A 57,671-nucleotide genomic window follows, 5' to 3' on the forward strand; every position below is an offset into this window, starting at 1 on the left:
TTTTCAGTTTAAAAGGTTCTGAATACCGTCTAATTACTTTGTCATTTCTATACATAATGTTTAAAATTATGTAGCCTTATTTCAGGACGGGTCATTTATCGCGCGAACGGATAATAGCATCTGAAGTTACGGTAGTAAAAACCCCCATCATTTCAAACTGGCGCACTACAGCACAACCAAAAAAAGTAACCGACGTTCCAATTCTAGGAATAATAGCATCCACATAGTCCAAATACCGATCCTTATAAAAAATAGTAGGTTTTTGTTTTTCAATAATAATATCGCATTTCAACGGATCGATAACCTCCATTTTATGCCCTCTTTTTTCACCTTCTTCCACCAATCTATCAGTCGAATACAATTCCGCATTACGCGATAAAATTACTATGTTCATTGTTTTTTCATTTTAAAAGAAACTTGTTCCAAATCCACATCGATTAAAAATTTTTGTTTTAAAAACTGTCTTCCAATCAATACGGGAAATTTCATATCGCTTCTCGTGCTTAAAGTTAAGTTAATCTTGTACGTTTTTCCAAAAATTACCACGTCCGATTTCACTTTATATCTATTTTCCTTAAAACCATTGCTACTTTTCACATTCGTGCGCCAAAACTCGGTAAAAACAATCTCCGTATCCCCAAAATTTTGATGTACATCGCTATTAAAACCACATTTTAAAACGCCATTTTCTTCAATAATCTCAGTGCAATGTATGGCCGAAGTATACGCCCCCGTATCCATTTTTACATCAATATTAAACAAACCTAACCCCGGAAAGTCCACAATATCAGTTCTACCTAAAATTTTTTTACTCATTTTTTTACTATTATTTGGGCGTTACCCCTCGCTAAATCCTCGCTAGGTTGAAAAAACCTAGCAGGAAACGCTCACGGTCGGGCTTTCGGCAGTCGCTTTTTTGTGTTGCATAGGTGCAACCACACAAAAAGAGCTCCAACAATGCCTCAATCCCTAACGCGGTTTCATCTGCCAACGTCAATTTTCTACATTAAACAAAAGGCATTCTACTAAAATGGAAGCCTTTTTAAACGTGGCGAAAATATACAATTAGTCCATTCAAAAAACATTTTTAAAAAATATTTTCAACCTCTTATATTTCGGCTATAAGTTATAACATCTATTCCTATAAATTCCTGAGATTCCTATCTAAAAAACATCAATAAAATAATTACCTTTGAAACAATGGAGACCCCCGACTTAGAAATACAACTAAAAACCCTACCCAACCAACCCGGTGTTTATCAATATTTCGATAAAGACGATACCATAATTTATGTTGGTAAAGCCAAAAATTTAAAAAAAAGAGTAAGTTCCTATTTCACTAAAACCCACGATAATGGTAAAACCCGTGTGTTGGTAAAAAAAATAGTGAATATAAAACACATTGTAGTCGACACAGAAACCGATGCCCTTTTATTGGAAAATAACCTGATAAAAAAATACAAACCACGGTATAACGTATTATTAAAAGACGATAAATCGTACCCATGGATTTGTATAAAAAACGAACGCTTTCCACGTGTATTTTCTACGCGTCGTGTTTTTAAAGACGGTAGCGATTATTTTGGCCCCTACACCAGCGGAAAAACCGTTTACACTCTTTTAGATTTAATAAAAGGACTTTACAGTTTACGTACTTGTAATTTTAATTTATCTCAAGAAAAGGTAAACTCCGGCAAATACAAAGTCTGTTTAGAGTACCATTTAGGCAATTGCAAAGGCCCTTGCGAAAACCGAGAAACCGAGGCACATTACAACGAAAACATAAAGGCAATAAAAGAAATTCTTAAAGGAAATTTTAAAGATTCCTTACAGCAATTTAAACAGCAAATGCGCGAACTCGCCGATAATATGCAGTTTGAAGAAGCGCATAAAATGAAAGAGAAAATTCAGGTTTTAGAAAATTATCAAGCCAAATCTACCATTGTAAATCCAAAAATTAGCAATGTCGATGTGTTTTCTATTATGAGCGACGAGGGTTTTGGTTACATTAATTTTTTACAACTATCTTATGGTTCTATCATCCGTTCGCACACTTTAGAAATTAAAAAGAAGCTCGATGAAACCGACCAAGAATTACTAGAACTTGCTATTACAGAAATTAGGCAACGTTTCAATTCCAATTCAAAAGAAATTTACGTGCCTTTTAAAGTCAATTTAGGAGAAAATTTAAAAGTTACCGTGCCACAATTGGGCGATAAAAAACACATTTTAGATCTATCGCTTCGGAATGCGAAATATTTCCGCATGGAACGTTTTAAACAAATAAAAATAGTAGATCCAGATAGGCATGCCAATCGTATTATGGCACAAATGAAAGCCGATTTACGCCTTTCTGAAGAGCCACGACATATTGAGTGTTTCGATAACTCCAATATACAAGGCACCAACCCAGTAGCCGCCTGCGTGGTCTTTAAAGACGGGAAACCCAGCAAAAAAGACTACCGCCATTTTAATATAAAAACCGTGGTTGGGCCAGACGATTTTGCTTCTATGGAAGAGGTGGTGTACCGCCGATACAAACGTTTGGTTGAGGAAAACGAACCCTTGCCACAGCTTATTATTATCGATGGTGGAAAAGGGCAATTATCATCAGCATTAAAAAGTATAGATGCTTTAGGCCTACGACAAACCATTACGGTGATAGGCATTGCAAAACGTTTAGAAGAATTATTCTATCCAGAAGATCCAATTCCCTTATATTTAGATAAAAAAAGTGAAACCTTAAAAGTGATACAGTTTTTAAGAAATGAAGCCCACCGTTTTGGGATAGAACATCACAGAAATAGACGAAGCAAATCGGCATTAAATACCGAATTAGAAACCATTCCGGGTATTGGAGATAAAACTATTGTTGAATTGTTAAAGCATTTTAAATCTGCCAAACGCATAGCCAATGCCAAACTAGACGAATTGGAAGATGTAGTTGGTGTATCTCGGGCTTCTAAAATTTATAGTTATTATCATGAAAAGCAAGATTAACACGTTTTAAATACCATCTGTGGTTGACTTAACGTTATAAAATCATCATAAACCGCTAAAACAAAAGCAGTGATAAAAAAAACCATTATAGCACTACTCATTCTGTTTCTTAGTTTTTCCGCGCAAGCGCAAAACAGAACAGAAAAAAACACACCCAAAGTAGGTTTAGTATTAAGTGGTGGTGGTGCAAAAGGTTTAGCACATATTGGTGTTTTAAAAGTGATTGATAGTTTAGGCATAAAAATAGACTATGTAGCGGGAACCAGTATGGGTGCTATAATTGGCGGACTTTACGCGGCAGGTTATTCGGGAAATCAGCTTGATTCTATTTTTCATGAAGTGGATTTTGATAAACTTATAAACGATGATTTACCTAGAAGTTCTAAAGCCTTTTACGAACGTGATAATGCTGAACGCTACGCCATAAAATTACCTTTTAAAGGTTTTAAAATAAAACTCCCCTCGGCGTTGTCACGCGGGCAAAACACCTATAATTTATTTTCAAAATTAATACTCCCTATTAACCAAGTAAATGATTTTAGTAAACTATCCATTCCGTTTTTTTGTATCGCTACCAATGTAGAAACCGGGCAAGCTATAGTTTTAGATTCGGGAGATTTAACCCAAGCTATTATGGCCAGCAGCGCGCTACCATCACTATATCAACCTGTTGTTATTAACAACCAAGTGCTTATAGATGGTGGGGTGGTAAACAATTATCCTATAGACGAATTACGTGCCAAGGGCATGGATAAAATTATTGGTGTCGATGTACAAGACGGACTTTTAAATAGAGACGAACTGACTTCGGCTCCCGATGTTTTGCTTCAAATAAATAATTTCAGAACTATTAATGCAATGAAATTAAAAACGAAGCGTACCGATATTTATATAAAACCAGATATAAAAAAATACAATGTGGTGTCCTTTAATGAGGGACGAAAAATTATTGAAAGTGGAAAACAAGCTGCTATTAAAAGCTTAGAAATCCTTAAAACATTACCCATACAAAACACAAGGCTCATACTACAGGAAAAAGTTCCGGATAGCATGACTATTAAAGCCATATCAGTTAAAGGAATTAAAAATTACACACGCGCATACGTTTTAGGGAAACTAAAATTAAAAACCAATGAAAAAGTGAGCTACAACGATTTTATTAAAGGAGTAAACAATTTGGTAGCCACTAATAATTTTCGATCATTTCGGTATAAGTTAAACCAAACCGAAAATGATACTTATGATTTGGACACGCATTTAACCGAAACCAAAAACACCACATTTTTAAAGTTAGGGATCCATTTTGATGACTTATATAAAAGTGCCGCCCTTATAAACGTAACTAAAAAGAACTTTTTATTTAAAAATGATATTGCATCCTTCGATTTTATTTTAGGCGATAATGTGCGTTATAATTTTGAATACTTAATAGATAAAGGGTTTTATTGGAGTATAGGATTTCACTCTAGCTATAACACCTTTAACAAAAACATAAGCGCCCAACTGTTATTGGAAGATAGCGAAATAGACGCCACCGGATTAAACAAAATAGGTACAGAACTAAAAGACCAAACCAATCAGTTTTACTTGCAAACCTTGTTTAGAAAAGATTTTGCTTTAAGTTTAGGAGCCGAACATAAACGCCTAGAATTAAGCTCGGAAACGTTTTTATCTACAACAGATACCGAAGATTTTACCTTTGAAAAAACCGATTACATTAGTGCCTTTGCAAACTTAAAACTAGATACTTACGATAACAAATACTTCCCAAAAAAAGGTGTGCTTTTTAATGGCGACATACATACCTACCTTTTTGCTTCTCGTTTTAATGAGCGCTTTGATAATTTTTCGATAGCAAAAGCAGAAATAGGTTATGCGTTTAGTGCCTTGGATAAATTATCGATTAACCTACAAACCAGTGGAGGGTTTAAAATGGGAAGTAAATCGACCAAAACATTAGATTTTGCACTTGGCGGTTATGGTAATAACTTTATTAACAACTTTATCCCGTTTATTGGTCATGACTTTATATCCCTTACGGGGAATAGTTACGTAAAAGCTTATGCCGGGGCTAATTATGAAGTTGCTAAAAAACACCACATTCTATTAGAGGCGAATTGGGCCAACGTTGACGATGATATTTTTGAAACTGGCGAATGGTTAAGTTTACCAGAATATAATGGCTACGGATTAGGTTACGCTATTGAAACCTTGGTTGGCCCCGTGCAAGTCAAGTACAGTTATTCCCCAGATCTTAAAGAAAGTATTTGGTTTTTCAATTTAGGATTTTGGTTTTAATTTACTGACTAATTTACCTATTAAAAAATTACCTTTTCCAAAAAAAAACAATCCATTTGGATAAACGAAACCCTAGCAAATAGCTGCGTTAGGGATTGCAGCGGTAGCTTTTGGCGAGGCGCGCATCGAGCCAAAACTTTTAGCGTAAAGCCCGACCTTTATCCTGAACTCAATTCAGGATAAAGGTAACGCCCTAAATATTATCGTAAGCGTACCATTGCGCAAAAGAGCTCTCGGTTTCTTGTAATTTTAATGAATGTAGGCTGATGTGTTTTGGTAAACGATTTTTTATTTTTTTTGCAAAATCGATCACCATCATTTCACTGGTTGGTTGATAATCTACCAATAACACATTATGGTCGCGCGCTTGAAGTTCCATTGCTAGCTCAACATGTGGCGTGTTTTTATTGAACACGGTGGCATGATCGAAAACATCTACAATTTCTTCTTTTACTATTTTTTTAAGATCGCCAAAATCGATAACCATACCGTATTTTACGTTGGTACTATCTGATATTGGTCGTCCTATAACGGTTACCGATAGTTTATAACTATGCCCGTGTACGTTTTTGCATTTTCCGTCGTAACCATAAAGGGCATGACCGGTTTCGAAAGCGAATTTTTTTGTAATACGAATGTAATTGCCAGCCATTATCTTCTTTTTCTACGGTTTACTACATAAACCACAATTAATACTATAGCTAGGAGTAGAAATAATCCATTGCCACTTATAAATGAGAGAATATCCATTCTATGAAAATTTATCGTTTTTATTTTTATTATATCTGTAAATAAGGTAAGCCAAGAGCACAAGCAAAACAAAAGGCAACATAGAGCCAATAAAAACACCTATTTCATAAGCGCTATCGGGTGCATTTTGTATTTTTTCTTCAATGGTCTTTTCTTGAAAAAAACTTAAGAATAAGCTCATGATAATTTTTAACTTATTTTGTATAATTATTAAGATACAAAGTTAATCTTTTTGAGACAGCGGAATAAATATTTTCCGGAATTTTATAATTAAAGGAATGCCACGCGCCATAATCCAAAAAGTAAGCGCAATGAAAATACCGTGAAGTTGATAGCCCAAATGATCTAACCAAAATAAGATAGGTAAAAAAACGAGTCCGGTGGCACATAAAAGAACGTTTCGGAGAAATTTCATTTTACCTAAACCTTTAAATATCCCATCGAAAATAAAGGCCAACGCACAAAAGGGTTGCATAAGTAGCACTAGCCAAAAGGTGTTATTGAATAAAGCTAAAACTTCGGGATCTTTAGAAAACATTTTACCCAATGGATAATAAAAAATAGCCCCAAAAACAGCTAGAGCAATACCCACAATAATTCCGTAACGTATAAGTTTATTGCTTAACTGCAATAATACCGCGTAAGATTTTTGCCCATACAATCTGCCCGACATAATATTGCCAGCACTGGCATAGCCATCGACAAAAAAAGCCGCAAAAAACCATAAATTGATACAAATGGTATAAGCTGCAATTTGAGCTGCTCCATACCCCGTTGCAAAACGTGTTGCAAAATATAGCGTCACATTTAGGGCTAAGGTGCGTACAAATAAATTAAGAATCATGACCACCAATTTGTTAATCTCTTTATTTAATGGAAAGGTTGGTTTTAAGGGAATATCTGTTTTTTTAAGCAGATAGATTGCTGCCAAAAAAGCCATTATAATTTGAGCAATTAAACTGGCATAAGCAGCACCTTTTATATCCATAGCTGGTATGTAATTTTCTATACCGAACACAAAAACATAATCTAATGCAATATTTAAAAATGCGCCTATGGCCGCAATAACCATAGGGTAAAAGGTGTTTTGCAAGCCCCGAAATACACCAAAAACAGCCATGGTAAACAAGGTGAACGGAAATCCGAAAACACGAATTTTATAATAATCTACACTGTAATCTAAAATAATATCTGTGGCATTGTAGAGTTTAAAAATAGATGAGGCAAAGGGATATGTTCCCACGATAATAATGACGCTTAATAAGGTGATAACAAAAATAGCTTGAGCGGGCAGATTTTTAATTTCATCCAATTTATTGGCCCCCAAATACTGAGACACTATAGATGAAATAGCACTTCGAGTTTGCCCTAAAACCCAAATAAGCATAGAAATAAACGTACCCACAATACCTACGGCAGCTAAAGATTCTGTAGCATTTCTGGCTATATTGCCAATAATAGCCGTATCGGTAATAGACAGAATAGGTTCGGCAATGCCAGCTATAAGGGCAGGCACAGCCAATTTATTTATATATTTAAAACTTATATTTGTACTCACAAGGTTGAATGGATTTTGTATATTTGGGATGCAATTTTTTGTTTTCTATATACTAGAATCATTTTTAATGTTTATTTTTGATGCTTGTAAAAGAGACAAATTTAATGGATAAAATTTGTTATTGGTAAAAAACGAGGTGTAATTACACGACGGGTTTTCATCATTGAAGAACAAAATAAAGCCTTTAGATTATTAAACTTTGGGGATGTAGCTCAGTTGGCTAGAGCGCTTGACTGGCAGTCAAGAGGTCGTCGGTTCGAATCCGATCTTCTCCACTAGTGATAGCAAGGCTTCCAAGACATTGGAAGCTTTTTTATTTTTTGAATTACATACTTTTTGCATATAAACTCTTCTATAATAATTTGCAACTTATTTTAATCTAGCTTTTTTAAATAACCTTAGAACTACAGTATCCACAACAATTGTTATATCATTTTATTTATGGCTTCAATTTATTTTCAATTTCTGGGTTTACTTGTTGCAATGCTCGAGCAAATTCATTTTTATCTTTTGGCGAAATTACAATAACGTCAAATTTACCATAAGTTAGTTCAATTCTGTCTAATGACGGGGCTGGCGACGACATTAAATTGCCGGTTTTAGCTACCGATTTAATCTTTTTTATATCAAAACGTTTGTGATATAAAAATCCGCATATTACTTCTAAAATACCACTTTCGGTAATAGTGTATTTGGTTGAAAAATTCAGATACAAACATAATCCATAAACCAAAAGAAAAATTCCGCCAACCGAAAGAACAGCTTCCAAGGGTTCACTTTTATATATCATATATAAAATTATACCGCCAAAAAGTAACGTAAGAAATATGATGATTTCCGAGCCGAATTTTGATTTAAAAGTTTTCATTGGATTCCAGTAGAGTTATGAGTTTTAAAAGTGCTGCAATATGTTTACATCCACTAAAATAACTATATAAAACTAAAAAAGGCGGTGATAAAAACCACTGCCTTTAATTTATTAATTTGGTAACGCTATTTTAGGGCGTCACAGCATTTAAATTTACTTCTTTTCAAAATCTTTTTTCAACCGAATTGGACTGTCCGGCACTTTATTAATTAATGTCTTTTTTCCATCTTTTTTAATAATTTCAAAAGCGTCGTAAAGTGTTCCTATTGGCGTATAAGCACCATAGTTTATCGTATCTTTAGTTACCGTAATTATTTGAAATAGCTGTGTATATTCCCCACGTCTAACCATCCATTCTTGATCTTTAGATTCGTACATTTTCGGTCCACTTACAGAAACGGCATATATGGTACCGGCATCTTCTACTACAGTTAACCCTCTACCTTCATTCTCAGCATACCCTCGAGCATAGGTATGGTCGTGCCCTTGTAACACCAAATCCACTCCATATTTATCAATTAAAGGTTTTAAAGCTTCTCTAAGTTCTATGTTATCGCGCCCTTTTGCCGTAGAATAAATAGGGTAATGTGTTGTAATTGCAGTCCATTTTTTGGTATTAGATTGTAATACAGAATCCAGCCATTTTATTTGAGCCTCACGGGCTTCCATACTTTCATCGAAACCTTCGCTATCAATAGAAATCACTTTCATATCCTGATAATCGACAGCAAAACAGGTTTCTTTTAAAGCTTCTATAGGCCCATTTTCTGGTAATGTAAATTGAGGTCGCCATAGTGACGATAACACACCATCTCTATATTCATGGTTCCCCGGTGTCATTAAACTAGGTACCGTAGCGTGAATAAAACTTCCCGCATAAAACCATTCGCCCCACTCTAAATTGGCATCTCTATCGTTAATTAAATCTCCAGCATGTAGCATAAAATCGACTTGTGGAAATTGACGATATGAATTACGAATTACTCGGGACCATAAGGATTTCACATGGTTTTGTGCATCTCCAAAATAGATAAAACTAAAAGACGTTTCGTTTCCTACGTTAGCGGTTTTATATTGAAACCACTCACTCCAATATCCTTCGTTTTGCTCGCCGTTACCAACCCGGTAAACATAAGTGGTATTTGGGAGTAAACCATCAACCACCGCAGAATGATAGGTTGCTTTTACAAGAGGTTCGTTTCTATTTTGATTTTCAAATTTTTGAGATGTAGCATTAACTTGTTTAACATCACGCAATAAAAATTCTGGGCCATCGGTGGCTAAAGCTATTTCAACAACACCTTTGGGCACTTGCTGATCTGTTCGCCAGTTTACAGCCAAAGTATGTGCCGCATCATTGGTGAGATTTGCAATAATACGATCGGGTGTGCTAGATGGAAATATTAATTTATGCGCTATTATAGAATCAAACTCCGGATAATGTGTATGGGTGTGTTCAACACCGTTAGCATGGGTATGCTGCGCTTGTGCAGCAACACTAAACACAACCATAATCACTAAAACAATAAAATACTTTTGCCTTTTCATTTTAATTTATTTTTAGCTCAAAACTATTTTATTACTATTATAAAATCTATATCCCTACATCAACTAATTATTAAATATAACCGACCCCATAAAACTTTAAAAAAACACACATGACGCCTTATTAAAAATATTACAGTCATTTAATTAATTCGTGACATAAACTTAAACTAAACATTAAAATAATTATTTAGTATTGATTTTTTGAATTAAGTCCTCAACCAATGCAATTCGTTTAAAAAAAATAATTTCAATATTTCATAAATCACACTGTCTTTAAACAGATTTTTAAATACCATATAAATCTTGATCGCTTCATATAAAAAAACACCTAAATTCATTAAATGGGTTTAAGTATCATACAACACAAATAAGATTTAATATTATGGTTATTCTTTATTCAACTTTATTTGTGTTTCAAGAAACAGAACAATAGTTTTTAGTATCAACAATAGATAGCATCAAAAAAAAATGCCCTATTAAAACTTTTAAAAGCACACAACATGAAAAAAAACAGATCCTTTATTAGAGCCATTTTATTCTTTATTTCTTTTATAATTTTTAATACTTCAGTACTTGGTCAATCAGAAATGTTACCATCAAAAGGTATTTGCGCACATCGCGGTGCCAACGCCACCCATCCAGAAAACACTATTTCAGCCTTTAAAGAAGCTGTACGCTTAGGGGCACAAATGATTGAGTTCGATGTGCAACTTACCAAAGACAACCAGCTTATCATCATGCACGATGCTACAGTAGATAGAACCACCAATGGTACAGGCAAAGTATCCGATTTAACTTTTAATGAAATTCGACAACTCGACGCCGGCGCATGGAAATCTAAAGCGTTTACTGGCGAAAAAGTACCAACGCTGCAAGAAGTCCTTCAAATCATGCCGAAAACTATATGGCTTAATGTCCATTTAAAAGGCTCTAAAAAAGCAGGACTAATAACAGCCGAAACTATCGTTACCGAAAACAGAATACTGCAGGCCGTAGTTGCTGGTGGAAAACAAGCGACTAAAATCATAAAGCGGCTATATCCAGGTATTAAAACTTGCAATATGACCCGTTTATCTTCTCGTGCCAATTACATCAACGAAACCATAAAAAGGAAGGACTATTTTATTCAAATAAAAAGTAGCAGAGATGATGAAAACATGTTAGCTGATATTAAGAAACTCAAAGAAAATGGCATTCACATCAATTATTTTCATTCAGAAAAAGAAACTCAAGTACAAGAATTATTAGATGCAGGAGTAGATTTTATTTTAACCGATAATTTAGCGGTTATGCTGGAGGCCTTTTCTAACACAAACTAACCGCTTACTAAAAATAGTTTTTAGATATATTCCGCTTATATTTACCCATAATAGAACAAAACCCCAAAAGAATGAACTTCAGAAAAGCAACAGAACAAGATGTGTCATCCATTATAAAAATGATGGCCGATGATATCCTTGGAAAATCGAGAGAAAACTTTCAAACCCCTTTACCTATTGCCTATTATAATGCCTTTAAAAAAATAGACTCCGATGACAATCAAGAACTTATTGTTCTCGAAAACGAAAATCTTGAGATTATAGGAACACTCCAATTAACCTTTATTCAATATCTTTCTTATGTTGGCAAAAGTAGAGCACAAATAGAAAATGTATTTATTAGAAAAGACAAAAGAGGACTTGGCATAGGAAAAACCATGTTTAAATGGGCCATAAATAGAGCCAAAGAAAAAAACGCCCACTTAATACAACTCACCAGCGACAAACAACGACCAAGAGCTATTAAATTTTACGAAAACCTAGGATTTAAAGCTACGCACGAAGGCATGAAACTTCACTTTGAATAAAAAAAAGCAAACCTTTAATTATAGAATGATTACCTTTTCATTTTACATTTGTTTTTAATTATTTTTAGAATTTTTTATTTTACAATGAAAATTTTTATTCATTTATTTATATTCCTTTTCACACTGTTAACTCTAGCCCAAGAGTTACCTCCCATTGTAAAATTTACAACCGACCACTATTCTGCAGGTAATCAAAACTGGATGATTTCGCAAGATGAAAACCAAAATATCTATGTGGCCAACAACGACGGATTATTAGTATACAATGGCGCCGAATGGCAAACCTATCCATCACCAAACAAAAGTATTATAAGAGCCGTAAATGTTATTGGAAATAAAATATACACGGGCTGCTATGCCGATTTTGGGTTTTGGAAAAAAAACACATTTAACACACTAACGTACACATCGTTAACCAAAAAACTTGAATCTACAACTTTTAAAGACGATCATGTTTGGAATATTATTGAGCACAATGAATGGGTTATTTTTCAAACTAGTAAAGCGCTCTATTTTTACAACACGGTCAAAAAAACATTTAAAACCATTTCGTCCACTAATAGTATTTATAAAATATTCAAAGTAAAAAATAAAATATACTACCATGTAGCCAATGAAGGTATCTATGCAGTTGAAAATGGAAAACCCAAACGTATTGCAACAGATCGTGTTTTACAAACAGATCGTGTTATAAGCATTTTCGATAACCAACAAAGCTTAGGGATTATTACGCGAAGTTCAGGGTTTTTCAATTTAACAAATCAAGAATTAACAGCTTGGAACATGACTACAGATTCTTTGCTAAATGAAGTTGATATTTTTAGTAGTATTCAGTTAGAAGATAAAAGCTTTATTCTAGGAACTATATCTGATGGACTCATTCATTTAAACGCAAATGGCGATTTAAACTATCAAATTACTCAAAAAAAAGGACTTACCAACAACACGGTTTTATCACTTTTTGAAGATAAAAAGCACCATGTTTGGGCAGGCTTAGATAACGGAATTAATTGCATCAATGTAAAGTCGCCAGTAAAAACATTTATAGATTATCAAGGCGATTTAGGCACCGTTTACACCACACGCGTTTTTAAAAACAACTTATATATTGGTACAAACCAAGGATTATTTTACCGAAAATTACAAGATGTTAATGCCTCTTTTAAATTTATTAAAGGTACGGCAGGACAAGTTTGGGAGCTTTATATTTTTAACAACCAGTATTTATTTTGTGGCCATCATTTTGGAACTTTCTTAATTGAAGATAATACGGCTAAAAAAATAAACAATACCCTTGGCGCTTGGGCGTTTAAACCCATTCCAAACCACAGTAATTTATTACTACAAGGAAATTATAGCGGACTTTTAATTCTTGAAAATACAAATGGAAATTGGACATTTAGAAATAAAATTAAAGGTTTCGAAAACTCATCCAGATATTTTGAAATAAACCACCTAAACCAAGTTTGGCTAAACCACGAATACAAAGGTGTTTTTAAATTAAAGCTTAATGATGCTTTAACCAAAGTAATTCAACTCGACCAGGTAGAAAGCTTGCCTTTTGGCGAAAATTCTAGCCTAATAAGCTATAAAAATAAGGTGCTTTATACTTCGAAAAAAGGCGTTTATAGTTATAATCAATCTGTTAAAAAATTTCAAAAAGACACCATATTAAGTCAAATTATTACCGAAAATCATCAGCCTGCTGGACGAGTAATAACAGATCGTGCTGGCAAATTATGGGTATTTTCTCCAAACCAAATGAGCTACATAACAAACGATGATGTTACTAACCAACCCATCATTAACAACATACCCATTCCTTTGCAACTTCGAAAAGGAATTTCAGGATTTGAAAACATGTCTTTTATCCCCCCTGCCTTGTATATGCTTGGCACCTCAAATGGCTATATTACTTTAGATTTAAATAAAGTACAAAAAAAAACAGAAAACTCCGTCTATATAAATAGTATAACCTTAAAGACTATTGAAGACAAACTAGCGCCTCAAATTTTATATTCTCATGGTGAATTTAAGTACAAATATGGCATGATAACTTTTAACTATGCCTCCCCAGAATACGAAAAATATCTCGACGTAAAATACCAGTATATGCTCGAAGGGCAGGCTAATAAATGGAGTAAATGGACCACACAACCACAAGTTACTTTCGAGAATTTAACCTTTGGAAACTACACCTTTAAAGTTAGAGCTAAAATTGGGAACAACTTAACTAAAAACACAGCAACTTATAGTTTTACAGTAAATCGCCCCTGGTATTTTACTTACACTGCTTTAGCTATTTACTTTCTTTTACTTATAGTCATCGTTTTTATAACCCATAAAGCATACAAACGCCACTACAATAAAAAATTCGAAAAAGAACAGATGGAAAGCGAACAGCTTATTATGCAGATGAAAAATGAAAAACTAAACCAAGATATTGAAAGTAAAAATAGAGAACTCGCTATTTCTACCATGAGTATTATTAAAAAAAATAAAGTTTTAAACAAGATTAAAAAAGAAATTAAAAATAAAGACAACATTGCGGCCATAAAACTCATTGACAATAATATAAATAATAATAAAGATTGGTCCTTTTTTGAGAAAGCTTTTAATAATGCTGATAAAGATTTCTTTGAAAAAATTAAAACAAAGCACCCAGATTTAACCCCAAACGATTTACGTTTTTGTGCTTATTTAAGACTTAATTTATCATCTAAAGAAATGGCGCCTCTTTTAAACATTTCAACTAAAAGTGTCGAAACAAAACGTTACCGTTTACGCAAAAAATTAGGTTTAGACCGCGATGACAGTCTAGTTAACTATATGTTAAAGTTTTAGTAACATTACAACCCCCTTTTTCACCACAACATTACCACTACAACAGCTGGAACCTCCTTATTTTATTGACTTACTGTTTGTTTTTTTTTAAAACATTGTTTAACCGTTTTTACAAGTGGTTCCCGTCGAGATTAGTTGTTTTTTACATTGAATTAATACCATGTTCGTTTTTTATCGGCACTAAAAAACTACAGCCTTATTACGCCTCCATATTAAGTTTACATAGACTTAATTTTATTTCTGAGTTAAAAATTTAATCAAGTTTTAATTTTGACACCAAACTTAAAACAATATTTTTATGAAACTAAAACGATGTAATCAAAAAACAAAAACACTACTGTGTACACTGTTTTTGTTTGTGGCTACAATGTCGATGACACAAGCTCAAAATATAATAAACGGAATCGTACTAGACGAAACAGGAACACCTTTACCTGGCGCTTCAGTAATTCTAAAAGGAACTAATAATGGAACCTCCACCGATTTTGATGGTAAGTTTTCCATAAATGTAACAAAAGATGATACTATTTTAGAAGTATCCTACGTTGGCTATATCACTAAAGATGTTGCTATTTCTAACACTCCTATAACTATTAAACTACAACCAGATATTAAAGCTCTGGATGAAGTTGTAGTAACAGCCTTAGGAATAAAAAGGGAACAAAAAGCACTAGGCTATTCAGTACAAGAAATTAGTGGAGAAACTATTCAAAAAGTTTCTGGTGTAGATGTAGGAACCTCTCTTTCTGGTAAAGTGGCAGGGCTTTTAGTAAACAACTCTACAGATTTTAACACTGCCCCTGAAATCACTATTAGAGGAGAAGAACCGTTATTAGTTATAGATGGTATTGCATACCAAAATAGAACACTAAGCGATATTTCTTCAGAAGATATTGAATCTATGTCTGTATTAAAAGGTGCTACCGCATCGGCATTATATGGTTTTCGCGGTGCTAATGGCGCTATTTTAATTACATCAAAAAATGGAAGCACTGGTAAAAATGGTTTTAGTGTAGATTTAACAACCAACACTATGTTTTCTGCTGGGTTTTTGGCCATTCCGGAAAGACAAAATATTTATGGTCGTGGCACCAACAACACCTATAACATTAACCAAGACCAATCTTGGGGACAAGTTATGGATGGTTCTATTCAAACACAATGGGACCCAATCGCTAAAGAATTTAGAGACTTTGAATATATAGCAAGAGGAAAAAACAATTTTAAAAACTTTTTAGAACAAGGTTATATTACTAATAACAACATTAGTATAGCCTTTAAGGAAGATAAAATAGCCTTAAGAAGTTCGCTAAATTGGATTGAACAAAAAGGACAATATCCTAATTCTAAATTAAACAAGTTCACCTATTCTTTTGGAGGTGATGTTAATTTAGATAAATTTAAACTAAGTTCTAACCTATCATATTCTAAAAGAGAATCGCCAAATATGGGTTCTAACGGTTATACATCCTACGATCCTATGTATTCTTTATTAATTTGGAGCCCTATGGATTGGGATGTGCGTGATTATAAAGATAACTATTGGTTAATTCCTGGAGAACTACAAAATAACCATTATGGATACGATTTTGAGAACAATAAATACAGTGGAAAAAACCAAAACACGCCGTATTTTGATAGATATCAAAAAATAAATGAAGTTTCTCGAGATATCTTTAATGCCGATTTATCAATGAATTACGATATCAGTAATTGGTTAAAAGCAACCGTACGCTCTGGTTTAGATTTTTATGTAGATCGTGGGCAACTTAGAGTATCTAAAGGATCTTACACCTCTACCGGAAACACCTCGGTACCAGGAACATCTTCCACATGGAATGGCTCTAGAACTGGAGCCTACGTAACAGGAAAAAGTCAAGGTTTCAGTATTAATAATGATTTATTACTTTCTGGATCACAAAAACTTTTAGACAATAAACTTGAAGTAGAATACCTTACTGGTGGAACCATTTATTACCAAAGAAACGATAATTTAAATGCAAGTACTTCTGGAGGAATTTCTATTCCAGAGTTTTTCTCACTAAACGCCTCGGTTAACCCCGCTGTGGTAAACGAAAGTATAACTCAACAACAGGTAAACTCTGTATTTGGACGTTTAGGTATATCATGGAACAAATTAATTTATGCAGATATTACAGCACGTAACGACTGGAGTTCTACACTAACAGGTCCAGGAGTTGAGGGGTCTAAAAAATCTTATTTTTACCCATCCTTTTCTGGAAGCTTTGTCGTTTCAGAATTAATAAAAGAATCTACAAGAGACTGGCTAGATTTATTAAAGATAAGAAGTTCATGGACAAAATCTAAAAAACCAGCAGGCATCTATGATATTAATAGTGTTTTTAACACATCACCAGGTACTTGGAATGGTTTAAATGGCGCTAGCGCTCCTAATAATTTATATAATTTGTCTAGCATTAGCCCAGAAAGTGCAAATACTTTAGAAATGGGATTACAAGCTATGTTTCTAAAAAAACGCTTAACAGTTGATGTATCTTACTACAAGAAACACATGTACGATTTTTTACAAACAGGTGCTCTATCGGCAACCTCAGGATACACAGGAGTAGTACTTAATAAAGACGATGAAATAGATCGTAAAGGTTGGGAAGTCGCTGTTAGTGGAACCCCTATAAAAACAGACAATCTACAATGGAATCTTGGCCTTAACTGGTCAACATACAAAGATGTTTATGCCAAAATAGACCAAACTTATACTCAAAACGATAGCAAACCTTGGATTAAAGTAGGCGAACGTACCGATCATTATGTAGGTAAAGATTTCATGACCGCTCCAGGCACTAACGATTATGTTTACAGCAATGGTAGAATTGTAAAAAACCCATATAATACCGTTTTTGGTTACGCTAACCCAGATTGGATATGGGGAGCAAACTCGACATTAACTTATAAAAATTTAAGTTTATTTATATCTTTTGATGGTTTAGTTGGTGGTCTTTCTAGCTCTAGAACTGAAAGTTATATGTGGCAATCGGGTGTACATCCAGATTCTGCAACGCCAGAAAGAGCATTAGACGTAGCGACACCAGGATCTTCAAATTATATTGGTGAAGGCGTTATGGTTACTAGCGGAACGGTTGAGTTTGATACCGATGGCACTATACTTAGCGATACCCGTGTTTTTGAAACCAATACTGTAGCAACCACTTATTTAAGAGCCGTTAAAGATTTACACGCCAGTAGCGCATGGGGTGGCACAGGAACTACAACCGATGCTTTTTCAAGAACCTATCTTAAGTTACGAGAACTATCTTTAAGCTATCAAATCCCTTCAAAACTATTAACTGGTTGGGGCGCTAAAAAAGCATCTATTAGTTTAACAGGTCAAAATGTACTCTTATGGGCTAAGGATTATAAATATTCAGATCCAGATAACAGAGTAGAAGATTTTGCCGATCCATCAGTAAGATATCTTGGAGCCAATCTTAAACTTTCATTTTAATAAAACTAAATGAATTCAAATAGTTTTAAAGCCTACCAATAACATATAAATAAAAACAAATGAAACTTTTAAAATATATATTCTTTATAATAGCCTTGCTGGCTATAACATATTCTTGTGAGAATTTCGAAGAAATAAACACAAACCCAGATACTTCAACAGTTGTTGCCCCAGATATGCTAGCCACTCAGGTTTTAAAAAACACATTTACAATGAATGGAAGCGGCATCTTTGATTTTGTTTCAGAAAACTTGTTTAACAAGCATGTTGCTGCATTAGATCCAAGTATACCAAGTTCCAACCAGTATTACTACGTTAATTTTGGTAGCTTTAGCAATTACAGTATGTTAACCGACTTAAACTTTATGACACAATTTGCAGAAGGAAACCAAGCAGAACCTTCTTATAAAGGTTTAGCGTTATTCTTAAAAGCATATTATGGATTCAATGCCACTTTGGCTATGGGCGATGTTCCATATTCTGAAGCAGGCATGGCTAACAAAGGCATAACTAGACCTGCTTACGACACACAATCCGAGGTAATTACTCAAATTTTAAACGATTTAGAACTAGCCGAAACTTACTTCGCTGAAGGCTTTAATTTTAGTGGTGATATTATGTTTAATGGAGATGCTAGTAAATGGCAAAAGCTATGTAATGCGATGCAATTAAAAGTGATACAAACCATAAGCAAAAAAGCTACAGCCGATCAAAAAACACGTTTTGCAGCCATTGTAAATGCTAACAATTTACTGGAAGGTAACGATGATAATTTTAAATTGGTTTACACCAAAATGGCAAATACCAACCATCAATTCCATAATGGTGAAAACCTAAGAATTAATACAGCCATCTCTAAATTAACTGCCGATTTCTTAAAAACAAATAAAGATCGTAGACTATTTTATTTTGCTGAACCTGCTCCCAAATTATTAGCAGCCGGAAAGTCTGCTTCAGATTTTGATGCTTATCAAGGCGCTCTAACATCATTAGACCCAACAACATTAGCTTTTAACAAAGAGAATGGCGATTACTCTTTTATTAATTCACGTTATGTTGATTTTATGGATGGTGAACCATTATTACGCTTTACCTATGCCGAACAATGCTTTATAATTGCAGAAGCAATTGAGGAAGGCTGGGTAACCGGGAATGCACAAAACTATTACGAAAATGGTGTAAAAGCAATGCTGAAATATTATATGGAATTACCCAACACAGCCGGTTATATTCACGGTATGGCTATCGACCAAAATTATATAGACAATTATTTTACAGGAACCGCCGCTTATGCAACCGCTGGAACTAAAAACGATAGACTAAAACAAATTTTAACCCAAAGATGGCTAATCGATTTCTTACAAGCAAACGGCGGAAATTACCCTCAATTTTTACGCACAGGTTACCCCGAATATCCATTAGATCCAGAAACAAGTTTAAATCCTGATGATACTTCGGTGTATCCAAAACGTTGGAAATACCCAACATCGGAACAAACAACAAACCCTGAAAATTATCAAAAAGCCATTAACGATCAATACGACGGCTATGATGGTGTTAATAAAACACCATGGTATTTACAGTAAAAAAATATTAAAATTCAAAACATCTTAAAAATCTAAAGGCATCATATATTGCCTTTAGATTTTTTATCATTTCAAAAACAAAGAAATCATGTCGAAATTTAAGAGCCTCCTATTTTTCACACTGCTCCTTACCTGTTTATTTTCTTGCGATAAAAGCACAAATAAAAAAATAATTTTTGCCAATAATATAGTTATTGCCCATCGTGGCGCTTGGCAAACAGATGGCCTTCCCAAAAACTCTATAGCATCCCTAAGAAAAGCTATCGATTTAGGTTGCGTAGGTTCGGAATTTGATATTCGCATGACGGCCGATAGTGTTCTAATTGTAACTCACGATGCCGATTATAACGGATTAGACATTGAAACTTCAAACTTTGAAACCTTATCTAAACACAAACTTTCAAACGGAGAACCCCTACCAACCTTTAAACAATATTTGCAAGCAGGTATAACAAACAACACCTCAACAGGCCTTGTTTGCGAAATTAAACCTTCAAAATTTAAAGAAAGAAATAGTTTTATAGCAGCACAAGTTTTAGCAACTGTAAAAGAATTGAACGCAGAACCATACATACTATCCTACATAAGCTTTAGTTATGATGTGCTTAAACAAATAAAAACATTAGACAACACGGCTAAAACACAATATCTTGATGGCTCCAAAACGCCAGAAACCCTAAAGAAAGATGGTATTTCGGGATTAGATTATTCAGTTGGCAATCTAAAAAAACATTCCGATTGGATAGACAGCGCCAAAAACCATGCGTTAATTTTAAACGCGTGGACCGTAAATAAAACCGAAGATATCGATTGGCTTATAGCACATAATTTTGACTATATTACTACCGATAATCCCGAATTGGTTTTCGAGCGCGTAAAAAAAAGCCCCTTAAACCAAGGATACCAATTAGTTTGGAACGATGAATTTAATTACAACGGAAAACCAGACAACACAAAATGGGGTTACGAAACAGGGTTAATAAGAAATGTTGAAAAACAATATTATGTAGATAGCTTAAAAAATGCCCGAGTTGAAAAAGGTCTTTTAATTTTAGAAACTCACAAAGAGCAAATTAAAAATTCAGCCTTTGTTTCTAAAGAGGATAAAGATTGGAAAAAACAATGGGAATTTGCCGAGTATACCGCACCAAGCCTAACCACAAAAAACATAGCGCAATGGACGTATGGACGTATAGAAATTAGAGCACAACTACCAAAAGGCACCGGGCTTTGGCCTGCATTTTGGATGCTTGGCACCAATTACAACGAGGTAAAATGGCCAGAATGTGGCGAAATAGATATTATGGAACATGTTGGTTTTAATCCCGATTCAATTTTTGGAACCATCCACAGCAAAGCCTATAACCACATGAAAGGCACACAAAAAGGAAAAAAAATACACATTAAAAAACCGTATGATACTTTTCACATTTTCGCCATAGAATGGACGCCTGAAAAAATAGATTTTATTTTAGACGATACCATTTATAACCATATAGAAAACGAACATAAAACAACCGCCGAATGGCCTTTCGATCAAGATTTTTATCTTAAAATGAATATTGCTGTGGGTGGTATGCTTGGCGGAAAAAAAGGTATTGATGATAGCGTATTTCCACAAAAAATGCTCATCGATTATGTTCGCGTTTTTCAATTAAAAAACAATTAGAAAATGAAGTATTATTCCATAATAGTATTCGTATTAATCATGAATTTACAAAGTTGTAAAACTAAAATCATGTCTTCAAATATTAAAGTAATGACCTACAACATCCGTTTAGATGTTGCTTCCGATGGTGAAAATGCCTGGCCAAACCGAAAGGATTTTTTAAGCAGTCAGGTATTATTTAACGCTCCCGATATTATGGGTGTTCAAGAAGCAAAACCAAACCAAATGAGTGATTTAAAGGCGGCTTTAAAAAACTACAAAACCATTGGGACGGGTCGTGATGGTGAAAATAAAGGTGAATTTTCGGCTATTTTTTATAATTCAGAAACAGTAAAAGTTGAAAAAGAAAATACCTTTTGGCTATCCGAAACTCCAAATAAAATCTCACAGGGTTGGGATGCTGCCTGTCCTAGAATTTGCACATACGGCTTATTTACTCATTTGGAAACCCATCAAAAATTTTGGGTGTTTAACACCCATTTAGACCATAAAGGCCAACAAGCGCAACTTAAAGGTATGGCTCTAATTCAAGAGAAAATAAAAACTATAAATACAAATAATTTACCGGTGATTTTAACTGGCGATTTTAATGTGGAACCGGATAGTGAATTAATTACCAAACTAAAACAAACCATGAACGACTCTAAAGATATCGCAAAATTATCTTTTGGATCTAACGGTACTTTTAATGGTTTTAAGTTTAACGAATTGGTTACCCGAAGAATTGATTATATTACCGTCTCAAAAAACAATATTGAAGTAGAAAAATATGGTGTTTTATCTAGTGCCGTTAATTTAAAATATGCTTCAGATCATTTTCCTGTTTTAACCGAATTAAAAATTAAGTAACCAACTCCTTTATGAAAATATCCAACACCCTTTTAAAATTTTTATGCATTTTTAGCGTCGTCTTTTTAGTGATTAGTTTTAAAAACCAAGACCCTAAAAAAAAGACTAATCCCCCAAAAAGTGATTCCATAACTCAAAAAGTGGATTCGGTTTTAGCCTTAATGCATCTAAATGAAAAAATTGGGCAATTGGTGCAATATGCTGGAAAATGGGATGCTACTGGGCCAACATCAACACAAAACGACCAATACAAACTTAAAAAACTCAAAAACGGAGAAGTTGGTTCTATGCTCAATATTACTTCGGTAAAAAGTATTCGAGAAACTCAGAAAATAGTCATGGAACATTCCCGACTTAAAATTCCGCTTATTTTTGCTTACGATGTTATTCACGGTTATCAAACTATTTTCCCCATTCCACTGGGAGAAACAGCCAGTTGGGATTTAGAAGCTATGGAATTATCGGCCGCTATTGCAGCCAAAGAAAGTGCGGCGGCTGGGTTAAACTGGACCTTTGCTCCAATGATTGATGTGTCTCGAGATGCACGATGGGGCAGAGTTATGGAAGGTGCTGGCGAAGATCCTTACTTAAATTCGGTAGTTGGCGTGGCTCGTATTAAAGGGTTGCAAGGTGACGATTTATCTAATAATTTCAAAATTGCAGCTTGCGCAAAACATTTTGCCGGTTACGCTTTTGCTGAAGCAGGACGTGATTACAATACGGTTAATATTGGAACAAACGAACTATACAACACCATCCTACCACCGTTTAAAGCCGCTGCAGATGCAGGCGTAGCAACCTTTATGAATGCCTTTAATGATATTGATGGTATTCCTGCTACGGGACACAAAGGCTTACAACGCGATTTATTAAAAGGCACTTGGGGTTGGGATGGTTTTGTTGTTTCAGACTGGGGTTCTATTGGTGAAATGGTTACTCACGGTTACGCAGAAAACAAAAAACACGCCGCAGAAATCGCTTTAAATGCAGGGAGTGATATGGATATGGAATCTTATGCTTACGAAACGCATTTGGAAGAGTTGCTTTCCGAAAACAAAATAACTATAAATCAAATTGACGATGCCGTAAAACGTGTTTTAAAATTAAAATTTGAACTTGGTCTTTTTGATGACCCTTACAAATACTGTAACGAACAACGCGAAAAAGATGAGATTTACACTAAAGAAAACCTAGCAATAGCGCGAGATGTTGCAAAAAAATCTATCGTATTACTTAAAAATGAAAACAAACAATTACCCTTATCAAAATCCATTAAAAGCATTGCCGTTATTGGACCATTAGCCAACGACAAAGACACCCCCTTAGGAAATTGGCGCGCTAAAGGCAGTTATAATTCCGCAGTATCATTACTCGAAGGCGTAAAACAGGCGGTTGACAAAAATACCGTAATTCATTATGCCAAAGGTGTCGATTTAACGGTACCTACAGCAAAAGCTGGAACCAATCAATTTGCCCGTCAATTAAAATTCAACACCACCGACACGACTGGTATTGCCGAATCTGTTGCTGCGGCAAAAAAATCGGATGTTGTGTTATTGACCATTGGTGAAAATGCCTATCAAACGGGAGAAGGTCGTAGCCAAACTCATATTGGATTTTTGGGATTACAAAACGATTTATTAGAAGCCATTTATAAAGTGAACCAAAATATTGTTGTGGTTTTAATGAACGGTCGCCCTATGGATTTACGTCGTGTTTCCGAAATTACACCAGCCATTTTAGAGTGCTGGCATTTAGGATCGCAAGCAGGAAACGCCATTGCCGATGTGGTTTTTGGTGATTATAATCCATCGGGGAAATTACCCATGTCTTTTCCTTATGATGTTGGACAAATGCCTTTATATTATAACCAGAAAAATACGGGACGACCATCTAGCCAAAATATGGTAACATATTCAGGATATCAAGATGCTCCAAAAACAGCTTTGTATCCTTTTGGTTTTGGTTTGAGTTACACACAATTTTCATATAAAAACCTATTATTAAGTGCAAACGACATGCCTATACACGGCGAAATTAAAGTAAGTGTAGATATTACAAATACAGGTGATCAAGCTGGAGAAGAAGTTGTTCAACTTTACATCCGTGATATCACAGGGAGTTTTATTAGACCCATAAAAGAATTAAAAGGCTTCGAAAAACTGATGCTAAACGCTGGCGAAACTAAAACCGTTACGTTCAATATAAATGCCGAAATGCTTCAGTTTTATACGGCCAATAAAAAATGGGAAGTAGAACCTGGGAAATTCAATGTTTGGGTTGGTGGCGATTCGACAACCACACTAAAAGCGTCCTTTTCGGTGAAGAAAGATTAAAACAGCAATCAAACTAAAAAAGTAATCTTCTAAAAATTAACTATCAACAAAATTAAACATTACAAAAATCAAAAAACTTATCTTTGCATTAGGTTAGCTAAAATCGTATTTTTTGGCCTAATAAAAATTCAAACTTGAGTACATTAAAAAAGTTCTTCAAAGACACTATTATTTATGGCATCGCTGCTATTTTGCCGCGAGCCATTAATATCGGTTTAGTAAAACTACACACCAGTGTTTTTGGAGCAGAACGTTATGCTGTAAACACAGACTATTATGTCTATGCCGCTTATTTAAACGCCCTACTCACCTATGGATTAGAAACTGCTTTTTTTCGTTTTTTCAGTAAAGAACAAGAAAAAGGCAAAGTCATTTCAACCTCATTTATTTCGCTTTTAATAACAACAACTTTATTTTTATTTGCGGCTTTATTTTTCGCAGAAAATATAACCACCCTATTCAACTTCGAAAACATCCTCCATGTTAAAATTTTAATTTGGACGGTCTATCTCGATACCATCGTGGTTATTCCTTTCGCTTATTTACGCGTCACTAACAGGCCGATAAAATTCACCGCAATTAAAGTGTTTAATATTATAATTTTAGCGGTTTTAAACATTCTATTTCTATGGGTAATCCCTAAAGGAATCCTTTCTGAATCAACCATACCATCAACATTTCGTTTTTATATCAATGGGCAACCCCAAGTTATATATATCTTTTTGGCCAATGTAATCGCGAGTCTTTTTACCCTTATCGTATTACTTCCAATCGTAATAAAAATTAAATTTTCATTCGATAAAACAACCTTTAAAACGCTAATAACCTATAGTATTCCTATCATGATAGGCAGTTTAGCTTATGTTACTAATGAGAATATAGACAAACTATTTTTAGGCAATTTAATAGGAGATAAAGACATGGGTATCTATGCCGGATGCTATAAATTAGGCGTTTTTATGACGCTTTACATTATGGCATTTAGACTTGGAGCCGAACCGTTCTTTTTTAATCACGCCAAAGAAAAAAACGCCAAAAACAACTATGCCACCATTTTAAAATGGTTTACTATTTTAGGAGCTATTTTTATGCTTATTGTGGTTTGTTATATTGATTTATTTGCCAATATTTTACTCGGCCAACCAGAATATTTCGAGGCCTTAAAAATTGTTCCAATCATTCTACTAGCCAATTTATGCTTAGGCATTTATAACAACCTCTCTATTTGGTATAAACTTACAGACAAAACACTTTATGGCATGTACATTTCCATTTTTGGAGCCTTAGTAACCATAATATTCAACCTGATTATGATACCAATAATTGGTTTTATGGCTTCGGCTTGGGCCACATTAGCTGCCTACGGAAGCATGATGATTATTTCTTATGTAATAGGAAAAAAATATTATCCCGTTCCCTATCATGTTAAAAGTGTCATTAAGTACCTTGCTATAGTTTCATTATTTAGTTATATTTCATTTATGGAAACTTTTAGAGGAAACTATATTGTGGCAACCGCACTAGTTTTAGTATTTTTGGGAATCATTTATTTTTCAGAAAAAAAAGACATAAAACAACTATTAAATAAGAACTAAAATGGTCTTCTTTTTAGAAGACCAAACATCAACATGCAAATAAAAATAATAAACAAATCGAGTCACGACTTACCGCACTATGAAACCATAGCATCGGCTGGTATGGACTTACGCGCGAATATACCAGAAGCTATCTCTTTAAAACCATTAGAAAGAACCATTGTAAAAACAGGACTTTTTATTGAATTACCTATAGGTTTTGAAGCACAAGTTCGCCCACGAAGTGGATTGGCTGCAAAAAAAGGCGTTACCGTTTTAAACGCACCAGGAACTATTGATGCGGATTACCGTGGTGAAATAGGCGTAATTTTAGTAAATATTTCAAACGAAGATTTTATTATCGAAAACGGCGAACGTATTGCTCAATTAGTCATAGCCAAACATGAACGTGCCGAATGGATTTCAGTAAAAAATTTATCTGAAACATCTCGTGGTGAGGGTGGTTTTGGAAGTACTGGAGTAAAATAAGAAAAGCTTAAAAACAAATAGATTTCCGCCTTCGCGGAAATGAAAAAAATACTTATCCCGATGAAAATAATAGTGCCTATGGCCGGACGAGGATCTCGTTTACGCCCGCATAGTTTAACCATACCAAAACCATTAATCCCTGTGGCAGGGATACCTATTGTTAACCGTTTGGTGCAAGATATAGCAAAAGTTTTAAAACAACCTATCGAGGAAATTGCCTTTATTTTAGGAGACTCCGCTTGGTTTGGAGACGACGTTATTGACAACTTAAAAACATTAGCGGAAAGTTTAGGCGCCAAAGCCTCTATTTACCGTCAAGATAAACCACTTGGCACAGGACACGCTATTATGTGTGCCGAACCATCCCTTTCTGGCCCAGCAGTGATTGCTTATGCCGATACTTTAATTCGTGCAAAATTTGAATTGGACCCAACAGCAGACAGCGTTATTTGGACTAAAGAAGTTAATAACCCAGAGGCTTATGGTGTTGTAAAATTAAACACTAATAACAACATTGTGGAGCTTGTTGAAAAACCTAACACATTTGTAAGTAACCAAGCCGTAATAGGTATTTATTACTTTAAAGATATTGGCGTTTTAAAAGAAAAACTTCAAGAAGTTTTAGCAGAAAATATTATGAACGGTGGCGAGTACCAAATCAACGATGGCATAAAACGCATGATGGCCGACGGGAAAGTTTTTAAAACCGCTACAGTTGATGAGTGGATGGATTGTGGAAATAAAGCTATTATTGTAGAAACCAACCAACGTATGCTCCGCTTTTTAAAAGAAGATGGCCATGAGCAATTAATTGACACCTCTATCATATTGGAAAATTCCACCCTTATAGAACCTTGTTTTATTGGGGAAAACGTTGTGCTTAAAGATGCTGCTGTTGGGCCGTTTGTCTCCATAGGAAATGATACGGTAATAGAAGATTCAACGATTAAAAACAGTTTAATACAAACGCATACTCATATTAAAAACGCTAATTTAGACCAAGCAATGATTGGTAATTACGTAAAATATGACGGCGATTTTACAAGTATTAGTATTGGTGATTATTCCGTTTTAGAATAAATAAGAAAACATTTAGCAAAGCATCATGAAACAAAATATCTACTTATTAATCGTTCTCTTCGGCTTGTTAATCTTTCCGAAAACTAACCATGCGCAAGTAGATTTTAATAAAACGCCGGACGACGATTTAGGGTATAATGAAGATGAATTTCAAGAATTATTTTACGAAGCTTTAAAACAAAAAGCTATTGAAAATTATGATCGTGCTGCCGAAAGTTTTGAAAAATGTATTGCATTAAATAAAGACATCCCCGTTTTATATTTTGAATTGGGAAAAAGTTATTATAAGCTTAAAAATTACAACGCCACGGAAGATGCTTTTAAAAAAGCAGTGAATTTAGAACCCGATAACGAATGGTTTCTCGATGAACTTTATGGCTTTTATGCTGGTCAAAACGATTTAGATAATGCTATAAAGACCGTACAACAACTTGTTAGTCATCATCCCGATTATAAAGAAGATTTGGCGTCACTTTACGTGAAAACTAAAAAATATGATGAAGCGCTTCTACTTTTAGATGAACTGGATGCCGAGTTTGGATTTTCTATCGCTAGAGACCGTATGCGCAATGAAGCTTACGCCGCTACTGGCCGTAAAAAAGAGCAGATCGAAAATTTAGAATCTCGTGTTGAAAACAATCCGGACAAAGAATCTAATTATTTGGCTTTAATTTTCCGCTACAGCGAAAACAACAATAAAGAAAAGGCTTTTGAAACCGCTAAAGAACTGCTAAATGCGAACCCCGATTCTCAATTGGTACATTTGGCTTTGTACAAGTTTTATTTAGATGAAAACAATACAGAACAAGCTATTGAATCCATGAAAATCGTGATGCAAAGCACACAAATAAAACCAGAAGCTAAAACAAAAGTTTTATCGGATTTTGTGGGTTTTGTAAAGAACAATCCGCAATACGAACCCGATTTAATGGAAGCTACAGCTTTGGTGACTCAAGATGATAATGAAAAAACGTTATTAGAAATGGGGCAATATTATTTATCGAAAAAAGACAAACCCAAAGCTTTAGAATATTTTGAAAAAGCCTTAGCACAAGACAGCAATAACTTTGCGGTTTTAAATAAAATTTTATTGTTACAAATAGATTTAGAAGATTATAAACAAGCCGAAGAAAAAAGCAGCCAAGCTTTAGAAAAATATCCATCGCAACCTTTATTATATCTAATAAATGGCGTGGCTTTAAACAACCTAAACCAGCCTCAAAAAGCTATCAATGCTTTAGAAATGGGTTTAGATTACATTATTGAAGACGTAAAAATGGAATCGGATTTTTATACGCAATTAAGCAAAGCCTACACCCTTTTAAACAATACGGCCAAAGCGAAAACGTTTAGTGATAAAGCCCAACAATTAAAAAATTAATGAACAAATTTATATATTACATTTTAAGCTTTATTTTACTCCTAAATTTTAGTTGTAAATCTGCACGCACTATGAGCAGTGAAAAAGGAAATTTAAAGCTATCCACCAAGACGGTTATAAAAGAAAACAGTAAACAAAGTCCTGATTTTAAAACCCTACAAGCCAAACTTAAAATTAACTTTATTAAGAATGGAAAATCGCAAACAAACTCGGTAAATTTTCGTGCTAAAAAAGATGAAATCATCTGGATGAATGCACCTTTTTCTGTTATTAGAGCCATGGTAACCCCAGAAAAAGTAGGCTTTTACAATAAACTCGACAATACCTATTTTGAAGGTGATTTTAGTTATTTAAGTGAATTATTAGGCACAGCACTCGACTTTAAAAAAGTTCAAAATTTACTTTTAGGCGATGCTATTTTCGACTTAAATAGTGGAAATTATAAAGCTTCTGTAGATCAAAACGCCTACCTACTTCAACCAAAACAACAACAACTTTTATTCGAAATTTTCTTTTTAATAGATCCTTTACATTTTAAGGTAACATCGCAGCAAATAAGCCAACCCAAAACATTTAGACATTTACAAATTGATTATATATCGTATCAGGAAGTAGACAAACAAATACTTCCAGAAAACATTAAAGTTATTGCTGTAGAAGGTACCGAAGAAACGATTATAAATTTAGAATTTAAAAGTGTGGCTTTAAACGATGACTTACGTTTTCCGTTTAAAATACCTTCAGGTTTTAAAAAAATTGAATTGGAATGATTTTAAGTAAATCTTCATATAAAATAATAATTCTGCTTAGCTTTTTGTTTTGCGGGTTTCAAAGCTTTTCGCAAAATAGTAAGCAAAAAGAACTAGAAACGCGTCGCCAAGAATTACGTCGGGAAATTCAGAAAATAAACGAATTACGCAGCGAAAACAAAACAAAAGCGAAATCGAAACTGTCTTTAATTGAAGATTTTAATCACAAAATAAGTGTGTTGGACAATTTAATAAAAGTCACCAACCGCCAAGCCAACTTATTAACCCGTGAAATAAACACAAACCAAAGCAAAATAACCAGTTTAAGAGACGAACTTAAACAATTGAAGGCAGAGTATGCTGCGATGATTGTAAAGTCTTATAAAAGCAAAAATCAGCAAAGTAGGATTATGTTTTTGTTGTCTTCCAACAACTTTAAGCAAGCGTACAAACGGGTGCAATACATGCAACAATATGCCGACCACCAAAAAGAACAAGGCGAAACTATTAAAGCAAAAACCCAAGAATTACAGACCATAAACACCAATTTATTAAAGCAAAAAGCAGATAAAAACAAGCTGATTGCTGAAAATAAAGTCACTCAAAAATCTTTAGAAAGCGAACGCAGTCAGCAACAAGCTTTAATGAAAGAAATTCAGCGTAATATTTCGCGTTATGCCGACCAAATTCAACAAAAAGAAAAAGAAGCCAGACGCATTGATGCAGAAATCAATAAAATAATTAGAGCCGCCATTGCAAAATCAAATAAAAAAGCAGGAAAATCGTCCAGCTCAAAAACCTTTGCATTAACGCCCGAAGGCATGGCATTAGCCAAAAGTTTTGAAGCCAACCGAGGCAAATTAATTTGGCCCGTGAGTAAAGGCGTCGTCCAAATGCGCTATGGTAAACAGCCACATCCCGTAATAAAATCGCTTACTATAAATAGTAACGGCGTACGTATTGCTACGGAAAAAGGCGCTAAAGCTCGTGCTGTATTTAACGGTGAAGTTATTGGTGTTGTAGCCAATAAAAATGTAAATCCATTCGTTATTATTCAACATGGAAATTACATTACGTATTACAAAAACTTGTCTAAAATTTACGTAAAAGCAGGCGACAAAGTAACTTCAAAGCAGGAGATTGGAGAAGTATTTACCAATCCATCAACCGGAGAAACGATTTTAAGTTTTGTAATTTCTAAAGATACCAATACTCAAAATCCAGCGAGTTGGATTTATAAGATGTAAGTTTTTTTAGCCTAAAAAAGACTAACCAATTAATCCATATTTTCACTTTCCGTAGTGATAGCGGCAAGCTGCAATTAATAATTGGTTTCCGTCGTGCTTATACACTAAACGATGTTCGGATGTGATACGCCTAGACCAATACCCTTGTAAATCCCCTTTTAAAGCTTCTGGTTTTCCAATACCATCAAAAGGTGTTCGGATACTACTCTTAATAAGAGCATTAATGCGGTTTACTATTTTTTTATCAACTTTTTGCCAATACAAATAATCGGCCCAAGATATTGAAGACCAAATTAATTTCATTCTTCAATCAACTTATTTTCAACCCCATTTCCGGTTTCCAATTCTTCAATAGAATTTAATAAAACATCACGATTCTTTCCTGTTAAAAGATATGTAGTTTCCTTTAATGAATTGTATTCATCCAGAGAAATCAAAACTAGATCCTTTCCGTTTTTACGTTTAATGATAATATCGCTAACATCGTTAACAACCTTATCAAACCAATGCTTCAAATTTGAACGAAAATCTGTATAATTTACTGTTTCCATAATACAAAGATACAAAAAGTACTTATATACGTACTTTATTTATATCGCATTTCTAAACGATGCCTTCACCAGCAAAATGCGCCTCTAACTCTGTAAGCGTGGCTGCACTAGTTTCCAAATCCTTCACCACCAAGCCCTTTTCCAAAACAACAATACGCTCGCAAACATCGGTGACATGGGATAAATCGTGACTTGATACTAAAACGGTAACCTCTTGTTTTTCAGCTAAATCTTTAATAATTCCTTTTAATCTAATTTGAGTTGTGGGATCCAAATTCGCAAAAGGTTCGTCCAAAATAATAACCTCCGGATTACCAATAAGCGCAGCGACAATGCCAGCTTTCTTTTGATTTCCTTTGCTTAAATCGCGCAAATATTTTTTCTGACCTAAAATTTCGCCATGAAAAAAATCGGAAAACTGCCCTATCAAAGCATCCACATCTGCTTTATTTTGGTTTCGTAATTCACCTATAAAATAAAAATACTCTTCCGCAGTTAAATAACCTATTAGAAAACTTTCGTCTATAAACGCCGATGTAAACGGTTTCCAATCTTCACTGGTATTAACTTGTACGCCGTTACTTTTAATACAACCTGTTGTGGGCTGAATTAAATCTAAAAGCAAGCTAAAATACGTCGTCTTTCCCGCGCCATTATTACCAACCAAACCAAAACTTTGTCCTTTTGGAATATCGAGAGATTCAATATTTAAAACCTGATTTCCGTTGTATGTTTTAGATAAATTTGATGTTGTTATCATAATACTTTAATTATTTTGTTTGTAAGCGGCTATGGTTTTATATTTCTCTGTTTTATACACTTTTTCAATAATAGTAAAAACCTTGTTTTTAAATAAAAATCCTATCACCCCAACGAGCGATACTAGAATAAAACCAAATACTTCTCCTAAGGTAAAATACCCAATAGCATAAATCCCCATGGGTAAAATTAATTTAGGAATGGTTAATAATAAGGTTTTAGCGTTAAAGGATTTTTTATCCCCAAAGGCCTTTTTGTTAGACGCTAAATCAATGGGTGTTTTCACATAAGCGCCACCCCAAAGCACCATATACGAGTTTACACCAATGTTATAAATAGCCCCTACCACAACGGCGGCATAAGCCTGCCATCCAAAATACAAATAAAACGAAGCCAAAATAGTAGAGACCACAGTTGCAATAACCATTAAATACCACTTAGACGACAGGTATTCTTTATATCTAATATTCTGACTCATAATTAGCGGATAATATGCACTATCCCAACTTGGAACAAACTGCCCAAAACTGAATAAAAAACCACCAGAAACAAAAATACCAGCAAAAATTTTCCAAAAAGGGCCTTTATAAGCATCTATTGTATTTGTAAAAAATAAGAGTCCGTAAAAAATGAATAAACCGCTCATTAACAAAGTCGTTCTTGAACGCTTGTTTCGTTTCAATAAACGAATATCATTCTTTAAAAACGTTGATAAACTTCCAAAACGGTTTAACCAAATAAAATCTTCAGTTTTCACCACTTTCACTTTTTTAGCCAAACCTGCATCGAGATACAAGTTTTTCAGAAAATAGCTAAACGCTGTTTTATATAAAACAATCAAAATGACTATTGGAATTAAAGCGAAATATGGTTTGCTATAAAATGCTTGAAATATAGGCTCGGTAAAGCTCGCGATATCGAAGATATTAAAATATTTTAGTCCGCCTAGAATAACAAAAAGACTGAGCACAGAATAAAAAACAGCATCTTTACTATTAACAAAAACATTAATAAAATTATTACAATAAATTAAGGCTAAAATGGCCACGTGCCAGCCAAAAACATGGATAAACGAATGGCCTTCTATAACCAAAATAACAGAAAATGGCACAAAAAAGAAAGCGTGCAAAATATTAAAAAATGAGAGTATGGTTTTATTTAAAGCAAAACCAACAATTTTACTCTTTTTAATAGGCAAATAAAGTAAGGGTTTAATATTAACTATTGGCATTTTTTGAAGGAAATAACGAAACACCAAATCGAAAACTAAATAAAAAACCAGTAAATTATTAATGGTTGTTAATGGGTCTAAATGCAGTTGTTTATCAATTAAATAATAAGCGCCAACACCTAAACCTAAAAAGCTCACTATCATCCATAATGCACTAAACCCTAATAATATTTTAAAAACCAGATTCATTTTAAATGAAGCGGATCTAAAAAATGCTTTCCATTCTAAATTCAACAGTAATTTAAGCATGGTAAAGATTAGTTATATTTTGCAGCAATTCCTTGTACTTCGATACCCCAAGACTGCCCCATAGCCATACCTCGTTGTGCTAGATTTAACTGCTTTGACGCTAGTTTTTTACCCAAATCTGTATGATAAAATTTAACCAATTCTTGTATTTCTGGTTGTGTAAACTCTCCCATATACAACTCGGCCATTTTATCGTACAACCCCCCTAGCGTGCTGTTTGCTTCTTCAATATAAGCTCCTTTTTTTTCGGCAGGAACCATCATACCCAATTGCGCAATGGCCGTTTCAAAAGCTGAACCCGCACCTGTAATTTTAATAAACTCGATAGTCTCTTTTTTAAAATCGCTTTGTTCCTGAGCCTGTGTTGCTAGTGTTAGCATAAATAAGCCAATGCATAGTAATAGTAGTTTTTTCATTTTAATTGAAGTTTAATAGTTAGTCTATAATTAATTGTAATTGTTAGTAAGACATTTAGCAAGCTTGTTACAAAGTAAGTTAAAAAACTTTCGGCAAAAAGTGAAAGCTTTAGTATTTTTGTTAAAAATTAATATAGATGTCATCATTCCATAAACTTTCCGTTAAAAATATAAATAGAGAAACAGAAAAATCTATTAGTATTGTTTTCAACGTTCCAGAAAATTTAAAAGAAACCTTTTCCTTTTCTGCCGGACAATACATTACGCTTAAAACCGAAATTAATGGTAATGAAGTACGCCGCGATTATTCATTATGTGTTTCGCCAAAAAGCGGCGCACTTAAAATTGCAATAAAAGAGGTTCAAGACGGTACGTTTTCGGCTTATGCCAACAAAACTTTAAAAGTTGGAGATACTTTAGAGGTTGCGCCACCAAAAGGACGTTTTACCTTTACACCCAACGATAAAAAAACAAAAAACATTGCAGCTTTTGCTGCAGGTAGTGGTATTACTCCCGTTTTAAGCATTATAAAATGTGCTTTAGAAGAAGAAATTCACAGCAAAGTAATTTTAGTTTACGGAAATAAAACGACGGAAGACACGATGTTTTTCAATGAAATCCTAGAACTTCAACACAAATACAAAGATCGTTTTTCGGTACAATTTGTATTTAGCCAACAAGATGAAGCCGATGCAATTTTTGGTAGAATTGAAAAAAGCACCGTTAATTATGTTATAAAAAACAAGCACAAACATGTTGAAGTTGACGCTTTTTACCTTTGTGGCCCAGAAGGGATGATCCATATGGTGAAAGATGTTTTAACCGGACATGATATTGATGAAAACCGCATTCATTTCGAACTTTTTAAAGCATCGAAACCTGCGGAAATTCCAGAAGGCACTGTAACTTATAGCGGAAAAACTAAAATTACGGTTACCGTTGATGATGAAAGCACCACATTTGAAATGTCGCAAAAACAAACCATACTTGAGGCGGCTTTAGATGAAGATTTAGATGCACCATACTCTTGCCAAGGCGGTATTTGCAGCAGTTGCTTAGCCCGTATTACAGAAGGCCAAGCTACCATGCGACAAAATAATATTTTAACCGAAAGTGAAGTTGCCGAAGGTTTAATATTAACCTGCCAAGCCCACCCAACCACCAACACTATTTCTGTAGATTTTGATGATGTTTAAAATTAAACTACAAACATTTCTATTTTAATTACTTATAGCACATCCAAAAAAACATCTGCTACAACCATAATTTCAAAATTTGAAGTTCCATGATTCACTTAATTGTTGGAAATACAGGGTCTGGCAAAACAACCTATGCCCATAGTTTAAAAGAAAAATCTGCATCCGTTATTTTTTCGATTGACCAATGGAATAAAACCTTGTTTCTTCCGGACAAAAAAGCAACAGATGGATTGGATTGGTTTTTAGAACGCATTGAACGTACGGAAACTATGATTATGGATTTAATCCACCAATTAGAAAAAGCAGGGACCGATTCCATATTAGATTTAGGACTTTCCAAATTTGAACATCGCGAAAAATTTAGAAGATTTTCAAAAGAGAACGGATATCAATTAACGACACACTTTTTAGACATCCCAAAAGACATACGCTACCAAAGGGTGTTAAAAAGAAATAATGAAAAAGGTGATACGTTTCAGTTTGAAGTCAGCAAAGCAGATTTCGATTTTATGGAAACTTGGTTTGAAAAACCCACAGCAACCGAACTTAAAAACAGCCTTATAATTAGTAAATAAAATCACCTGTTTGATATCTTACATTAAGCAAATATGAGTAAAAGTAAACGCATTGGTCAGAAAATAAAACGTCAGGCCAGAATTTCTAGATATGTAATCTACAAAGAAACTCTAGTAGATTACCGAGAAAAATTTTGGTCTTTTCTCGGCGCTTTTGTTGGGATTGGAGTTTTAGCATTTATTCAATCTACCTACTTAGTAAAATCGGAAAACATACTACTCATTGGGTCTTTTGGAGCATCGAGCGTATTAGTTTATGGTAACATACAAAGTCCGTTAGCGCAACCAAGAAATTTATTAGGTGGACATGTAATTTCGGCCATCATTGGAGTTACCATTTTTAAATGTATTCCAGATATTATTTGGCTCACTGCACCGTTAGCCGTAGCAACCTCTATAATCGCGATGCAGTTTACAAAAACACTACACCCACCTGGTGGCGCAACCGCACTTATTGCCATTTTAGGAACAGAAAACATTAAAAACTTAGGCTATTTTTACGTGTTGTCTCCGGTATTATCAGGCTCATTAACATTATTAATTGTAGGGCTAATTTTTAATAATATGACAAAACACAGATCTTACCCAACAAATAGCAGACTATCCAAAATATTAAAAAACAAATGCTGAAATAAAAGTTACAAAAGAAATTAAATACTACTTTTTACTTTTGAAATAATAGTTTCTGGACTAATACTTCCAGCGGCATCTTTATAATTTTCGGGATATTTATTACCAAAAATGGAGGTTGGTATCTTAGGAAATAAATCTTTATTAGCAACCAAAGCATAATCTTTAGGCTGATTAAATGGTGCAAATCCAGCATACGGATGTGTTACGCCCCAAATAGTAATAGTTTTAACACCTAGCATAGCCGCCATGTGTGCGTTTCCAGAATCCATGGCCAACATACCATCCAGGTTAGAAATAAGATCTAATTCCTCATTTAAACAAAGTTTTCCAGCCGCATTAACAACATTTTCAAAAGCGTTTTCAATGTCATTTAAAACTTCAACTTCCTTTTTTCCGCCTCCAAACAATACAATTTGATACTCTTTTGAAAGCGCCTCAATAACCCGTTTCATTAAAGTTAAAGGATACATTTTACCCTCGTGTGCTGCAAAGGGAGCTATGCCAATAATTTTTTTAAAATTATGACCTAAAAGCGCCTGTAGTTTAGAACTCAAAACCACGCGTTCTGGAAAGGTAGGATTGGTAAGATCTACGGAAAACCCTAATGTTTCAAATACATCAGCATAACGTTGATGCGTTGTTTTTAATGGCGCAAAATTTTTACCAGTAACCAGTGCATTCTTTTCTGCTCTCCCCTTATCAATTTGAACGATATGTTTTCCGAAGAAAAGTAATTTCAAAATATGACTTCGTAATATATTATGTAAATCGGCTATAACATCGATTTTAAAAACTTTTAATTCTTTGGAAAGTTTCCAAAGTCCCAAAACACCTTTATGACGGTCTATAAAATCGGCAGGAAAAACAGTAACTTGCGGAATATCTCTAAAAAACGGTGTAAAAAACGCTCTTGTTAAAACTGTAATTTTCACATCTGGATTTTTATGAACTAAACCACGCAAAACAGGCACTGTCATAGCGACATCACCCATGGCAGATAAACGAATTACCAAAATATGATTTTTTGGTTGAGACATATAATTTTGACCTTAAAAAAATGGACGTTGCCAAAACAAAGACATCGTCCATTATATAATTATATAAATTATTTTTGCCCTCTTAAAACAGGATTTAATTCATCATCGTTATACATTTTCATCTGCTTGTATACTTTCATGTATTTGTTTCCATGTTCAATATCGGCTAGCAGTGTATCAATTGCAGTAGATAAATCCACACGTTGCTCTAACAGAATATCCAGCTTAGTTTGGCAAGCAGCCCTATGTTCATCGGAAGCATCTGTACGTGTAGCTTCTTCATTCATATGATATATTTTTAAAGCCAAAATAGACAAGCGATCTACGCCCCAAGCAGGACTTTCGGTATTAATTGTAGCGCCTTCTTTTACTTCAACATCACTATATTTATCAAGAAAATAACTATCGATATATTCTACCATATCCGTTCTATCTTGGTTAGAAGCATCAATCTTACGCTTTAAAGTTAAGGCTGCCACCGGATCTATTTGTGGATCACGAATAATATCTTCATAATGCCATTGTACGGTATCAATCCAACATTTTCGGTATAACAAATGCTCGAGTAAATCACTTTCCGCGTAAGCGTTTGTAAAAGGTTGATCGACTGTGTTAATAATGTGGTATTTTGCAATAACGTCTTGAAAAATTTTATTAGCTTTAGTTGTAAACATATTGTGTAAATTTTAAAGTACAAATATACTTGATATTTACTTAACTTTACTGATAGAAACCGTATCAACATTATGCATATTCATCATTTATCTGAACGAAATTCAGTTTTAAACACATTTATTTCTGAAATTAGAAATATTGACATTCAAAAAGACAGCATGCGTTTTCGAAGAAACATTGAACGTATTGGGGAAATTTTGGGGTATGAAATGAGTAAGTGTTTTAACTTTAAAACAACCTCAATTAAAACACCTTTAGGAGATTGTGTTGTTAATGAATTAGAAAACAATATGGTGCTATGCTCAATTTTACGCGCTGGAGTACCTTTACACAATGGCTTATTAAATTATTTTGATACGGCAGAAAACGCTTTTATTTCGGCGTACCGACACCATAAACACGAGCCTGAAAGTTTTGAAATTATAGTAGAATATTTAGCATGCCCAGATTTAGAAGGTAAAACTTTAATTCTAGCCGACCCCATGTTGGCAACAGGACAATCTATACTGGCTACTTTTGAAGCTTTAAAACCATTTGGAACACCCAAAGAAGTTCATTTAGCTTGTGTAATTGGCGCCCAAGACGGTATTAATTTTATTGAAAACCACTTTGACAAAAACTGCCATTTATGGATTGCTGCTATAGATAAAAAGCTAAATAACAAAGGCTATATTGTGCCGGGCCTTGGCGATGCTGGCGACTTAGCTTTTGGCAAAAAACTACAACAATAGCAGTACAAAAGGCAACAGTATTAAAACAGAAAGAAAAATTTCTTTAAACCATTTTTCTTGAATAATCTCGATATAATTAGCAATAATTATTGCCAATGGTGCAAACAGAAATAAAAACTCACTACCATCTTTTATTGGTGCAAAAACCACAATACTAAAACCTATAAAAGCTGAAATCAAAACGGATTTAAACGGCACTCTAAACGATTTTTTCTTCTCTTTAATACTATTTACGTAAAATATAGAGGCCCAAACCCCAAAAGACAAAAGAATGGTTATAGCAATAATAGATGAAGCCAAATTGTAACTATTAAAGTTAAAACTTACTTCTGGCAGACTATTAAAGGTATCAAAAAAACTATCGTAACAAATAATAGATATAGCCGAAGTAATAATAAAAACTGTGACTACGCCAATAAAAGGAATAAGCCAATGATTGACTTTAAAATCATGATAAAGTATTAAAGACAAAAGAATTAATACAAAAAATAGAATTGCCCAAAAATAAAAAAGAGCCGCAATAGCAAACCAAAATGCGGCATCAAATAATTTCTTATTTACTTGAATTTGAGAACGTAAACTTATAACACGACGCAAACCCAGCAACACAAAAAAGTTAGAAAATAAAATATTACTATTAATTGTAGTTTGTGTTAGGGTAAATAAAAACAAGCTAAACAACAGAATATTATAATTGTTTTTCTGGGTTAAATTATTCTTGTTTACAATAAAATTAACCATTAAAATAGAGGCATAACCCAAAAAAAACAACCCTAATTCTTCTATGACAAAACGCACCGAAATATCCTCTGTAGAAACTCCTAAGCGCCCCATAACAAAAGCCAATAGCGTAATAAAAAATATAACAATAAAATTTATTGGCTTAGATTTACTAAAAATACTTGTAATCATTAACTGTTTTTGTATTTTTGCGACTAAATATAATAACAATTTCTAACTTTGTTAGAAAATAACATATAACACAGATGAAAGATTTCTTTTACGCCATACAAGATTTATTTGTTGATGTTCTATTAGCTCCTATGGATGCTTTAAGAGCTTTAGAACTTGAGAACTGGTTTGCAGCAAGTGCTATTTCTTGGATTTTTGTAATCATTGGCTTTGTTGCTATGGTTTACTGGATGCTACAATTAAAAAAATTCAACGACAATGATGAGGAAGATAAAAGCATTTCTGCTCATTCTTACCTATAAATCGAATCCAATATCTTTACGATAATTCATCTTATCAAAGTGTAGTTTATCTATATTTTGGTAAGATTTTTTTATGGCCGTTTGATAGGTATCACCATACGATGTAATCGCCATAACTCGCCCCCCAGAGGTTACAATTTTACCATCTTGCAATTGTGCTCCTGCATGAAAAGCAATAGAATCTTCAATAGTATCTACTCCTGTAATTTCTTTACCTTTGTCATAAGCTTCTGGATATCCACCAGATACTAACATAATAGTTGTTGCAGCCCGCTCATCGATTTCAATAGTAATGGTATCTAAAGTTCCATTTGCCATAGCTTGTAGAATTTCAACAAAATCGTTTTTCAATCTTGGTAAAACTACTTCGGTTTCCGGATCACCCATACGCACATTATACTCAATCACTTTAGGATCGTTTCCAACTTTAATTAAGCCAATAAACACAAAACCTACGTAGGGTAAATTATCTTTTTTAAATCCGCTAATTGTTGGTTTAACAATTCGTTCTTCTATTTTGCTTAAAAATTCATCAGTTGCAAAAGGTACTGGAGACACCGCTCCCATTCCACCTGTATTTAATCCAGTATCACCTTCACCAATACGTTTATAATCTTTGGCTGTAGGTAAAATTTTATAGTTTTCCCCATCGGTTAAAACAAAACAACTTAATTCTATACCGTCTAAAAACTCTTCAATAACCACTTTGTTACTGGCTGCACCAAATTTAGCATCCACTAACATACTTTTTAGTTCTGCTTTAGCTTCATCTAAATCATTAAGAATAACCACACCTTTTCCTGCTGCTAATCCATCGGCTTTTAATACATACGGCGGGTTTAAGGTTTCAAGAAAAGCATGACCTTTTTCAACCGTTTCTTTAGTAAAACTCTCGTAAGCTGCCGTTGGAATGTTATGGCGGTATAAAAATTCTTTTGCAAATTCTTTACTACCTTCCAATTCTGCTGCTACTTTTTGCGGTCCAATAACAGACACATGTTTTATAGCATCGTCATTCAAGAAAAAATCGTGAACACCTTGTACCAAAGGATCTTCTGGACCAACAACCACCATATCGATTTGCTTGTCTAATACCAATTCTTTAATGGCTTCAAAATCGGTAACTCCAATATTTACATTAGTTGCTACATTTGCAGTTCCGGAATTTCCAGGTGCTACAAAAAGCTGATTACATAAAGGACTTTGAGCAATTTTCCAAGCAAATGTATGTTCTCTTCCGCCTGAACCAAGAATTAAAATATTCATTATTTTCGATGTTTTTATGTTTCCGTTTACACGGAAATAACAAATTATTGATTATTATTTTTTCGCAATTACGAACGACAAAAATAAAACTAATGGCACGAAAACACGAATATTTTTTATTTACTTTACAAAAACTATTTTAGCCCATTTTATTTTGAAATTATTCAACTTGTCTTTAAAACTAAAAGGCTTCCCGATAACGGAAGCTCAAGCTTTTTTAAAAGCTATTCAAAATAAACAAAAATTAAATTTGGATGATTATATTAAATCATCCAAGGAAGCCATTGTAACTCATCATTTAAAACATAATCCATTTTATAAAAACTTCGCAAAACACGCAAACCCGAAAGACTGGAATGCTTTACCTATAATGACAAAAACAGATTTACAGCAACCCTTAAACCAACGACTTTCGGAGGGCTTTTCATCTAAAAACATTTTTGTTAATAAAACCTCCGGCTCGTCGGGTACACCTTTTATTTTCGCCAAAGACAAATTTTGCCATGCCTTAATTTGGGCTAATTTTATGGATAGATATAATTGGTTTAACTTAGATCTAAACCACGCTAAACAAGCGAGATTTTACGGTATTCCTTTAGACAAAAAAGGCTATTACAAAGAGCGTCTTAAAGATACTTTAAGTAATAGATTTCGATTTTCTGTGTTCGATTTAAGTGATTTAGCCTTTGAAAAAAATCTTAAAAAATTTGAACATACCGCCTTCGATTATTTATATGGATACACTAGTGCTATAGTTCAATTTGCAAAATATTTAGAACAAAATAATATGGTTTTAAAAACAGTTTGCCCAACATTACAAGCCTGCATAGTAACCTCTGAAATGCTTTTTCCTGAAGATAAAACACTTTTAGAAGTACAATTTGGCATTCCTGTAATTAATGAATATGGCGCTGCCGAATTAGGCTTAATTGCTTTTCAAAACCAAAACAACCAATGGATGGTGAATACCGAAGATCTATTTGTTGAAATTTTAGACGAAAACAATAACGTATTGCCTTACGGCGAAGCGGGCCGTATTGTAATAACATCGCTTTATAACAAAGCGCATCCTTTTATCCGATACGATTTGGGGGATCTAGGCACCTTATCCAAAACGAGCACAGCACGACAACCCATTTTAGAAAAATTAACCGGACGAACAAGTGACGTAGTAAAACTACCTAGCGGAAAAAAAGCGGCAGGATTAACCTTTTACTACGTAACAAAAACCATTATTGAAAACGATGGACAGGTTAAAGAATTTATTATTGAACAATTAAAATTAGACACTTTTAAGATTAGCTATACCAGTACAAATGCATTAACTGAAAAGCATTTGAATGACATAAAAAAAGCCATTTCAAAATATTTAGAACCTAATTTAATTGTAACTTTTGAACGTAAACCTATTTTAAAACGCTCTAAAAGCGGTAAGCTAAAACAATTTAAATCTTATTTATCTTAATTTTTTGTTTCGTTTTTACAAGAAAATGTTCCTTAAAAAACACGAGCATACTCCCTATGGATTTTATAGTAGAAAACCCCAAACCTTTTTTGTACACCCAATAATTATGCTTAACCAACCCTAATTTATTGGCAGACATAGAATTTTCGTGAATACGATAATACGCAAGCGACTCCTGAATGCCTTTGGCTGGTTTTCCCGACTTTTTAATAGCAGCTAACCATAATAACCAATCCTGTCTTTTACGTGTATTAACGGTTGTTATTTTACCTAAATTCGTTACATTATAGATTCCTGTTAAATTACCAATATAATTACTTTTTAAAAGTTTTGAATAGGTTAATGTTTTTAGCGCTATAATCCTTTTATTTATAGAATTTCCTTCTTTATTTATTAAATCGTAACTAGAAAAGCAAACATCGCATTCTTGGTTTTGCATAAAAGAAATTTGTTTTTCTAGCTTGTTTGGCTTCCATAAATCATCAGAATCTAAAAAAGCTATATAATCACCTTTTGAGACTTGAATACCGTTATTTCTAGAAACGGCAGCACCATAATTATCACTGTTTTTAAGAAGTTTTATATTAGGGTGAAGTTTTAAAAAAGGATTAATAATGTGCCATGTATTATCACTTGAACAATCGTCAACGAGTATTAACTCCCAGTTTTTGTAAGTTTGATTTATAACACTATTTATGGCATCTAAAATATAGGCCTCAGAATTAAACATAGGTATTATTACTGAAACCAAAGGATTCAAACTATTATCATTAATACGCTTTTTCTTCTCCTTTAATGGCATTTAAAAATGTTTGGATTACAATTTTTAAATCGAGTAATATCGACCAATTCTCTATATAAAAAATATCGTATTTTACCCGATTAATAATGTCTTTGTCTTCTTCTATTTCTCCTCGCATTCCGCTAACTTGGGCCAACCCTGTAATTCCTGGTTTAACAAAATGCCTTACCATAAATTTATCTACTTTGCGTGCATAAAAATTGGTATGACTTACCATATGAGGTCTTGGTCCTACAACCGACATATCTCCAAAAAGCACATTAAAAAATTGAGGAAGCTCATCGATGCTTGTTTTTCGTATAAACGCACCTATTTTAGTTATACGCATATCTCCTTTTGTCGCTTGCTGAGAGTGCGCATCGTCATTAGGTGTCATAGATCTAAATTTATAACAATCGAATTCCTTATAGTTAAACCCATTTCGAGATTGTTTAAAAAATACAGGGCCTTTAGATTCTAATTTTATTAAAAGAGCAATTATAGGCGTAAGCCAGGATAAAATAAATACGATTATAGCTGATGCAAATAATATATCGAAAACACGTTTAACCACTTGGTTAATTGGTTTTTGCATTGGTATATTTCTGAATGATAAAATTGGAATATAATCGTAATATTCATAATTCAATTTTTTTGTATATATATCCTTATTATCTGGAATAAACTTTAACTCTCTAAGGTTATTATCAGCGAAGCCAACAAGTTTATTTATCTGTTTATTTGATAATTCTGCAACAGACGAATATATTTCGTCTATATTATTTTCAATAATATAGTTAAAACACTTAAGCAGAGAAAAATCGTCATCTTTAACTGTAAATTGTTTTCGAAACTTATATCCAAAATCTTGGCGATCATTAAATATTTTAATTAACTGCCGTGTTTTTTCGTTATCACCAATAACGATAACATTTCTATTATTACCACCAAAAGTAGCTCGGTATTTATTTAGTAAAACATAAATTAAAACTTTAAAAAATGTTACTAAACCAAATATTGTAAGAGCATAGTTACCTAGTTCTACCCGACTAATATCTGGTTGTTTAAAAAACCCTATAAAAGCATAGAGTATTATTAAAAAAAAGAATACTTGCTTTATAATTAAAGCTGTAATCTTAATTAGTTTAGTATATCTATGAATATCGTAAAAACGATTCATAAATGAAACAACAACCCAACTAAAACTAACATATATAATAAAAGCATATAAATTAGTGATGTTTATATTAAATAAAAAAATACACCCAATTATGATACCTAAATCAATGATATATGCCATAGGAGTTATAAACCCCGAATACCGTCTTTGCTTAAACTTACTCAAATCTGATTATTTTATATAATTATTAATATTTTAACTATTCTATTATATACCTTACTATATGGAATTAATATGGTTGGTTTCATAGCTTACTGCTCTAATATTAGTGGTAGCAGCTTTAAAATTACCATATTTAGTTTCAACATAATCTTTCATTTCTTGTTCAAAACGCTCCTTAGAAAATCTTAACGCATTTTGTCTAATAACTTCTGGTGAGAAGTTAGTTGTTTCAAATTTATCTACAGCATTACAAATGGAATCAACATTTTGCTCGTTAAATAGATATCCCGTTTTTCCATGTAGAATAGTCTCTGTTGTACCTCCTTTATTAAATGCAATTACAGGGGTTCCACAGGCTTGAGCCTCCACGGGAATTATACCAAAGTCTTCTTCTGCAGCAAAAACAAAGCACTTCGCCTTTTGCATGTACAATTTTAAATCTGCAGAAGAGATAAAGCCTACAAATTCAATATTGGGACCTGCTAGTTTTTTAATTTTATCAAACTCTGGTCCATCGCCGGCAACAATTAATTTTTTTTTTGGCATTTTACTAAACGCTTCAACAATAAGATCTATTTTTTTATAGCTAACCATTCTTGATGCCGTAAAATAATAATTTTCTTTCTCTGTTTCTAAGGTGAAATTTAAAACATTTACAGGAGGATATATTACAGTAGATTCTCTATTGTAGACTTTCTTTATTCTTCTTGCAATATACTTGGAATTCGCTATAAAATGATCTACTCTATTAGAAGCAATAAGATCCCAGTTTCTCATTTTATGCAAAACATACTTAGCATATATTCCTTTTAACCCCGTTAAATTAGCTTCTTTTAAATATTGATGATACAAATCCCAAGCGTAACGCATAGGAGAGTGACAATAACATATGTGAAGTTGATTTTGGTTGGTTAAAACTCCTTTTGCTATAGAAGCCGATGAGCTTAAAACCAGATCATAATTCCTTAAATCAAACTGTTCTATTGCATATGGAAATAATTGTAAAAACTTTCTGTGATTAGATTTAGCAGTTGGTAATTTTTGAATAAAACTTGTGTTTACGACTTTAGAATCACCGTTTAGAACATACGCTCTATCTTTATCGGATAAAAAATCAATTAAAGCATAATGTTCAAAATCGCTCCAAATATTATTAAATGAGTGGATTACTTTTTCAGCTCCACCGCTTATATAGTACCAATCGTGTATGAGTGCTTTATTCATTAATTAATTTTTTACGAAAATACATATAAAAAAGGATGAAACTAAAAAAAATATTACCAACATGTCTTGACAAAAAAACATTTTCAGTTATATTTATCAAAAGTAAAAATGTAACCATAACCATGAGGAAGTAATCTTTACGCCTAAATGAATACCATATATTGGATAGAAAAAGCGTAATAAAAGTAAAAAAACCTATAATTCCATACTTAGTCGCAATTTCAATAAATTGATTATGGCTATGATATTGATTATTTACACCATCTGCATATCCTACTTGTTTATAACAAGCATGGACCGTCTCTAGTGTATTTACATGTCCAGATCCAAATATAGGGTGAGTGAGAAAGGTATCTATATAACATTTCCATTGTATCATTCTTAAAAACAAAGGGTTATATCCGTTCCATTTAAACAAACCTTCTACCCTTAAATAAATAGATTTATTAAAAAAGAAGACTAAACAGGAAACAATACTTAGACCTAATAAAAGGTATAAAAACTTTATAAACCCTAAAAAGATTAATGCATAGAGTAGCAAGCACAACACGACTGCAAATATGCTCATCCGGCCACCAATACTCAACATAACTATAAATGAAACTAAAATAGAGAAAAGCAGCAACGCTTTTATAAGCATGTTGTTGGTTCCTACTTTTAAAACATAAATAAAAGAAAGTAACATATTCCCCCCTAACAACATACTATTAAAAACATGTCCTTGAAAAATGGTTACAATATCTTGCCCTAAGGATTTAATATAAAGTATATATACACCTATTAAAATTGAAAATAACGAGTTTACTAAAACTAAAACTTGAAAATTAGCAAGTTTATACTTAAAGAAAACATAGTTTAATGCATATAAACCTAACGATGCAAATATGAATCTTATTTCGGCATTATTCCACGAACCATCTAAAAGTGTATGTACTAAAATTACAACAGTTAATATTGACAAAATAATAACATTATATAACTTCAAAAAAGATTTTACTTTTGGAATCTTAAAAGAAAAAGTTTTATTTTTATTGTATAAAAAAACTAAAAAAAGAAAAACATTTAGCAAAAGTACTTTAGAGCTAATATCCTCTTTAAAGTATAAAGAAGGAAGTATTAGTGCAAAGCTGTAATTTAAAAGTTGTTTAACTCTATCCATTTAATGCTAATTCTTTTTTAGAACCATTGACATAAATTATATACAAACACAGTAAAATAACAAAGGGTAGCGCATTAGATGGTGAAGTAAACCTGTTTTCTGTAAACGACATAATTACTAAATTGAAAAAGGATATAAACAAAATAGACTGAACAACTTGGTTTTGTTTATTATTAACTATAAAATTATACATGCATACCATTATTGCTAAAAGGGCAAAAAAACCTAAAAGCCCTTGCTCTCCTAAAACATGTATATAACTATGGTGAGCATGAGCTGAATCGAATACCTTACCTTGTTTAGCATTATAACTAAATAGCCCTGGCACCCCTTTAAGATCGTATGGCGTATCATTTAAAGATCCAAAACCGGTTCCCAGTATCGGTGAGTTGAAAAATAATTCAAGCCCTTTAGGCCAGTTATCAAAAGCTCTAATATAAATATTTGCAGTCTTCCCATCGACAGATTTATCAATGGTGTAAATATATTCATATATGCTAGTCCCCTGCCCTATATTGTATTTTTTATATATAGGATAACTATATATTAAAATTGAGACTTGTACTGCAATAATTGAAAAAATTATAATTTTGGTAAACAACATTAATCTTTGACGCCAAAAATAGAAAAAAACTATTCCTAGTATTAGCCCTAATAAAGAGCCTCTAGACTGAGTTTGTAGTAGCATAAAAACACAAAGCAAAAATGCAAAAAAATACTTATAGCTTTTATTTTTTCGCCAAAAAACAAAACAAATACCCGTTAAAAAACTTAAAAACCCACCTGCGGCGTTATGAGCATCAAATAATCCTCTAAAAGAGCTTAACACAGATACTTTATTCATACTAAAATACAAAAAAAGCAAAGTATAAACACTAACAGCAAAAATTAAAAACGCTTTAAGTAATTTTTCTATATTGAATTTTAAATAGAGAAAAGGGAAAATTAATAGCGGAGCAAATGAAATTATAAAACTGCCATCTTTTTTGTAAAATTTAAAATTAAACAATGATTCTACATCATAAATCATGACACTCACAATTGATATAAAATAAAACAAGAAGGTGTAAAAAACTATTTTCGGGATTTTTTTTGATTTTAAACCAAAAAATATTGGAGCTAAGACTATAGCAATTAAACTAGGTAATGGACTAAAAAATATAGACCCAGAAATAGTTCCAAAAAAACCAATTTTTAAAATTGTTGCAAATATATTAGTAGATGTGAATTTTTGCATTACGCTTTAGCTCTAAAAATTATTTTCATGGCTTTAATTTTAGTTTTTACTCCACCATATAGAATGGCTTTAACTAAAAAAACAACTATCCAAAAACACTTTACACTTAAAATATAATTTTTATAAAACTTCCTTGTAATTTTAAGTCTGTTTTTTATTAATAACAACTCAATAAATTCGGTTTTATCATATTTTCTACTTTTAGCCAAAGTACTTCCTCCTTGCTTATGGTAAACACCATAAACATTAAGCATTTCTACTTTACCTTCTATTTTTTTTAATCTTTGAGCCCAATCCAACTCTTCGAAATACAAAAAATAATCTTCACACATTAACCCTACACTTTCTAAAAAGCCTTTTGATACTATCATTGAAGCACCTATTGGGTAATCTATTTTAAATTGCTTTGCATCTATATTTTGATTTTTATCTAAACCACCTCCTACATCTGAAGTTACACCTAACAGCTTATTATATTTACCTCCAATAACTTGGATTTTATTAGGTAAGTAATATTCAATTAAAGGGGTGCCAAACAATAAGTTATCCACCGTAACACCATAAGTATCTATTTTATTTACAATTAATTCTGCAGCATTTTTTTTTATAACAGTATCGTTATTAAGAACCCAAACTAAATCAGATTTTTCTCCAAATTTCTGGATGTATTTTAAACCAACGTTGTTAGCTCCTGCAAATCCATTATTTTTATCTGCTTTTACTAAAACAACACGTTGATTATAAGCTTCTTTATATAAAGCAGACTCCGATACACGATGGTAGTCTACTTTTTTAGCATGAATAGGATGTACAATATCTGGCAGTTCGGTAGTGATTGCTTCTCCATAAACCCCTTGACACCAAAGTTCTATTTGATCTAAATAACTATTAGTATTACTATTATCAATAATTATTACTTGATAATTAGTATAGGTTTGTTTTATAATAGACTCTAAACATTCTAAAGTATCTAGGTGTGAATTATAATTGATTAATAATATGTATAATTTAGTGTTCAATACTCAAAATGAATTTAAAATATATAAATTTGTTATACAGTGCTTTATTTTTTAAACAACACAATTTAAAGCCGTTTAATCATGCCTAAAAAGTTTTTAACTAATATAAAAGGGCTTTGACGCAAAGATGTTTTAAACAATAAAGACGTGTTGTATTTAGGAACACCTCTACCCACAAGTTTTAATGCTAACATCCTAACGATAATATTTTGTTTTCTTTGTTTTTGGTAGGGCTGCATTTTACCAATATCTTGACTTGAAAAATTTTCACCAGTCATGGTTAAATAACCATGTTTCTCGACTTGAGATAGTAAATCCTTTCCGTTTTCGGTTCTTGTTATTATTAAACTTACACCTTTCTTTTCTTCAAAAGAAGGGTAGCCATTTTCAGAGGATTCCCAAGCATCTGCACATGTAATATCAGCAAATTCACCTGTACCATCTGCACATACTTTACACCTAAATTGTAAATACCTATTAAGTACCGTTCCCCAGGATTCGTTATAAGTTATTTTGTGCACTTTTTGTTTATCGTCTACAACTTTAAAATAACCAGGCCAACCCTCTCCTCTATATCGTAAGGATACGACGTTTTCTTCTTTTATTTTAAATTGTTCTATGAGTTGTTTTGTTCCTTTTTGACTTGGAACACCGGCACACATAAAAGTTAATAAATGCTTTATTTTAGTATTCGCAACTTCATCCTTTTTCATGTAGTTTCGAACACCAATAATATCACATGGCTTACCTACAACTGCTATTGATGAATACTTTTTTAAAATTTCAACAATATTTATTAACGTAGCTGATGGTGCGTACCTAGAACCAGCATGCTTAATTAGATCCTCCTTGGTTTGACTAACCTTGTATTGATTACGATATGGGTGTGTTTCTGATGCTCCCATATGCACAATACATTCAACCTTTCCTTCTTCTAATAAATATGTCGATATTGCTGTTAACGCACCTCCTGATGACCCAGAATACCTTGTTTCTTCATTATTAGCATATCCTGATGAAATTGCTAGCGTTGGTCCCCATAAATGGTCGTAATTTTTTATTTCATCATGCTTAGCGTTAATTCCTGGGCATAATTCATTAAAATATTTAACCTCTTTTTCGGTTAAAGGCTTTTTAAAATTAGGTCTTAAATACCCTTCTTTATTATACTCTACTGAAATTTTATCTTTTCCAAAGACAGATTCACAAAGCCCGCAACCTGCACATAAATTATTTTTTAAAACACTTATACTCATTATGAATAGATGTTTTTTAATTGCAATTGTGTTCTATTGTTCTCTTTTATTAAGACGTCTTTAATTTCATTCCTCTTTTCAATAAACTCAACTATTTCGTTTATTAATTGATCTACGTTTTCTTTCTTTAAGTAGTTTACATCTTTTACACATTCTATTTGCTTAAACATATTGAATGTACCTTCAAATTTATAACTGTATGCTAATCCTACAGTTGGAATAGATCGAGACAGGGCACCAATACATGAATGCATTCTTGAGCCCATAAAAAATTCTAGTTTAGCGAATATGGATTTTAATTGTTGAGCCGAATAATCTTTATTCACGAAAGAAACTTTATTTGCCAAATCTTTGTTATCGGACATAAATTTTTTAATCCCAACTAGGTCATCTTCATCATTAGGTTTACCTGCATTGTAAGTATGTGGTATTAATAATACTTCAAACTTTAAATCGAGTAACCTGTTAACCAGTTTTGTTAAAAAATAAGGATAATTATCGTACTTTCCTTCTAAACTTTTATACCTATTTAAGTACATTAAACCATTAACATTTACGCCTATTGTATTTGGTTTAACTTTTACTTCTTCTACTTCTTGAGGCTGCATGTACACTGCCATATCGATAGTTAACTCTTTGTCTATTCCTAAGTTTTCAATAAACTCATAAGCTTTTACATCTCTTACGTATAGTTTGGTTAACCTTTTTAGTATATGCCCACCAAGTTTTTTTCCTATAAAAGTATCAAAAGGACCAATAGTTTGTGGTAAGAATATCAAATCCTTTTTCCAAAGCAATATTAGCTTTGAATCGAACATATGTCTTACAACTCGTTTAAAACCATAAATATCACTAAAACTATCGCCTTCATTAATATCAAAAACAATATCGCTCTCGTTTATAAGCTTAGATATGGCTAGTTTAGGCTTAGATTTAAATATTCTATTAAAAAAAACGTCAATAAATCCTTTAAACATAACATCATATTTAGAAAAGTAATGTGTTTTAACCTTTACAAGTTCTCCATTAATGTTAATTTCTTTTTCTACTATCGATGGTGTTCCAACGCATAACAGATTAATTTCGGCGTCCTTATAGTTATTTTTAAGCAAAGTTATTGCTCCAATACCTAAGGCATTTACTCCTTTATTATCACTTTCCAACGATGCTCCTAAAAGAAGTATTTTCTTTAAATTCATATTTTTAATTATTTATTTTGTGAAATAAATTTATATCGTACATTTTATCCATATTTTTAATAAACTCCGCTTTGGTTAGATTATAGACTTTTTTCTCTTCTAAAATGTCTATATATTCTCTTTCAAATCGAAAACGTTTATGTGTTGCTGGGTTACCAGCAACTATAGAATATGGTTCTACATTTTTAGTAACTACGCTCCCTGCTCCAATTATTGCTCCGTTACCTATTTTTGTAACTGAAGGCAAAATGATTACATTTCCACCAATCCAAACATCATGACCTACCACTAACTTATATCTATTAATAGTTTCCTTTTCAACAAGTCCAAGTGTTGTATTGTACAAAAAAGGATGCGTAGTGGCCCAATCTATACCATGATTTCCGTTAAAAATTTTAATTCCGTCTGCAAAAGAACAGTAATTCCCTATAATAGTTCCGTTGGGTATATCTTTTGTAAAACAACCATAAGAAAAAGTGCCAACTTCAATGTTTCTAACTTTCTTAAAATAAGCCCTTAATGTTTTTGAATATATTTGATTACGCCGTAAAATAAAGAGTATAATTTTCTCTAGAAAGATAATTTTAGATAAAAAGATAATTACTTTTAATTTCATATTTAACATCATTGAAAATTATTTCTTTCACTTTAAAAAACAAACTTAATTTATTGATTTATTTATCTTTAAATATCTCAAAGCATAACGGATAGTTGAATATGAGTATAAAATTAAATATGAAGTTATCAATCCATATACACCAAAACTATATGTTAATAAAAACCCAAAAAACATAGAGATTATTACAAATTCCAAATGATATCTTGACTTTTCTTTTTGTTCTTTACGTACTACCATTATAACGGCTATTATAGCTGCGAACATAAAAATCATATTACAAATTAATAAAAACAATAACGGGTAATATGCTTCTACATAAGCACTCTTACTATAAACAATTTCTAAAAACTTCTTTCCAAATATCAGTAAAATTACGAATACTGCAAAATTAATAATAAATATCTCTAATGCCGTCTTCTTTAAAGCTTTTATTAATTCCTTAAAATCGTCTTTTAATTCTAGAAATCTTACATACCTAACCTGAAGCAGAGATATTGAAATAAGCAATAATATATTAGAAATAGAGAATGCTACTTGATATAAAGCTAACGTTGCTGGTTTAAGCACAAAAGAAGCAATTACCGTGGGCGCCATCATATATAGAGGTGTGGTTATATATGTTATTCCATAATATTTTAGTTTAGAAAACCGTTCTTGAATAAATTCTTTAATTTTACCAATAGAAATAAGCTTAAAATTAATTTTGTTTAAAAGTATACCTAATATTATTAAGTACAATAAGTCTATCATTATTAAATAAATATAGAAGCTTTCCTTAAAAAAATAATACAGTACGACTATTGCTAAAACGAATGAACCTGAAATGGTGTTTACAATCGTCATGACATTAATTTTTTTCACCACTTGATGGTAAGCTAAAAACATATCATTTATACTTTTTTCAACAAAAACCTTAATTAAAATTAAAAAAAACAGATAATTACTTTCAAGAGGTATTAAGAAAGACAGTATTATTAATACTAATAATAATATTGACGATACATGGATAAAATTTGTAATATTATTTTTTAATGCTGTTTTAGTATCAGAGTTTACTAATATAAATTCACTAAAACCAAAATTGGTAATAAGTAAAACAACGCCTACTACATTTATGTAGGCCGAGAACACCCCCATATCATAGATAGATATATTTCTGGCTAAAACAACTAGAAATAAGTAATTAGCTCCACGCTTTATTAGGTTTGATAATGTAAACACTAATTAACTTTTTTTAAAAGTACATTCTTCAAGCTATCTTTCCAATTCGGTATTTCTAATTTGAATGCATTTTTTATTTTATTTTTATTAAGCACACTATATTTTGGTCTGGCTGCCAAAGTAGGGTATTCTTCTGTAGATATAGATGTTAAATTAATTGAAACCTTACTTAATTGAAATATGGCTTGTGCAAAATCAAACCAACTTATAGCGCCTTCGTTACTATAATGGTACAAACCATAGTTGTTATTTTTAGTTGTAATTACACTTACAATTACCTTAGCTAAATCTCCTGCATAAGTTGGCGTACCTATTTGATCTCCTACAATACTTAAATCTTTTTTTGTTTCAGCTAAACGCAACATGGTTTTCATAAAATTATTACCATGTTCAGAATATAGCCAAGAGGTTCTAAAAATAAAATAGTTCTCTAAAACATGTATTATTTCCTGTTCACCCTTCAATTTAGAATCGCCATAAACGCTTATTGGCTTGGTAACATCTGTTTCAATATATGGCGTATTTTTAAAACCTTCAAACACAAAATCTGTAGAAATATGAATTAAAACCGAATTATTATTTTTACATACTATTGCTAAATTTTTAGCGCCGTCTGCATTTATCTGATAAGCTTTTTGCTGGTCTTCCTCTGCTTTATCTACGGCTGTATATGCCGCACAATTTATACAGTATGAAATATCGCCTATTTGCTTAAAATAAGCTTCTAATTTATTTAAATCACAAATGTCTAACTCACTATAATCGGTATAAATAAAGGTGAGGTTTGAATGGCCAGAAACAACATCTTTAATGCATGTAGCTAACTGTCCATTTGCTCCTGTTACTAAAACTTTTGTCATATTATATTATGGCGTTTTTAAGTTCAGGCAATTCTAAATCTTTATCAGATACTAAAAATTGATTTTTTGGCAATATCCAATCTATATTTAGTTTGGGGTCTGAGAATATGATACCGCCCTCTGAAGCTTTATTATAAAAATTATCGCATTTATATGAAAACAATGCTACATCACTCAATACAATAAATCCATGAGCAAAACCTCTAGGTACAAACAATTGTTTTTTATTTTCTTCAGATAGCTCAACTGAAATATGTTCTCCAAATGTTAGAGAATCTTTCCTTATGTCTACTGCAACGTCTAATACTTTACCTTTAATTACTCTAACTAACTTAGCTTGAGCAAAATCTCCTGTTTGATAATGAAGCCCTCTTAAAACACCTTTGGAAGAAAAAGATTCATTATCTTGAACAAAGTTAACAGACATTCCTGTTAATTCATTAAACGTATTTTTGTTATAACTTTCTAAAAAATAGCCTCTATTATCTTTAAAAACATTAGGCTCTAAAATAAGGCAATCTTGTAATTTTGTTTTTACTAATTTCATTATTTTTTATTCAAAAGTCCTAATAGATTTTTACCGTAACCACTTTTTAACAAAGGTTGAGCTAAAGCAATAAACTCTTTTTCACTAATATATCCCATTTCAAAAGCAGCACCTTCAATAGCTCCTATTTTTAAACCTTGACGTTCTTCTATCACTTCTACAAACTGAGAAGCTTGCATTAAGGATTGAAAGGTACCTGTATCTAACCATGCTGTACCACGATCTAAAATACTAACATTTAAGTTTCTTTTTTCTAAATAAACTTTATTAATGTCTGTAATTTCTAATTCTCCTCTATGACTAGGTTTTATATTTTTAGCTATATCAACAACAGAATTGTCGTAAAAATAAATACCAGGAACGGCGTAATTTGATTTAGGAGTTTCTGGTTTTTCTTCAATAGAAATAGCTTGCCCGTTCTCATTAAATTCTACAACACCATATCTTTCTGGGTCATGGACTCTATATGCATAAATAATACCTCCATCTGGATCGTTATTTGCTTGCAATAGTTTTGATAATCCTGTTCCGTAAAAAATATTATCACCAAGTATTAAAGCTACTTTATCGTTTCCTATAAATTCTTCTCCTATTATAAATGCTTCAGCCAATCCATTTGGAGCTTCTTGAACCGCATATTCGAAAGAACAACCATATTTTTTACCATCGCCTAATAAATCTTTAAACAAAGGCAAATCTTTAGGGGTAGAAATAATCAAAATTTCTCTAATTCCCGAATACATTAAAGTTGAAAGCGGATAATAAATCATAGGTTTATCATAAATAGGCATTAGTTGCTTACTTACAGATAATGTTAAAGGGTGTAACCTAGTCCCCGATCCTCCGGCTAAAATAATTCCTTTCATATCTTAATTATATTGTTTTTCGTAATAAGATTTATATTGACCACTGGTTACATTATTTAACCAATTTTCATTATTTAAAAACCATTTAATTGTTTTTTCTAAACCTTGCTCAAAAGTAACAGAAGGTTCCCAACCTAACTCATTTTTTATTTTGGAAGCATCAATTGCATATCGTAAATCATGACCTGGACGGTCTTTTACATAGGTAATTAGTTTCTCCGAAGTGCCTTCTTCTCTATTCAATTCAATATCCATTTGTTTACAAAGAAGCTTAACTAAATCAATGTTTTTCCATTCATTAAATCCACCAATATTATAAGTATCATGGTTTTTTCCTTTATGAAAAACCAAATCTATCGCTATGGCATGATCAATAACATACAACCAATCTCTGGTATAATTACCATCGCCATATACAGGCAATGGTTTATTGTTAATTATGTTATTAATAAATAAAGGAATTAATTTTTCGGGGAATTGATTTTGTCCATAATTATTTGAGCAATTCGTTATAACGTAAGGCATATTATAGGTTTCGCCATAGGCTCTAACAAAATGATCTGAACTGGCTTTAGATGCCGAATATGGAGAGTTTGGATCATATGATGTAGTTTCTGTAAACAAACCTGTTTCTCCTAATGTACCATATACCTCATCGGTACTTACATGGTAAAAAAGTTTATTACTAAAATCATTGTTCCAACAATTTTTAAAAGCATTTAAAAGATTCATCGTCCCTATAACATTTGTCTTAACAAATGCTAAAGGATCTTTTATAGATCGATCCACATGAGATTCCGCTGCCAAATGGATAACACTATCAAATTTATACTTGATAAAAAGGTCGTTTATTACATCTTCATGAGTAATATCTGCTTTTATAAAAGTATAATTTTTATGGTTTTCAATATCCTTAAGGTTTTCTAAGTTTCCTGCGTATGTTAAGGCGTCTAAATTAAAAATATGATATTCCGGATATTTTTCTACAAATAACCTTACCACATGGGACCCAATAAAACCAGCACCTCCAGTAATTAAAATATTCTTATTTCTCATATGTAATAACAAATTTTACTAATTTCATTCCTAAGTATAACAAACATAATAAAATAAAAACTATGATAGGAAATATGAACGAGTATTTATCTAAAAAGGTTTTATGCACAGATCCTACTTCCTGAAAA

The 57,671-nt window shown here is 32.7% G+C and carries 52 protein-coding genes, 1 tRNA gene and 1 pseudogene (1 of these 54 running past the window's edge); 23 read left to right on the forward strand and 31 right to left on the reverse strand.

What is annotated here, in order from left to right:
- Positions 1–94: 94 nt before the first annotated feature.
- Positions 95–394, reverse strand: a pseudogene (locus FQU21_RS05230) (30S ribosomal protein S6--L-glutamate ligase); the annotation flags it as partial.
- Positions 391–816, reverse strand: coding sequence for an ATP-dependent zinc protease family protein (locus tag FQU21_RS05235; RefSeq protein ID WP_147676950.1), 426 nt, complete (start codon positions 814–816; stop codon positions 391–393). The gene FQU21_RS05235 and the pseudogene FQU21_RS05230, both read right to left, overlap by 4 nt.
- A gap of 384 nt (positions 817–1,200) precedes the next feature.
- Here FQU21_RS05235 and uvrC point away from each other — a divergent pair, with 384 nt between their 5' ends.
- Both uvrC and FQU21_RS05245 read left to right on the forward strand, forming a co-directional pair.
- Positions 1,201–3,000: an excinuclease ABC subunit UvrC gene (uvrC, locus tag FQU21_RS05240; protein ID WP_147676951.1), complete on the forward strand. Its 1,800-nt coding sequence runs from the start codon at positions 1,201–1,203 to the stop codon at positions 2,998–3,000.
- Between the two features lie 72 nt (positions 3,001–3,072).
- The gene (locus FQU21_RS05245) at positions 3,073–5,298 is read left to right on the forward strand and encodes a patatin-like phospholipase family protein (RefSeq protein WP_246124784.1); all 2,226 of its coding nucleotides are present in this window, start codon (positions 3,073–3,075) and stop codon (positions 5,296–5,298) included.
- Between the two features lie 193 nt (positions 5,299–5,491).
- On the opposite strand, the gene FQU21_RS05250 is transcribed toward FQU21_RS05245, so the two are convergent.
- From FQU21_RS05250 to FQU21_RS05260, 3 genes are all read right to left on the reverse strand, one after another.
- Positions 5,492–5,950 carry a 6-pyruvoyl trahydropterin synthase family protein gene (locus FQU21_RS05250; protein WP_147676952.1) on the reverse strand — a complete coding sequence of 153 codons (459 nt, stop codon included), beginning with the start codon at positions 5,948–5,950 and terminating at the stop codon, positions 5,492–5,494.
- A 99-nt stretch (positions 5,951–6,049) separates the two neighbouring features.
- On the reverse strand, positions 6,050–6,229 hold the full coding sequence (locus FQU21_RS05255) for a hypothetical protein (protein ID WP_147676953.1): 180 nt from the start codon (positions 6,227–6,229) through the stop codon (positions 6,050–6,052).
- Positions 6,230–6,271: 42 nt separating this feature from the next.
- Positions 6,272–7,606 (reverse strand): MATE family efflux transporter, encoded by a 1,335-nt coding sequence (locus FQU21_RS05260; protein ID WP_147676954.1) that lies wholly within the window; start codon positions 7,604–7,606, stop codon positions 6,272–6,274.
- Positions 7,607–7,807: 201 nt separating this feature from the next.
- Between FQU21_RS05260 and FQU21_RS05265 the strand changes: the two genes are divergently transcribed.
- Positions 7,808–7,881 (forward strand) — tRNA-Ala (locus FQU21_RS05265).
- Between the two features lie 164 nt (positions 7,882–8,045).
- On the opposite strand, the gene FQU21_RS05270 is transcribed toward FQU21_RS05265, so the two are convergent.
- Together FQU21_RS05270 and FQU21_RS05275 are read right to left on the reverse strand one after the other, a co-directional pair.
- Positions 8,046–8,396, reverse strand: a complete 351-nt coding sequence (locus FQU21_RS05270) for a PH domain-containing protein (RefSeq protein WP_187269328.1) — start codon at positions 8,394–8,396, stop codon at positions 8,046–8,048.
- 231 nt (positions 8,397–8,627) lie between these two features.
- A complete protein-coding gene (locus FQU21_RS05275; RefSeq protein ID WP_147676956.1) occupies positions 8,628–10,022 on the reverse strand; it encodes a purple acid phosphatase family protein in 1,395 nt (464 codons plus the stop codon).
- Positions 10,023–10,522: 500 nt separating this feature from the next.
- Between FQU21_RS05275 and FQU21_RS05280 the strand changes: the two genes are divergently transcribed.
- The 14 genes from FQU21_RS05280 to FQU21_RS05345 all read left to right on the forward strand — a co-directional run bounded on the left by FQU21_RS05280 (position 10,523) and on the right by FQU21_RS05345 (position 31,156).
- The gene (locus FQU21_RS05280; protein ID WP_147676957.1) at positions 10,523–11,341 is read left to right on the forward strand and encodes a glycerophosphodiester phosphodiesterase; all 819 of its coding nucleotides are present in this window, start codon (positions 10,523–10,525) and stop codon (positions 11,339–11,341) included.
- A 71-nt stretch (positions 11,342–11,412) separates the two neighbouring features.
- Complete coding sequence (locus tag FQU21_RS05285; RefSeq protein ID WP_147676958.1) at positions 11,413–11,868, forward strand: GNAT family N-acetyltransferase; 456 nt, start codon at positions 11,413–11,415, stop codon at positions 11,866–11,868.
- Positions 11,869–11,952: 84 nt separating this feature from the next.
- Positions 11,953–14,712: a triple tyrosine motif-containing protein gene (locus tag FQU21_RS05290; protein ID WP_147676959.1), complete on the forward strand. Its 2,760-nt coding sequence runs from the start codon at positions 11,953–11,955 to the stop codon at positions 14,710–14,712.
- Positions 14,713–15,010: 298 nt separating this feature from the next.
- Positions 15,011–18,196, forward strand: coding sequence for a SusC/RagA family TonB-linked outer membrane protein (locus tag FQU21_RS05295; RefSeq protein WP_147676960.1), 3,186 nt, complete (start codon positions 15,011–15,013; stop codon positions 18,194–18,196).
- A gap of 59 nt (positions 18,197–18,255) precedes the next feature.
- Entirely contained in the window at positions 18,256–19,782 is a 1,527-nt protein-coding gene (locus FQU21_RS05300) for a SusD/RagB family nutrient-binding outer membrane lipoprotein (RefSeq protein ID WP_147676961.1), read from the forward strand.
- Positions 19,783–19,870: 88 nt separating this feature from the next.
- Complete coding sequence (locus FQU21_RS05305; protein ID WP_147676962.1) at positions 19,871–21,451, forward strand: family 16 glycosylhydrolase; 1,581 nt, start codon at positions 19,871–19,873, stop codon at positions 21,449–21,451.
- 69 nt (positions 21,452–21,520) lie between these two features.
- Positions 21,521–22,300 carry an endonuclease/exonuclease/phosphatase family protein gene (locus FQU21_RS05310; protein ID WP_246124772.1) on the forward strand — a complete coding sequence of 260 codons (780 nt, stop codon included), beginning with the start codon at positions 21,521–21,523 and terminating at the stop codon, positions 22,298–22,300.
- A gap of 11 nt (positions 22,301–22,311) precedes the next feature.
- Positions 22,312–24,636, forward strand: coding sequence for a beta-glucosidase BglX (bglX, locus tag FQU21_RS05315; protein WP_147676964.1), 2,325 nt, complete (start codon positions 22,312–22,314; stop codon positions 24,634–24,636).
- Positions 24,637–24,770: 134 nt separating this feature from the next.
- Positions 24,771–26,231 (forward strand): MATE family efflux transporter, encoded by a 1,461-nt coding sequence (locus FQU21_RS05320; RefSeq protein WP_147676965.1) that lies wholly within the window; start codon positions 24,771–24,773, stop codon positions 26,229–26,231.
- 33 nt (positions 26,232–26,264) lie between these two features.
- Entirely contained in the window at positions 26,265–26,699 is a 435-nt protein-coding gene (gene dut / locus FQU21_RS05325; protein ID WP_147676966.1) for a dUTP diphosphatase, read from the forward strand.
- 60 nt (positions 26,700–26,759) lie between these two features.
- Positions 26,760–27,779: a sugar phosphate nucleotidyltransferase gene (locus tag FQU21_RS05330; RefSeq protein ID WP_147676967.1), complete on the forward strand. Its 1,020-nt coding sequence runs from the start codon at positions 26,760–26,762 to the stop codon at positions 27,777–27,779.
- 25 nt (positions 27,780–27,804) lie between these two features.
- Positions 27,805–29,160 carry a tetratricopeptide repeat protein gene (locus FQU21_RS05335; protein WP_147676968.1) on the forward strand — a complete coding sequence of 452 codons (1,356 nt, stop codon included), beginning with the start codon at positions 27,805–27,807 and terminating at the stop codon, positions 29,158–29,160.
- A gap of 71 nt (positions 29,161–29,231) precedes the next feature.
- Entirely contained in the window at positions 29,232–29,930 is a 699-nt protein-coding gene (locus tag FQU21_RS05340; RefSeq protein ID WP_246124773.1) for a lipoprotein insertase outer membrane protein LolB1, read from the forward strand.
- Positions 29,927–31,156 (forward strand): murein hydrolase activator EnvC family protein, encoded by a 1,230-nt coding sequence (locus tag FQU21_RS05345; protein WP_147676970.1) that lies wholly within the window; start codon positions 29,927–29,929, stop codon positions 31,154–31,156. The genes FQU21_RS05340 and FQU21_RS05345 overlap by 4 nt, the downstream gene beginning before the upstream one ends.
- Before the next feature lie 42 nt (positions 31,157–31,198).
- Here the strand turns inward: FQU21_RS05345 and FQU21_RS05350 are convergent, their stop codons facing one another.
- The 5 genes from FQU21_RS05350 to FQU21_RS05370 are packed head-to-tail and all read right to left on the reverse strand — an operon-like array spanning position 31,199 to position 34,362.
- Positions 31,199–31,459, reverse strand: coding sequence for a Txe/YoeB family addiction module toxin (locus FQU21_RS05350; RefSeq protein WP_147676971.1), 261 nt, complete (start codon positions 31,457–31,459; stop codon positions 31,199–31,201).
- Positions 31,456–31,707, reverse strand: coding sequence for a type II toxin-antitoxin system Phd/YefM family antitoxin (locus FQU21_RS05355; RefSeq protein ID WP_147676972.1), 252 nt, complete (start codon positions 31,705–31,707; stop codon positions 31,456–31,458). Before FQU21_RS05355 ends, FQU21_RS05350 begins: the two co-directional genes overlap by 4 nt.
- A 52-nt stretch (positions 31,708–31,759) precedes the next feature.
- The gene (locus FQU21_RS05360) at positions 31,760–32,467 is read right to left on the reverse strand and encodes an ABC transporter ATP-binding protein (protein ID WP_147676973.1); all 708 of its coding nucleotides are present in this window, start codon (positions 32,465–32,467) and stop codon (positions 31,760–31,762) included.
- Positions 32,468–32,473: 6 nt separating this feature from the next.
- Positions 32,474–33,946, reverse strand: a complete 1,473-nt coding sequence (locus FQU21_RS05365) for a DUF5687 family protein (protein WP_147676974.1) — start codon at positions 33,944–33,946, stop codon at positions 32,474–32,476.
- 8 nt (positions 33,947–33,954) lie between these two features.
- Positions 33,955–34,362, reverse strand: a complete 408-nt coding sequence (locus tag FQU21_RS05370; RefSeq protein ID WP_147676975.1) for a DUF2059 domain-containing protein — start codon at positions 34,360–34,362, stop codon at positions 33,955–33,957.
- A 137-nt stretch (positions 34,363–34,499) separates the two neighbouring features.
- Here FQU21_RS05370 and FQU21_RS05375 point away from each other — a divergent pair, with 137 nt between their 5' ends.
- From FQU21_RS05375 to FQU21_RS05385, 3 genes are all read left to right on the forward strand, one after another.
- Positions 34,500–35,558: a ferredoxin--NADP reductase gene (locus tag FQU21_RS05375; RefSeq protein ID WP_147676976.1), complete on the forward strand. Its 1,059-nt coding sequence runs from the start codon at positions 34,500–34,502 to the stop codon at positions 35,556–35,558.
- Positions 35,559–35,647: 89 nt separating this feature from the next.
- The gene (locus FQU21_RS05380) at positions 35,648–36,136 is read left to right on the forward strand and encodes a P-loop nucleotide/nucleoside kinase family protein (protein ID WP_147676977.1); all 489 of its coding nucleotides are present in this window, start codon (positions 35,648–35,650) and stop codon (positions 36,134–36,136) included.
- A 33-nt stretch (positions 36,137–36,169) separates the two neighbouring features.
- Positions 36,170–36,766, forward strand: coding sequence for an HPP family protein (locus FQU21_RS05385; RefSeq protein ID WP_147676978.1), 597 nt, complete (start codon positions 36,170–36,172; stop codon positions 36,764–36,766).
- A gap of 20 nt (positions 36,767–36,786) precedes the next feature.
- On the opposite strand, the gene FQU21_RS05390 is transcribed toward FQU21_RS05385, so the two are convergent.
- Together FQU21_RS05390 and FQU21_RS05395 are read right to left on the reverse strand one after the other, a co-directional pair.
- Positions 36,787–37,806: a glycosyltransferase family 9 protein gene (locus FQU21_RS05390; protein ID WP_246124774.1), complete on the reverse strand. Its 1,020-nt coding sequence runs from the start codon at positions 37,804–37,806 to the stop codon at positions 36,787–36,789.
- Between the two features lie 68 nt (positions 37,807–37,874).
- Positions 37,875–38,480: a DUF4254 domain-containing protein gene (locus FQU21_RS05395; RefSeq protein WP_147676979.1), complete on the reverse strand. Its 606-nt coding sequence runs from the start codon at positions 38,478–38,480 to the stop codon at positions 37,875–37,877.
- Between the two features lie 72 nt (positions 38,481–38,552).
- Here FQU21_RS05395 and upp point away from each other — a divergent pair, with 72 nt between their 5' ends.
- The gene (upp, locus tag FQU21_RS05400) at positions 38,553–39,212 is read left to right on the forward strand and encodes a uracil phosphoribosyltransferase (RefSeq protein ID WP_147676980.1); all 660 of its coding nucleotides are present in this window, start codon (positions 38,553–38,555) and stop codon (positions 39,210–39,212) included.
- Here upp and FQU21_RS05405 read toward each other — a convergent pair.
- The gene (locus tag FQU21_RS05405) at positions 39,201–40,124 is read right to left on the reverse strand and encodes a DUF6427 family protein (RefSeq protein ID WP_147676981.1); all 924 of its coding nucleotides are present in this window, start codon (positions 40,122–40,124) and stop codon (positions 39,201–39,203) included. The genes upp and FQU21_RS05405 overlap by 12 nt on opposite strands.
- A gap of 74 nt (positions 40,125–40,198) precedes the next feature.
- Between FQU21_RS05405 and FQU21_RS05410 the strand changes: the two genes are divergently transcribed.
- The gene (locus FQU21_RS05410; RefSeq protein WP_147676982.1) at positions 40,199–40,426 is read left to right on the forward strand and encodes a DUF6341 family protein; all 228 of its coding nucleotides are present in this window, start codon (positions 40,199–40,201) and stop codon (positions 40,424–40,426) included.
- On the opposite strand, the gene purD is transcribed toward FQU21_RS05410, so the two are convergent.
- Positions 40,421–41,692, reverse strand: coding sequence for a phosphoribosylamine--glycine ligase (gene purD / locus FQU21_RS05415; RefSeq protein ID WP_147676983.1), 1,272 nt, complete (start codon positions 41,690–41,692; stop codon positions 40,421–40,423). The two genes, FQU21_RS05410 and purD, sit on opposite strands and share 6 nt — an antisense overlap.
- A 154-nt stretch (positions 41,693–41,846) precedes the next feature.
- Here purD and FQU21_RS05420 point away from each other — a divergent pair, with 154 nt between their 5' ends.
- Positions 41,847–43,157, forward strand: a complete 1,311-nt coding sequence (locus FQU21_RS05420; protein ID WP_147676984.1) for a phenylacetate--CoA ligase family protein — start codon at positions 41,847–41,849, stop codon at positions 43,155–43,157.
- Here the strand turns inward: FQU21_RS05420 and FQU21_RS05425 are convergent.
- From FQU21_RS05425 to FQU21_RS05495, 15 genes are all read right to left on the reverse strand, one after another.
- Positions 43,138–43,959, reverse strand: a complete 822-nt coding sequence (locus tag FQU21_RS05425) for a glycosyltransferase family 2 protein (protein ID WP_246124775.1) — start codon at positions 43,957–43,959, stop codon at positions 43,138–43,140. The genes FQU21_RS05420 and FQU21_RS05425 overlap by 20 nt on opposite strands.
- A complete protein-coding gene (locus FQU21_RS05430; RefSeq protein WP_147677320.1) occupies positions 43,928–45,238 on the reverse strand; it encodes an undecaprenyl-phosphate glucose phosphotransferase in 1,311 nt (436 codons plus the stop codon). Before FQU21_RS05430 ends, FQU21_RS05425 begins: the two co-directional genes overlap by 32 nt.
- Positions 45,239–45,337: 99 nt before the next feature.
- Positions 45,338–46,504: a glycosyltransferase family 4 protein gene (locus FQU21_RS05435; RefSeq protein WP_147676985.1), complete on the reverse strand. Its 1,167-nt coding sequence runs from the start codon at positions 46,502–46,504 to the stop codon at positions 45,338–45,340.
- Entirely contained in the window at positions 46,497–47,465 is a 969-nt protein-coding gene (locus tag FQU21_RS05440) for an O-antigen ligase family protein (RefSeq protein WP_187269329.1), read from the reverse strand. Before FQU21_RS05440 ends, FQU21_RS05435 begins: the two co-directional genes overlap by 8 nt.
- A 190-nt stretch (positions 47,466–47,655) precedes the next feature.
- On the reverse strand, positions 47,656–48,693 hold the full coding sequence (locus FQU21_RS05445; protein ID WP_187269330.1) for an O-antigen ligase family protein: 1,038 nt from the start codon (positions 48,691–48,693) through the stop codon (positions 47,656–47,658).
- A gap of 206 nt (positions 48,694–48,899) precedes the next feature.
- Positions 48,900–49,919: a glycosyltransferase gene (locus tag FQU21_RS05450; RefSeq protein ID WP_147676988.1), complete on the reverse strand. Its 1,020-nt coding sequence runs from the start codon at positions 49,917–49,919 to the stop codon at positions 48,900–48,902.
- Between the two features lie 65 nt (positions 49,920–49,984).
- Positions 49,985–51,175 (reverse strand): Coenzyme F420 hydrogenase/dehydrogenase, beta subunit C-terminal domain, encoded by a 1,191-nt coding sequence (locus FQU21_RS05455; RefSeq protein ID WP_147676989.1) that lies wholly within the window; start codon positions 51,173–51,175, stop codon positions 49,985–49,987.
- Entirely contained in the window at positions 51,175–52,374 is a 1,200-nt protein-coding gene (locus FQU21_RS05460) for a polysaccharide pyruvyl transferase family protein (protein WP_147676990.1), read from the reverse strand. Before FQU21_RS05460 ends, FQU21_RS05455 begins: the two co-directional genes overlap by 1 nt.
- Positions 52,375–52,378: 4 nt before the next feature.
- Entirely contained in the window at positions 52,379–52,990 is a 612-nt protein-coding gene (locus FQU21_RS17835; RefSeq protein WP_317130643.1) for a CatB-related O-acetyltransferase, read from the reverse strand.
- Between the two features lie 45 nt (positions 52,991–53,035).
- Complete coding sequence (locus tag FQU21_RS05470) at positions 53,036–54,214, reverse strand: lipopolysaccharide biosynthesis protein (protein ID WP_147676992.1); 1,179 nt, start codon at positions 54,212–54,214, stop codon at positions 53,036–53,038.
- Positions 54,214–55,074 (reverse strand): dTDP-4-dehydrorhamnose reductase, encoded by an 861-nt coding sequence (gene rfbD / locus FQU21_RS05475; RefSeq protein WP_147676993.1) that lies wholly within the window; start codon positions 55,072–55,074, stop codon positions 54,214–54,216. The genes FQU21_RS05470 and rfbD overlap by 1 nt, the downstream gene beginning before the upstream one ends.
- 1 nt (position 55,075) lies before the next feature.
- Complete coding sequence (gene rfbC, locus FQU21_RS05480) at positions 55,076–55,621, reverse strand: dTDP-4-dehydrorhamnose 3,5-epimerase (protein WP_147676994.1); 546 nt, start codon at positions 55,619–55,621, stop codon at positions 55,076–55,078.
- A complete protein-coding gene (gene rfbA, locus FQU21_RS05485) occupies positions 55,621–56,487 on the reverse strand; it encodes a glucose-1-phosphate thymidylyltransferase RfbA (RefSeq protein ID WP_147676995.1) in 867 nt (288 codons plus the stop codon). Before rfbA ends, rfbC begins: the two co-directional genes overlap by 1 nt.
- A gap of 3 nt (positions 56,488–56,490) precedes the next feature.
- Positions 56,491–57,543: a dTDP-glucose 4,6-dehydratase gene (gene rfbB / locus FQU21_RS05490; RefSeq protein ID WP_147676996.1), complete on the reverse strand. Its 1,053-nt coding sequence runs from the start codon at positions 57,541–57,543 to the stop codon at positions 56,491–56,493.
- Positions 57,533–57,671 carry the 3' portion of a YveK family protein gene (locus FQU21_RS05495; RefSeq protein ID WP_147676997.1) on the reverse strand. 917 nt of this gene lie beyond the right edge of the window, so 139 of the gene's 1,056 nt are visible here — the last part of the coding sequence; its start codon lies off the right edge, out of view; the stop codon is at positions 57,533–57,535. Before FQU21_RS05495 ends, rfbB begins: the two co-directional genes overlap by 11 nt.

The sequence above is a fragment of the Algibacter pacificus genome (assembly GCF_008033385.1).
In the GTDB taxonomy this organism is placed as follows: Bacteria; Bacteroidota; Bacteroidia; order Flavobacteriales; family Flavobacteriaceae; genus Algibacter; species Algibacter pacificus.

Coding starts and splice junctions, on each gene's coding strand:
- FQU21_RS05390 (WP_246124774.1), bottom strand. CDS start 37,806: ATGTCTCAACCAAAAAATCATATTTTGGTAATTCGTTTATCTGCCATG.
- FQU21_RS05305 (WP_147676962.1), top strand. CDS start 19,871: ATGTCGAAATTTAAGAGCCTCCTATTTTTCACACTGCTCCTTACCTGT.
- FQU21_RS05295 (WP_147676960.1), top strand. CDS start 15,011: ATGAAACTAAAACGATGTAATCAAAAAACAAAAACACTACTGTGTACA.
- FQU21_RS05280 (WP_147676957.1), top strand. CDS start 10,523: ATGAAAAAAAACAGATCCTTTATTAGAGCCATTTTATTCTTTATTTCT.
- FQU21_RS05310 (WP_246124772.1), top strand. CDS start 21,521: ATGTCTTCAAATATTAAAGTAATGACCTACAACATCCGTTTAGATGTT.
- FQU21_RS05300 (WP_147676961.1), top strand. CDS start 18,256: ATGAAACTTTTAAAATATATATTCTTTATAATAGCCTTGCTGGCTATA.
- FQU21_RS05425 (WP_246124775.1), bottom strand. CDS start 43,959: ATGCCATTAAAGGAGAAGAAAAAGCGTATTAATGATAATAGTTTGAAT.
- FQU21_RS05430 (WP_147677320.1), bottom strand. CDS start 45,238: ATGGCATATATCATTGATTTAGGTATCATAATTGGGTGTATTTTTTTA.
- FQU21_RS05435 (WP_147676985.1), bottom strand. CDS start 46,504: ATGAATAAAGCACTCATACACGATTGGTACTATATAAGCGGTGGAGCT.
- purD (WP_147676983.1), bottom strand. CDS start 41,692: ATGAATATTTTAATTCTTGGTTCAGGCGGAAGAGAACATACATTTGCT.
- FQU21_RS05350 (WP_147676971.1), bottom strand. CDS start 31,459: ATGAAATTAATTTGGTCTTCAATATCTTGGGCCGATTATTTGTATTGG.
- rfbC (WP_147676994.1), bottom strand. CDS start 55,621: ATGAAATTAGTAAAAACAAAATTACAAGATTGCCTTATTTTAGAGCCT.
- FQU21_RS05370 (WP_147676975.1), bottom strand. CDS start 34,362: ATGAAAAAACTACTATTACTATGCATTGGCTTATTTATGCTAACACTA.
- FQU21_RS05335 (WP_147676968.1), top strand. CDS start 27,805: ATGAAACAAAATATCTACTTATTAATCGTTCTCTTCGGCTTGTTAATC.
- FQU21_RS05255 (WP_147676953.1), bottom strand. CDS start 6,229: ATGAGCTTATTCTTAAGTTTTTTTCAAGAAAAGACCATTGAAGAAAAA.
- FQU21_RS05270 (WP_187269328.1), bottom strand. CDS start 8,396: ATGATATATAAAAGTGAACCCTTGGAAGCTGTTCTTTCGGTTGGCGGA.
- FQU21_RS05285 (WP_147676958.1), top strand. CDS start 11,413: ATGAACTTCAGAAAAGCAACAGAACAAGATGTGTCATCCATTATAAAA.
- FQU21_RS05375 (WP_147676976.1), top strand. CDS start 34,500: ATGTCATCATTCCATAAACTTTCCGTTAAAAATATAAATAGAGAAACA.
- FQU21_RS05330 (WP_147676967.1), top strand. CDS start 26,760: ATGAAAATAATAGTGCCTATGGCCGGACGAGGATCTCGTTTACGCCCG.
- FQU21_RS05405 (WP_147676981.1), bottom strand. CDS start 40,124: ATGATTACAAGTATTTTTAGTAAATCTAAGCCAATAAATTTTATTGTT.
- FQU21_RS05445 (WP_187269330.1), bottom strand. CDS start 48,693: ATGATTTATGATGTAGAATCATTGTTTAATTTTAAATTTTACAAAAAA.
- FQU21_RS05395 (WP_147676979.1), bottom strand. CDS start 38,480: ATGTTTACAACTAAAGCTAATAAAATTTTTCAAGACGTTATTGCAAAA.
- FQU21_RS05250 (WP_147676952.1), bottom strand. CDS start 5,950: ATGGCTGGCAATTACATTCGTATTACAAAAAAATTCGCTTTCGAAACC.
- FQU21_RS05355 (WP_147676972.1), bottom strand. CDS start 31,707: ATGGAAACAGTAAATTATACAGATTTTCGTTCAAATTTGAAGCATTGG.
- FQU21_RS05365 (WP_147676974.1), bottom strand. CDS start 33,946: ATGCTTAAATTACTGTTGAATTTAGAATGGAAAGCATTTTTTAGATCC.
- upp (WP_147676980.1), top strand. CDS start 38,553: ATGCATATTCATCATTTATCTGAACGAAATTCAGTTTTAAACACATTT.
- bglX (WP_147676964.1), top strand. CDS start 22,312: ATGAAAATATCCAACACCCTTTTAAAATTTTTATGCATTTTTAGCGTC.
- FQU21_RS17835 (WP_317130643.1), bottom strand. CDS start 52,990: ATGAAATTAAAAGTAATTATCTTTTTATCTAAAATTATCTTTCTAGAG.
- FQU21_RS05380 (WP_147676977.1), top strand. CDS start 35,648: ATGATTCACTTAATTGTTGGAAATACAGGGTCTGGCAAAACAACCTAT.
- rfbB (WP_147676996.1), bottom strand. CDS start 57,543: ATGAGAAATAAGAATATTTTAATTACTGGAGGTGCTGGTTTTATTGGG.
- FQU21_RS05455 (WP_147676989.1), bottom strand. CDS start 51,175: ATGAGTATAAGTGTTTTAAAAAATAATTTATGTGCAGGTTGCGGGCTT.
- FQU21_RS05385 (WP_147676978.1), top strand. CDS start 36,170: ATGAGTAAAAGTAAACGCATTGGTCAGAAAATAAAACGTCAGGCCAGA.
- FQU21_RS05340 (WP_246124773.1), top strand. CDS start 29,232: ATGAGCAGTGAAAAAGGAAATTTAAAGCTATCCACCAAGACGGTTATA.
- uvrC (WP_147676951.1), top strand. CDS start 1,201: ATGGAGACCCCCGACTTAGAAATACAACTAAAAACCCTACCCAACCAA.
- dut (WP_147676966.1), top strand. CDS start 26,265: ATGCAAATAAAAATAATAAACAAATCGAGTCACGACTTACCGCACTAT.
- FQU21_RS05290 (WP_147676959.1), top strand. CDS start 11,953: ATGAAAATTTTTATTCATTTATTTATATTCCTTTTCACACTGTTAACT.
- FQU21_RS05460 (WP_147676990.1), bottom strand. CDS start 52,374: ATGAATTTAAAGAAAATACTTCTTTTAGGAGCATCGTTGGAAAGTGAT.
- rfbA (WP_147676995.1), bottom strand. CDS start 56,487: ATGAAAGGAATTATTTTAGCCGGAGGATCGGGGACTAGGTTACACCCT.
- FQU21_RS05235 (WP_147676950.1), bottom strand. CDS start 816: ATGAGTAAAAAAATTTTAGGTAGAACTGATATTGTGGACTTTCCGGGG.
- FQU21_RS05360 (WP_147676973.1), bottom strand. CDS start 32,467: ATGATAACAACATCAAATTTATCTAAAACATACAACGGAAATCAGGTT.
- rfbD (WP_147676993.1), bottom strand. CDS start 55,074: ATGACAAAAGTTTTAGTAACAGGAGCAAATGGACAGTTAGCTACATGC.
- FQU21_RS05345 (WP_147676970.1), top strand. CDS start 29,927: ATGATTTTAAGTAAATCTTCATATAAAATAATAATTCTGCTTAGCTTT.
- FQU21_RS05275 (WP_147676956.1), bottom strand. CDS start 10,022: ATGAAAAGGCAAAAGTATTTTATTGTTTTAGTGATTATGGTTGTGTTT.
- FQU21_RS05410 (WP_147676982.1), top strand. CDS start 40,199: ATGAAAGATTTCTTTTACGCCATACAAGATTTATTTGTTGATGTTCTA.